Consider the following 57,671-nt stretch of genomic DNA (forward strand, 5'->3'; position numbering starts at 1 on the left):
GCATTTATAAATGATGATTTTCCTGCGTTAGGTCTTCCTACAACAGCAAACCTAGGTAGTTGATCTTCTTCCTTTTCATCTTCGTCATTTTCGGGCAACGCTTCTACCAGAGCATCAAGTAAGTCACCTGTTCCGCTACCATTTATACTTGCTATGGTATAATATTCACCTAATCCAAGCGCATAAAACTCGACGGCATCTTCCGAACGTTTGTTATTATCTACCTTATTGACAGCTAAAAAAACAGGTTTGTCAACTTTTCTGAGCAATCTCGCCACATCTTCATCCATTCCTGTCACTCCCGTTTCGACATCTACCATAAAAATTATAGCATCGGCTTCTTCAATTGCTAGCTCTACTTGCTTATCAATTTCAGCTTCGAAAACATCATCACTTCCCTTAACATAGCCTCCTGTATCAATTAAAGAAAACTCCTTTCCATTCCAATCACTTTTTCCGTAGTGACGATCTCTGGTTACACCACTAACGGCATCTACGATGGCTTCTCGTCGCTGTATCAAGCGATTAAAAAAAGTAGACTTCCCTACATTTGGTCTTCCTACAATAGCAACTATATTACTCATAACTTTTATATTTTATCTGCATTACATATCCTGTAAGCGGCTGCAAAGATACTAAATAACTACTGAGGTCGTACGAATTTTACGTTAAACCTTAATTATAAGGTCTGTTTGAATAAAAAATAGTAATTTGAAATACTATTTCAATGCAACATGTCTACTACTAACGAAATTGTATTACGACCGCGTTTTAAGTTCCCCCTTAAGGAGGATCATGAAATGCTCTTGAAACTCTTTGAAGATACTAAAACGTCTCAATCGGACTTTATCGTATCTCGAATAGATGACCATGTATTTATTAAAATCCCAAAAGTAAAACAACACTTTTGGTCGCCTCAGTTACATTTAGAAATTAACAAGAATGAAGCTGCTAGTGGCAGTATTATTTATGGTCTCTTTGGACCAAACCCTACTGTTTGGACTATGTTTATGTTCTTTCATTTTGTAGTAGCAGGGTTATTTATTGGATTTGGAATTTGGTCTTATGTAAACTGGTCTCTAGGTAACGACTACGCCATACAACTGTTTGTCACCTTACTTATGATTGTTATATGGTTTGTTTTATATTTTGGTGGCCGATTGGGTAAAAAAACAGGTATGAATCAAATGCACGAATTACATCATTTTATGCGCGATACCCTCAGAAATAAAAATATCCATGCCGAAGTTTAACTTATTTTTGATTGTAACCAAAACGTTTAAGTTGACGTTGATCACTTCTCCAATTTTTGTTCACTTTAACATATAATTCAAGATGAACCTGTTTGCCGAAAAATTGTTCTAAATCCTTTCTAGCTTCAATACCTACACGCTTAAGGGCACTTCCTTTATGACCAATAATTATCCCCTTTTGTGTGTTACGTTCTACCATAATTACAGATCGCATTCTAATGATTTTATCTTCCTCAAAAAACTCTTCTGTATCAATTTCAACAGCATAAGGAATCTCCTTTTTATAGTGCATCAAAATTTTCTCTCTAATGGTTTCATTAACAAAAAAGCGTTCTGGCTTATCTGTTAGCTGATCTTTTGGATAAAAGGCTGGTGAAGCAGGCAATAGCTCAATAATTCTATTAAAAACTTCAGTAACATTAAAACCTTCTAAGGCTGAAATTGGAAAAATTTCGGCATTGGGCACTTTTTCAGACCAGATTTGAACTTGTGCCTCTAACTGCTGTTGATCTGATTTATCTATCTTATTTAAAAGTAGTAATACTGGAATTTTAGAATTGGTAATCTTCTTAAAAAAGGCTTCATCCTTAAGCTCTTTTTCTCCTATTTCAACCATATAAATAAGCACATCTGCATCTTCAAAAGCCGATTTCACAAAATCCATCATTGACTCCTGCAACTCATAAGCTGGTTTTATAATTCCTGGAGTATCACTTAAAATGACTTGAAAATTATCGCCATTTACGATCCCTAAAATACGATGCCTTGTGGTTTGTGCCTTAGATGTAATAATGGATAATTTCTCACCGATAAAAGCATTCATTAAAGTGGACTTTCCAACATTTGGATTACCTATTATGTTTACAAAACCTGCTTTGTGACTCATTCTTTTTAATTTAAATAGGCTACAAAGTTACGACCTTTAATACTTTTTCTATTATATGAGCTTAATTAAGCCTTAAAAAGCAACAAATTAATGCAAGATTTGTCATACAGCCTCCTCCAACATTTCCTTACTTTTGATTTATGGATGCACGAATAGGCAAAGTATTAGACCATATAGAAAGTCATTTATCTTCAAAGCTAGCGCTAAATGACTTGGCGCAGATATCGTGCATGTCTCCTAGTTATTTTCATCGTGTTTTCAAAAAAGAAACAGGAAGAACACCCTTTGAATTTATAGAAGAGATTAAAATGCGTAAAGCCTATACCTTACTCCTTTCTGGTACTCATAAAGTTCATGAGTTAACCGAAATTTTTGGTTATAGTGACTATGAAACCTTTACAAGAGCCTTTAAAAAACATTATTTCATTGCTCCAGATGATTTGAAAGCTATTGCCCAAAAAATTAAAACATTACTAAATATTGGACCAGAGGGCTTTATCATTAAAACATTTGAGGTTGATACAATAGAGGACATTAAAGAACATATTGAGGACTTGGTACATAACCTTAAAGAAGATCTAAAACGTAAAGGCTACTCTGATGAAGACATTAAAAAAGCAAAGGTACTATCTATTATGCCTAAGATTAATAGTGTTCCGCAGGATGAGAACACCATAAAGAACAAATTTATAATTGCAGAAGATCAAAAAACCTGGAGAACACTTTTAAATTCTATGTAATATGTCAAGTCTATACTTATATACAATAGCTGCACTAATTGTTGGCATTATATTTCCTGCTTACGCTATTTGGAATGGAAAAAAAGCAAGACAATTACTTATAGAGCAACCCAGCTCAAAAATTCTAGTATTTAGACAAACCGGACTCATTTTAATCTGTCTAACGATTATCGTAATTATACCATTTATCTTAAACGGAAAACGTCTAGATCATATTTGGTTACACTTTTTAAATAAACCTTTATGGATTCTTGGACTCTTCGCCATTTCATTCTTAGCACTGTATATTTTTAAATCTTTACGTCTAACCGAAAAGGCAGCTAAAAAATTTCAAAAAGCCAATAAGGATGTCTCGTTCTTAATGCCTAGCACGAAACTTGAATTAAAAATTACGATTATCATATCGTTTATAGCTGGTATTTGCGAAGAAATTGTATATCGCGGATTTTTATTTTGGTACCTCACTCAATATGTTCCTATTTTGGTCGCAATGTTACTGGCTAATCTTCCTTTTGCACTTGGTCACCTCACAACTACAGGAAAGAAAAATACGTTTGGCGCTTTTATATTAGCTTTTATTTTTTCTGGAGCTTGGTTTTTAACGAAATCACTGTGGTTACCTATTTTGCTCCACATTATTGTAGATCTATATTCAATGATTCTTGCCTATAAATCCAATCAATTATTGAACAACAATTCACAACAGCCTAAATAATTATGAACGTGGTTTGCTAATACCTCTATCGTACATTACGATGCTTCCCGCAACAGAAACATTTAGACTCAATTGGGATTTAAACTTTACCAAAAAATGACTTTTTTCAATAGCTTTGTGAGATAATCCATGATCTTCGGCTCCCAATAGGTAAACACAACGTCGCGGATGATGAAATGTTTCTAAATCTTCTGCTTCTTCAGTTAGTTCAACACCCACAATACGCGCTCCTTTAGGAAGGTTTTTGTAAAACTCGTCAAAATTTTCATAATGAAAATACGGCATAGACTTCACGGCATTATGTGTATCGCTAGATTGCTTGGCATAACGATTTCCGATAGTAAAAATAAAGCTGGCTCCTAAATTTTGTGCAGAACGCCAAAGCACACCTAAGTTCTCAGGTGTTTTACCGTTTTGAATCCCTATTCCGAAGAACTCGTTTTCGAAGTTATCTATCATAACTTCAAAAATAAAAAAACCTTTTTTACTTCTTAAAAAAAGACAAGCAACTTTTTAGGAAAGTGATGTACTCATAACATTGGTTTTGTAGTTTCTTACTAAAAATTTCCGCGGTAATACTCTAAAACTATTGTACGCAATATATACTCATATTTCGTATTTGTAAGATTGAGTTTTGCGTTATCTAAATTATTTTTACTTGTCACATAGTTTAAGAAATTTGAAACTCCATTTCTAAATCTAATTTCATTAATTCTATACGATTCTTGGAAAGCCTCTACTTGTTTTTGTAAACTTTCATATCGCATATAGCTAGCATTCATATCGAAATGCACTTGTGCAATGGTACTTTTAATATCTAAGTACAACCGATCTAACTCTAAAAGAGATTCTTCTACTCTTATCTTTTCTAAGGCTACGTTATTTTTAGCTCTAAACCCATTAAACAGTGGTATGTTCACTGAAACTCCTATCACTGTACTTAAGTTATTATCATACTGATCTCTAAAGCCTATACGCTGTGCATCAAAGGATGTCTGTTCTGTAAGTACTGGTATGTTTTGATTATTTATTGTTACAAAGTCTCCGGTCTCGACTATCGATGTTCCAGCTTCAGTGAATGTTTGAGCAGCACTTGAATAATTAGTATTTAACCCTCCAAAAACTGATATTTCGGGAGTAAATTGAGATTTTGCAACACTTACACCCTTTCTTGAAGCGTCAATTCTGAGTTGCCTAGCTTTAAATGTCGCTAAATTTTCCAAAGCGTCTGCATATACGTCTTCTACCGACAACCCATAGGGATTAATATCCAAAACCAAATCTTTAGTTTCCACATTAAAAGTATCATTTACATTAAGTAATCTCAATAGGTTCAGCTTTGCATTATTTAAGGCACTTTCTGAAACGATAATACTAGTTTCATCTATCGTTTTTTGGGCTACAATATCTGTATAATCTGCAGGATTCCCAGATTCGTTTTCATAAAACTCTTGTTGAATTTTCAATTGTTTTTCGGTGGTTTCTAAACGTTGCTTAGCAAGTAAAAGATTATCTTGAGCGTTTAATACTTGAAGATATGCGAGGGTTACTCGTAAGATTATATCTTGTTGAGCTGCCTCATTTTCCATATCGGCAGCAAGTCTATTTAGCTTATTTTGTTTTGCAGTATTTAGCACACGAAAGCCATTAAAAATGGTCGCATTTAAATTTAATCCTGCATTAGAAAATGTAAATTCTTGATTTATAAAATCGTTAGTAAATGGATCTATACTCCTTCCATCATTAACACCTAAATTAAAATTTCCATTAACACTTGGTAACAGATTTGCTTTGGATTGCTGGTGATTAAGCTTTTCTGAATTTGCGCGTAAATGGGTTGCTTTCAAATCGAGATTATTATTTAAAGCCAATGCTATACATTCATCTAAAGAATAACTATTTAACGATAGATCTTGCGCATATAATCCCCAGCCCATCAAAAAAAATAGGGCACATATTAGTTGTTTTAGTATCATAATTATTTAGTTATTCTGTGACTATTTTTCCATCGAGAAGATTAACAATTCGAGAACCATAAGAGGCGTTATTTTCAGAATGTGTTGCCTGGATTATGGTTACTCCCTCCTTATTTAATTGAGAAAACAATTCCATGATTTCTTCACTTTGTTTAGAATTTAGATTTCCTGTTGGTTCATCTGCCAAGATCAATTTTGGTTTACTAATTAAGGCGCGTGCAATGCCAACTAATTGTTGTTGCCCACCACTTAATTGAATTGGAAACAAATCTTTTTTACCTACAATATTAAATCGGTCTAACATATCAGCTACTAGTGCTTTTCGTTCAGAAGATTTCACATTTTTATATAATAATGGCGTTTCAATATTTTCAAATACGGTTAATTCATCAATAAGATGGTACGCCTGAAATACAAATCCGATATATTCTTTATAAAGTTTGGATCTATTTTTCTCTTTCATACGGTGTACAGGTTCTCCCAAAAACGTATAACCACCTCCTGTGAAACTATCTAGCATTCCGATACAATTAAGCAAGGTAGATTTTCCTGAACCTGAAGGCCCCATAAGAGAGATAAACTCCCCTTCGGTAACCGTAAGATCTATATGCTCTAAAAGTTTAACGGCCTTACTTCCTGAATTAACCTCGCGAGTTGCCCTGCTTAACTTTAATAATGTATTTGTCATAATTGCTATATCTTATTAGTCTATTTGAGAAATTTCAAAATCTCCAAAACTTATTCCTTTACTTATTGATGCATCTCCTTTGTATTGCAGTTTTGCTTCACCATAAGCCGTAAATTTTATATGCCCAGAGGACTGAATCATAAATTCTGCTTCGCCAAAAGCTTTTAACTTAGAGGTCTTGTTTTCCACCTGAACTAAGTCTATTTCTCCTTCGCCATATACTGTTATTTTTTGTCTATCGATAACCCCTTTTTTTATAAACAATTTACTTTCACCATACATATCTACATCAAAGTCTGAAAGTTGAACATCATTAAAAACAACTTGCGATTCTCCATAAATATTAAGTTTAAACTTATTGGTATCAATCGTACTTTCGCAAAGTGTCATCTGTTCTCCACGCACTGACAATGATTTTAAACTTTTATAAGTTACTTTAATAGTTAACACTTTGCCTTTGTATATAGGCACTTTCATTTTAACACCGTTTCTTACTACTTTTTCATGCTTAGTCACTTCTTTGGCATCATCTAGATATACTCTTAGTGTCTCGCCTTTTACTTCAATAGTAATTTTATCTTCAGGTTCTGTACTATCTAAAATAGTAACCGATTCGTCATTTCCTTCAACCAAAATGCTTTCAATATGCGGACTAATAATTACTTTATTAAAAGCACTAACATTCTTTTTTGTTTGTCCAAACATAGTCTGACTCATACAGGCCATCATTAGGATTGCGACGTATTTTAAATTTTTCATAATCTTTTAAGTATTTTATTCTGTTTTTAAACTATCGGCTGGGTTAGCTATAGCCGCTTTAATGGCCTGAAAACTCACGGTTAACATTGCTATCAAAACAGCAATAATACCAGCAGCGGCAAAGACCTTCCAATTGATTTCTATACGATATGCATAATCCTGAAGCCAATCTCTCATAAAATACCATGCTATTGGTATTGCGATTACAATTGAAATTACCACAAGTTTCAGAAAGTCCTTTGATAATAATTTTACAATCCCAGACACACTAGCTCCTAATACTTTACGAACACCTATTTCCTTTCTGCGTTGCTCGGCCGTATAAGCCGCTAATCCGAAAAGTCCAAGGCAAGAAATTAGAATAGCCAATATTGCAAATATTTGAGATAACTCACCCACTAACTGTTCATTCTTAAACTTAGCGTCAAAGGACTCATCTACAAACGTATACTCAAAAGGATAAGCTGGATTATGCTTCTTTAATACTGTTTCAATAGTTGATAATGCTTCGGCAATAGGCACGCCATCTTTTGTTTTTATATACATGTAACGTGCATAGTTGTGGTAATTAAAAAATAAAACAGGATCACTAGAACCAAACATATCGCCATATAAATAATCTTTAACCACGCCTATCACTTCCAAAACATCGTCATCTCTGCTTATTGTTTTTCCAATAGCGCTTTCATTTTCGTTACTCATCATCTTCGCTAAAGATTCAGATACTAGAGTATATGTGCTGTCTGCATCTATATTTCTACTAAATCCGCGACCTTCAATAATTTCCATTCCAGTTGTATCAAAAAAGCCTTCAGAAATATTTCTAAACGAAATCAACACATCTTCGGTATCTGTTCCTCCTTTCCACTGAAAACCAGAACCATTGTTACCGCCAGAAAGTAATTGAGAATTACATAAGGCAATGTTATAAACAGAACCTGAACTAATTAAATCTTGCTGAATAACGTCAAATTTATCAATGATATCTCTATTCACTCGCATAGATAATAACTGGTCTTTATCATAACCTAATTCTCTGTTTTTCACATGCTGAATTTGCTGATACACTAGTATGGTTACAATAATAAATACGATTGAAATTGTGAACTGCCCAACAACCAATCCTTTTCGTATTAAAGTTGCAGAACCTTCGGTAACCTTTAACCCTTTTAAGACTTCTACTGGTTTAAAAGATGACAAGTAAAATGCTGGATACAAACCTGCCAGAAGACCACATGCCAGCGCAATACCAAAGAGTCCAAAAACATGCATTGGATTGGACAATCCGAGTTCTAAACTCTTATCGATAATAAGATTAAACTGAGGTAATAAAACAGCTAGTAAAATAACACTAAGAATTGTAGCGATAAATGATAGAATTAAAGCTTCAGAAATAAATTGTGTTATCAATCGGCCTCTACCCGAACCCATTGCCTTTCGTACACCTACTTCGTTAGCACGTTTTTCGCTACGAGCAGTGCTTAGATTCATAAAATTAATACAAGCAATAAGTAAAATTATAAAGGCAATGACTGTAAACAGCCTCACATAAGTAATGCGGCCTCCAACTTTTTTTCCATTTTCAAATTTTGATCTTAAATGCCAATCTTTTATTGTGTGTAAAAACGCATAATCATCGGTACGTTCTTCCTTCGTTTTAATGAGCCCTCTTAGTTGTTTATCGACAGTTTCAAAATCTGCTTCGGGCGTTAATTCTACGAATGTATCAGAAAAATTATTTCCATATTGCGTCATCCACTCTGCACCATCTCTATAGCGCTCAAAAGGAGCGACCCAATCAAAAGGAAATGACACATTTTTTGGTAAATTTTCTACGACGCCAGTTACAAGATAATTATCTCTATTACTAACCCTCACAACTTTACCCAATGCTTTTTCTCCAATACCAAATAGCTGTTCTGCCGTTTCTTGAGTAAGAACTATAGCTTCTGGATTAGTAAAAGTATTTTTTCTACGACCTTCAATAAACTTTAAGCTAAAAATATCTAGGAAATCAGCGTCGGCATAACGTCCTGTTCTATTAATCGAATTATCTCCTACTGCAAACAAGCGAGTTTCTTGGCTAGACCTTGTAGCCTTTAAAACCCCAGGAATATCATTCTTCATATCTTGGGCTAATGGTCCTGGAGAAGAATAAAACGTACGCCACTCTCCTTCATAATTCTGATTTGTAGGTACAATATAAATTTCATCTTGCCTTGCGAAGTCTTCATTAAAATTAAGTTCATCTTCGACCCATAAAAAAATTAAAGACGCACATGTTATTCCAATGGCTAATCCAAAGATATTTAAGAAGCTGTAGCCTTTATTTTTTAATAAAGTTCTAAATGCTATTTTTATATAATTTAAAATCATAATTATTCGTTTTGATACTGATTGATGATTGATTTATTCTGATCTTAGTGAGTTTACTGGATTTGTATTTGCCGCATGTAAGGTTTTTGCACTAATTACAATAAGTGCAAATAATATCATGGCACTTCCACTAATTAAAAACACCCAAAAACTTATGCCAGTTTTATAAGTAAAATCTTGAAGCCAGCTACTAATGCCATACCAAGCTATTGGAACAGCAACTACAAAAGCGATAGCAACTAAGATTAAAAATTCTTTACACAGTAGTGTGTTAATTTGTAAGAGTGAAGCACCTAAAACCTTTCTTACTCCAATTTCTTTTACACGTCTATTTGTAGTGTAAATTACGAGTCCGAGTAACCCTAGAGAACTAATCAAAATTGATAATCCTGTTGCCCAGTTTAGTAATTTAGACACTTTTTCTTCACGACTATAAAATTGCTGAATGGTTTCATCCATAAAGATTAATTGATAATCATCTACTTCAGTATATACAGTTTTGTAGGTATTTTCAATTTTATTTAATGTACGTTTCAATCCTTCTGAAGATTCATTTTTAAATGAAATATGAAGGGCTTGAAACTGACTAAACCTTGGGCGATACCAATCTCCTATTAAAGCCATTGGCTCTATTCCTGTTTTTAAAGAGCGTTGATGAAAATCGGACATAACTCCAACTACAGGTACATTTTCTCCACTTAAAACGACATTTTTACCAATAGCTTCTTCTGGGCTCTGAAAACCAAGTATTCTGCCAAATGTCTCGTTAATAACTAACTCTCTTACAGTATCATTTCTATGCACACGTCCTGCGAGTAAATTCAATTCAAAAACATCTAAATAATTAGTATCTCCATGTATAAATTGCAACTCAGATGTGACCTCTTTATCACCATCAACATATGACGCATTTGTTGTACTAGTTGAAAATGATGCTGGAGGATTACCGCCTATACTAATGCCCTTTATTTCTGGTATACCTCTTAACTTCTCGGCATAAATTTCTTTCTTAGAGACTTCTCGTTCTCCTCTAGGGCTATATACCGAAACAATGGCGTTGGTCTTGAAACCCATATCTTTGCTAAGTAGAAAATTAATTTGTTTACCTACCAATAATGTTGCGATTATAAACACTTGAGCAATGGTAAACTGAAACACAGTTAAGTACTTTCTTAGTTTCACTTTATTTTCTCCTACTGATAAACGGTTTTGTAAAACAGAGACAGCATTAAACTTCGATAAAACAAGTGCAGGATAAAATCCTGATAAAATTGTAACGATTAGGAGTAAAATAATAATCCCTAGAATAATTATTGGAGATTTAAAAAGTTCAAACTCTAGACCTTCTGGAATAAAATCTGAAAACACACTAATTAACCACTTTGATAGTAAAAGTGATAATATGGCCGATAGAAAAACCAACAAAAATGTTTCTCCCATAAATTGCCCTATAAGTTGTTTTCTAGAGCTTCCTAAAGTTTTTCTAATACCTATTTCTTTTGCGCGTTGGGATGCTTGCGCGGTGTTAAGGTTAATAAAATTTATACAACCCAACACCAATAAAAACAAAGCTACTAAGGCCAAATTAGTTAATAATGATTTACTAGCCTGCCCTTTACTCCAATCGTAGATTCCATAATTTTCATTAAAATGAATATCACTTAATGGCTGTAACTCAAAGGTTCTTGTGTTGTTATATTTTTTTGCATCTTCACTTCGATGCTCTAAAGTTAGCTCATCAAAACGCTTTTGAATGGTTTCGAAATTAGCAGATTCAGAAACCTTAACGAAAAGCTGAGAGGCCGAATTTGTATTGTTCCAATTTTTATTTAAAACATCTTGCCTTAATCTTGTTTGTAATAGCGTTGGTCGAGATATAAATTCTTCGAAAACGACATCTGTTCGTTGTTTAAAATTTTCAACAATTCCTGTAACTGTTATCTGTAATGAATCATTATAAACTAAAGTTTTTCCAATGACTTCTGCCGGTTTCAATTCGGGAAAATAATCCGCCGCTCGCTTCTCAGTTAAAATTACTGTGTTTGGCTTCGACAAGACCTCTACTTCATCTCCTGCCAAAAAATTGTAATCGAAAATTTCAAAATAATTTTTATCAGTATAAACAACGAAGTTAGGCCATTTGAACTCAGAATTATTGTCTTTGTTTTCAACTTTTGCTGGTCTTTCTATATAGAATCCGCTTATGATTTCAAAGTTTAGATCTTCTTTAATAGCATCTTCTAAAGCAAGTGTCACTCCAGAATTATAATCATCTCCATCTGGGCTACCAAAATTTGTTACTACTCTATAAATTCGATCTCCATCGTTATGAAAGTTATCAAAAGTGGTATCATAAAAAATCATCAAACCAATTACAAAAGACGCACTTAAGCCTATGGTAAGACCAATAACATTAATTAGAGAAAACACTTTCTGCTTCATGATGTTTCTCCATGCTATTTTGATATAATTTTTAATCATAACTGCTCTATTTTTTGATTGATGATTATTCTGTACGTAATGATTTCACTGGATTCGCTGTTGCCGCTTTTATAGCTTGAAAACTCACAGTAATTAATGTGATTACTAAGGCACCTATACAGGCGACAGCAAACACATCCCAACCTACAGATGTGCGATAACTAAACTTCTGCAACCATTGTCCCATCACATAATAAGCCAGAGGAGAAGCCACTAAAAGTGATATCACAACTAGTGTTATAAAATCTTTTGAAAGTAATAACCACAATTGACTAATTGATGCCCCTAATACTTTTCTAACTCCTATTTCTTTGGTGCGCTGTTCTGCAACAAAAGATGCTAATCCAAATAGTCCCAAGCAGCTTATAAAAATTGCCAATATGGTAAAGACTTTCGCTAAACTTGCAATGCGCTCTTCTGATCTGAATTTCTTACCATATTCTTGATCTACAAATTGATAGTCAAAAGGTGTATTTGGGAAATTCTTTTTAAAAACGCCTTTAATAATTTCTAAATTTTCACCTGTACTTTTCTCTGGATTTAGCCTAAGGTTGTAAAAGGCTATGTTACCGTATTTTTCAAAAGGATACATGGCTTGTTTTACTGGACTATATGGAGATTGTACTATCATATCTTCAACAACTCCGATAATCTTCAAAGGTGGTTCAGGGTTAGGATCACCAACATCAGAGTCTCTAATTAATGTTCCTATCGGATTAGTTAGGCCCATATAACTTGCAGCTGTTTTATTAATAATCACAGCATTTGAATCGGTTGCAAATTCTCGTGAAAACCCTCTGCCTTCTATAAGTTTTAATCCCAAAGTTTCCACAAAATCATAATTAACAGACGTATGGGCGAGATCTTCTTGAAAGCCTTCAGGTTTCCCTTCCCATGTATAACCACTTCGATTAGACCATACACTTGTTGTTGGACTGCTCAGGGTGGTCATACTAACAGCACCTCCAGAAGCAATAAACTGTGTTCGCATTGTTTCGTGCTTTCCAACAAATTCTGAACTCATTACAGGAATTTGAAGCAAACCCTCTTTATCATATCCTACAGGCCGATCTTTACTAAATTGAATTTGATTCATGACAACGAGCGTTCCAATAATCAATGCTATAGATACCGTAAATTGTGTAACAACAAGTACTTTTCTCGGTAAGGATGAATAGCGTCCAGCTTTAAAAGTTCCTTTTAAGACTGCCACTGGGTTAAAAGAAGATAAGTACAATGCAGGATAACTTCCCGATAAAAAGGCTGTAAGTATTATAAAACCTAAAGAGACCATCCAGAACATAGGGTTAGCCCAAGGAAAAACAATGGCTTTACTCGCTAAATTATTAAACCCATTTAAAAATAAGATAACGATGCCTACGGCAAATACAAATGATAACAATACAATTAGAAATGACTCTGTTAAAAATTGAAATATTAATTGCCCTCGCTGAGATCCTATCGATTTTCTAATACCAACTTCAGTAGCTCTTTTTTCTGAGCGCGCAGTGCTTAAATTGATAAAATTAATACATGCCAGAATTAGAATAAACAAACCTATGACACCAAATAACCACACATTTTCAATACGCCCTCCAGATTGCACCCCATTTTCAAAATCTGCTCTTAAATACCAATCTTTCATAGGAAACAGAAACATTTCCGGATTAAATTCTGCTTCACCAGGATCACCAATCTTTTTCACATCTCTGATCTTATCAGAAACTGCGTCCATCGCTGTATTATTATTAATCTGTACGAAACATTGAAACGAGCTATTTCCCCAAGAGTTTTTCGCTCGTTCTAACCAAGGCTGCGTAGTGATATAATGTTTCCATGGCATGATATACTCCATATCGCTAAACGAATTGTTTTTAGGAATATCTTTATAAACACTCGTAACAACTAAATCGTGTTCATTATTGACCTTCACAATTTTTCCAATGGCAACATCAGATCCAAACAGCGCTTTTGCTGTAGATTCCGAAATCATAAGAGCGTTTTTTTCTTTCAAGCCATCCCTAACACCTTCAATAATTTCCAGGTTTAGCATTTCTGGCGCAGCTTCTTGCATCGCATTTCCAGTGGTATAAATATTAACCTCACCATGCTTAAGATATCTTGATTGCTCCCAAGAGGACATAATGATGTGTTCAAAATTATCATTATGATTTTCACGCAAAGCAAACTCTAGAGGTCTCGGGATTGCTGGCGACGTATCGGTTTCATTATTGTTGGTTTCGTGTTGAAAAACTTGTGCTATAGTTGCCTTATCTTTAAAATAATCATCATAACTAAGCTCATCATAAACCCATAGCCCTATAAGCATTGTTGCCGCCATACCAATAGCTAATCCAGAAATATTAATAAATGAATACACCTTGTTTTTAAGAAGGTTTCTAAACGCTATTTTGAAATAATTTTTTAGCATGATTTCTAAAGATTACTGTTCGTTTTTTTATTTGATGAGCTTTAACACTTCAGTATAAATAGTTGATTGGTTAAGTCTATACTGAAGTGACAAAAGCCTAATGATTATTTGATTGATGATTGTTTTTAGTTCAAAATGTTCTCTGTTACTTTTTGTCCATCTAACATTCTAATAATCCTATGACTATACTTTGCGTCATGTTCACTATGTGTTACCATTATAATTGTTGTACCGGCTTCATTGAGATCAATTAATAAATCCATAACCTCATTACCATTTGTACTATCTAAATTTCCTGTAGGCTCATCGGCAAGAATTAATTTTGGTTTATTCACTACAGCCCTTGCCACTGCTACTCGTTGCTGTTGACCTCCAGATAATTGTTGAGGAAAGTGATTTCTACGATGCATGATTTGCATTTTTTCTAAAACAGCTTCAACTTGTTTTTTACGATCTGCAGGTTTTACTCCTGTATAAATTAAAGGCAGCTCAACGTTTTCAAAAACGGTAAGTTCATCGATTAGATTAAAACTCTGAAACACAAAACCAATATTATGTTTTCTCAATTCTGAACGCTTTCGTTCATTATAACCTGCCACCTCTTCGCCGTTAAACTTGAAACTTCCGCTATCAGGATCATCTAATAATCCTAAAATGTTTAACAGTGTCGATTTACCACAACCTGAAGGCCCCATTATAGCAACAAACTCACCTTGCTTTACGCCAAATGACAATTTGTTTAAGGCAATGGTTTGAACTTCTTCTGTTCTGTAAAATTTCTCTAAGTCCGTAATTTGTATCATTGTATTTATGTGTTTATTGACTGATTTTATTTTAATATAAGTTCTTCGGTATCACCAAATGAATCGTAGCTAGAGGTAACCACTTTATCTCCTGGGTTTAAACCTTCTACAACTTCATAGTATTCTGTATTTTGACTTCCTAATCGAATGTTTACTTTGTAAGCACTGTTTCCATCTTCGCTCACTTTAAAAATCCAGTTTCCCCCTGTTTTCTGAAAAAAACCACCCTTAGCAACTAACAAGGCTTCTTTCTCTGCACTTAACGCCACTCTAATCTGCAGGTTCTGACCGCGTCTAATGCCTTCAGGAACATCCTTTTCAAATTGCATATCCACTTGAAAACGACCATTAGTGACTTGTGTAAATACTTTTTTAATAATTAAAGTATAAGTCTTACCGTTAAGCACAGCTGTTCCCGTTTGCCCAGTATAAATTCTTGAAATATAATGTTCGTCTATATCTACTCTTACCTTATAACCGCTAAGTACGTCAACCTGTCCTAATCGTGTTCCTTTATTAATCGATTGTCCAATTTCCGCGTCTAATGAAGTTAACTGTCCATCAATTGGAGCTTTTACAACTAGATCCCCTACTTTTTTTCTCATCAGTTCTAGAGCACTTTGCGTTCTTGAATATGAGCTTCTTGCCTGGCTAACCTCTAATTTTGCAGATATAGAGTCTTCTGACAAAACTTGTTTTGCCAATTTCATACGTTCTTTTTGGTAGTCGAAATTATTCTTTGACGATTCATAATCCATGCGTCCAATGGCCCCTTTATCATATAGACGTTTGTTTAAATCATAAACACGCTTTGCTTCAATTAAATTATTTTCAACGTCAGTAAATTGATTTTGTCTATTAATTGTATTTTGACGCGCCGCATTTTGAGAAATCTGCATTTGTGTCAACAAATTATATACTGAAGTCTCTTGATTGATAAGGCTCAATTCTAAATCTGTATTAGATAATCTTAGAATAGGTTCTCCCTTCTTTAAAATAGCGCCATCTTCCACAAATTTTTCCTCTACTCTCCCGCCTTCCAAAGCATCCAAATATATTGTTGTGATGGGTAGAACAATTCCGTTAACTGGAATGTTTTCTTGAAACACATCGTTACTAACTGTATGAATTGAAATACGTTCTTTTTCGACATTCAACTTAGAACCTCCTGAAGTTTGCATAATGACATAAGCGATTAACACCAAAATGCCTATTACGCCTCCTATGAGTCCGAGTTTTTTTGTTGAGAATTTTTTCTTCTGAATTGGAACGTCCATGTTTTGTTTTTTTATACGATTAATATATAGTGAAGATAATGCCAAACATTTACATCTCTGATTATCAATGTTTTACTATTTTAAAGAATTATTAAAGTGTTCGGTTTTGATACACTTTATGTTCGGAAATGAACATATTTTTACTTCGGAATATTTTTGGTTTTTGAGCCTTTCGAAGCTGAATATAATATTGTAATATTGTATACATGGTATTAAAAGAAGCTACAATATTAGTTATTGATGACGATGCAGATGTCTTAACAGCATTGCGCCTTTTATTAAAACCGCTTGTAAAAAGTGTTGTCACCGAAAAAAACCCAAGCAATATTAATGCGCAAATAGAGCGTACAGGTTTTGATGTAATAATCTTAGACATGAACTTCAATGGCTTGGTAAACACAGGTAACGAGGGCATTTTTTGGTTGAATGAAATCCGAAATGAAAGACCAGAAACAGCTGTTATACTTATGACAGCCTACGCAGATATAGACTTAGCTATAAGAGGGCTTAAAGAAGGTGCTTCAGATTTTTTAATGAAGCCATGGAAGAATGAAAAAGTCATTGAAACCATAACAACCATTCTTGAAAAGAAAAAATCTAAAACTACACAAAAGAAACACCTTAACTCTAGCGTAGATATTATTGGAGAAAGTGATGTTATGGAGGATGTTTTTGTTAAGTTAAAAAAAGTAGCACCAACCGATGCGAATGTGTTAGTGTTAGGCGAAAACGGAACAGGTAAAGATTTGATTGCAAGGGCACTTCATGATAATTCTAAAAGGAAAAATAAACCCTTTGTAAAAGTAGATGTTGGAGCACTCACATCTACACTTTTTGAAAGCGAGTTGTTTGGCTATAAAAAAGGTGCTTTCACAGATGCCAGGGAAGATAGAAAAGGACGTTTTGAAGCTGCAAATGGTGGCACTTTATTCTTAGATGAAATTGGCAATATTAGCTTAGGGCAACAAGTTAGACTCTTAACTGTTCTACAAAACAGACAAGTTACACCATTAGGTTCTAATGAGTCGATTCCTGTTGATATTAGGTTAATTTGTGCTACAAACATAGATCCCTCAGTATTGGCAGATGAAAAAAAATTCAGGAAGGATTTAATCTATAGAATAAACACTGTTGATATTATTGTTCCTCCGCTGAGAGAACGTGGTAAAGACATTACCGAATTGTCACGTCATTTTGTTTCATTATATGCCGAAAAGTATAATAAAACACCTTTTACTTTTGATCCTGGTTTTATTTCAAAACTAAAAAAGCATGACTTCCCAGGTAATGTGAGAGAACTTCAATATGTGCTTGAACGCGCTGTTATTATGACAGATGGCAGCGTACTAAAACCAGAAGATTTGGTATTTTCATCTATTGAACGCTCTGCAACCAAAAGTACATCAGCAACTAGCTTAAACTTAGATGATATAGAAAAAAATGCCATTCTCACGGTGTTGGAGAAAAACAAAGGAAACGTTTCTAAATCTGCAAAAGAACTTGGTATTACAAGAGCCGCTTTATATAGACGACTAGACAAGTATGAACTTTAAAGGTTATATTCTCAGATTATTTTTTAGAATACTAATTCTTGTTAGTGGAATTCTTGCTTTGGGCTATGTTATCTATAAAGACAAAACAACCTATGCTGTAATTATAGGTATTGTACTGCTCTATTTTATCATTAACACTTATACATTCGTAAAACGGCGATTTGTAGTGATGGATGATTTTTTTGAAGCCGTTAAGTATCGCGATTTTTCGAGATGGTTTCCAGAAGATAGAGGACCAAAAGACATTCGGTTTTTATATACAGGGTTTAACGAAATTAATAGAACCATAAAAGAAATCAACTCTAAAAATCAAGCGCAATACGTTTATCTGCAAAAGATTTTAGAAATGGTAGACATAGGTATTATAGCCTATAATTTGGAGACGGGCGATGTACTTTGGAGTAATGAGTCATTTGGAGAAATTCTTGATGTTCCTTCTTTTAAAAACATTCGTTTCGTAGAAAACAGAAAACCCAAATTATACAATACCATTTTTGAAACCTATCATAAGGAATCGAGCTCTATTTCTATTGCATTACAAAACGAGCATATTAAAATTTTGATTTCAGATACTGTTTTTCAGGTAGATGATGATGCTTTTAAGTTAGTTGTTATTCAAAATATAGATCGTACTTTAAACAAGAATGAATCAGAATCTTGGAAAAAATTATTGAGTGTAATGACGCATGAAATCATGAATTCTATTGCACCTATTTCATCTCTTGCCGATACACTTCAAAGAAATTTACAACTGGCTATTGAGAATCCGCAAACATCTCATTTAGAATTAGAAGATCTTAATGCTGGTATAAAAACGATAAAAAACCGAAGTGAAGGCCTTTTGAAATTCGCTAAAACCTATAGAAGCTTAAGTAAAGTGACGAAGCTCAACTTACAAAAAGTTAAAATTAAAGAGTTATTTGACAATATTGAGTTACTAATGGCGCCTTCTATTCAAGCAAAGGATATTGACGTTGAATTTAAAATCTCAGGCCCAAAACTATCATTAGATATTGATACGCATCTCATCGAACAAGTATTAATTAATCTCATATTGAACGCTGTTGATGCATGTAAAAACAAGAAAGACGCTAAAATCAAAATCCTAGCCGAACAAAATCAAAACAGAGAGATTGTTATTAAAGTCTACGACAATGGTTCTGGAATACCATCGGATATTTTAGAAAATATATTTGTTCCCTTTTTTACTAGCAAAACTACAGGTAGTGGCATTGGACTAAGCCTTTGTAAGCAAATAATGCTACTACATAACGGAAGAGTTGTGGTAAAGAGCGTAGAAGGCGAAGGTTCTGTATTTAGCTTAGTGTTTTAGTTATATATTATAAAATAAGAACTCCCAGTAGTTAAAAAACCATATGTGACTTAACATCAATAGCATAAAAAAGACAGCATAAATGTTCTTTATGCTTATTTGTTTTTCATTTTTAATGAACTTAAAAACATAATATGGAAATATTAGTGCTAAAAGGGCGGAAACATGCGGCAATAGCAAGGCAAAATTCAAAGATAGAGGAACCTTATAGTGGGTTGTAACGTCAATAATATCTAGTAGAATGAATAGTAATAAGAAAAAGACAACAATAGTTGAAGCTAGATAGAATGCTATTTTTCTCAATTTCGTTTCTTCCTTAGAAGCCTTCTCTTTTTTCTTTAAGACATAATATATTATGGTCACTAATGACATCAAACTAATTAAACAAAACAGACCTAAATGCAAGTATTCATGGTCTAAAGCTTTCATTTTCAGAAAAGCTCTTTCACCTATTAACACATATTTTGGACTTTGTTTCTTATTGGTTTTGAAAGCAATGACATCACCAGATTCACTTCGAAATATCTCATCTTTATAATGGTAATAGGTAGCCCCATTTTCCAATACCAAAGCGTTCTTATTCGTTACTGAAATCCTAATGCCTTCTCCAGGAAAATTATCTATTTTTTCAATATTTTTAAAAGCACTGCGCGTGTTTAAATACCGACCAGCATACTTCGATAAATCAATATCTGGTTGTTTATCGTTTTGCCTAACAGGTAGCACATTTTCATATTCTAGATGTAATATGTTTTTATTGACTACATCAATAACAGACTGCGTTGGTCCGTATCCATAATTACCATTAAACGTAAATAAAAAACCAAGGTTTAATTCTGGGTACAGATAAAGAGCACTGTAAAATCCTTTGAAATGACCATTACTAAAAAGTACTTTGGGGTTAGTATCATATACCGAAAAGCCAAAACTTCTCCCCATCATAACTGGATGGTTTCTAACCTGTGTTGTTAGCATTTTTTGCAATAAGGATGGTGTTACAATAACATTTCCTTTATAGTTTCCGTGGTTCAACAGCATCAATAAAAAATGAGACATATCTTCGGCTGTAGACATCAGCATTGACGCCGGGCTCGTATTTAAGTATTCAAAAGGAACCTTATCATAACTTCGTTTATAGTATCCAAACGCCAAATTATCATCAAATTGAAATGGATCTTGAAATGAAGAATTATACATTTCCAAGGGTTCAAAAATATATGTTTTGATATAGGCTTCAAATGGCAAATCGCTTACCTTTTCAACAATAAAACCAGCCAAAGCACTGCCGTAGTTTGAATACGTAATCACTTCGCCAGGAGGATGAACAATCTTTGGAAGACGTTTCTTTAAGTGTTCTTTTAATGTGGGCAGTTCGTCGCTAGTTAATCTTCGTCTTAGGACATTTCTTTTATCAAATCCTGCTGTATGCGATATTAAATGCCTAAGCGTTACCTTTGTTTTGAAGGGATTGGACAGGTTAACGTCATCCAAATAGGCTTCTATATTTTCATCTAAATTCAACAAACCTTTATCAACCAATTGCAACACAGCTACTGTCGTAAAAACCTTTGAAATTGAGGCCATCCGAAACACGGTTTCATCTTTGCTCACCTCTTTTTTTAGTGCCATATCTCTATACCCAAATCCTTTGGTATACAATATCTCATTTCCGTAAATCACAGAAACAGCTCCACCAGGCACATAATAGTCTTGCATGGCAATAGGCACAATGCTATCAATAACATTAATAACTTGATTTGAACTAATTCTGGGAGAGTTCATCTCATCAATTATTGATTCTTTTGGCGCTTGCGAATACACAACAGACACATAAAAAATGCACAGTATCTTGATAGTTCTTATCATTCTAGTCTAAAATGTAATATGACAACCTGCCTTGATATTAGCCATAACTGCATCATGAAATCTGTTTCATTTCGGTATTATTTAATGATTTTAATCCCCTTTTTATTCTTAAAACGACCCGTAATTAGCCATCCTCCAAAATCTTCGGATACAGCCATTAAAAGTTCGTTTTCTCCTTTCTTAAGAGGCAAATAGATAGCATCAAACAAGCCAATAGTTCCTAAGTAGCGATAATCACGAGATCTATATTTATTTGTGCCCTTATAAATAGGGATTCCATTTAAAATAGCAACCACGCGATCACTATATCCGAACTCAAATAACTTTAATTGGTCGCTGTCGGAATGGATAATCACTCTTGCCAAGACTGTGTTCCCAGGTGTTCCATCATAAAGATGTACTTTTCTGGCAATATTCGCTGCAATACCTTCTTCAATTTGAATTGTTCCGATCCATGTTCTTGATGCCAGTGCCGATTTCAAAAGGGATAGATCATTAACACTTTTTTCTTCAAACATGTCTGATATTTCCCATTCTGGAATTAAATCCTCAACTGTTTTTTCTTTGATAGGCTTGAAATCTACAATTTCAATGGCATTCGGATCTATTTTAACATTAGCAATATGTTGAGCTCCTTCGCGTCCACCCGCTTGAATTCTAATTCCTCCGGTTTTAGGCTCATGATACAAGTACCATGAGTGATGCGGCGTTTCAGAATGATCTAGATACACTTGAGCTCTGTTATCATTTATTACCAATTTAACATGAGTCCAGTCATCAAATTTATAAGTATATGGAAACGAATACTTTGGTCCGAAATAAAGTTGAAAAGAGGTAATATTATTAGTTGTTGGAGCCGCTTGGTTAGCATCTTCCTTTCCTGATAAGTGTGGTCTTAATAAAAACTTCTCGGAGTCGCGTTCTTGTGTTCTAAAACTAATTCCGGGAAATGATTGAAAACGCTTAAGATGAACATCAAACTCTATCGTACCATTTAAAAATTCGATATCATTTAATGTCATACTACCTTGTAAATAAATGGCATCATCACCTAGATTTTTCTCAAAAAGATGCTTACCTCTTATGGTCCAAGTCGTTGTATCTAAGGGAATGTTATTCTGTGCTACACTAATGTTTACAGCAACAATTAGTATCATGCCTGTAATGATATGTTTGATTTTCATAGTTTAAAAATTTAAATTTCATTAAAGCTCTAACATTCTAAGTTTAAGCCTAAAACAAGTTGGTTCAAAACCGTTCAATGTTGTACAACTCGTAATTTTTTGTGACTTTTGTCTTATATCATGAGTACTTATAAAAACCACGCGCTTGTTAAAAAATGCCTACTTCGAATAGAAGAAAAACTAGGTTGGGGAGATGCTACCGAATGGCACAGTGATGTATTTATAGAACTAAGTGAAGTTATTCAGGAAAAAACAAACGTATTGTTGAGTCCTACAACCCTTAAACGTGTTTGGGGAAAAGTAAACTACACGAATGCTCCCAGCATTAGTACCCTTAATACCTTATCTCAATTTGCAGGATATTTAAATTGGAGAGACTTTAAAAATAAGGTTGAAGATCAACAAACTTCGAAGACGTACAAATTTGAAAAAGACCAAAAAAAGATTTTCGCTTATGCGGCTATTATTGCATTGGTATTTATTTCTCTCTTTTCGGTTATAAACGGTGTTAGTGATAAACTGGAGGGTTTTGATTTTTCTGCACTAGAATTTGAAAGCCGACCTATTGTTAAAGGTTTACCGAACTCGGTTGTTTTTGACTTCAATTTAAAAGGATTAGATTCTGATAGTATTTATATTCAGCAGTATTGGGATGTTACCAAAACCATAAAACTTGAGCCTAATCAGTCTCAGGCCACAGGACAATATTATTACCCTGGATATTTTAGGGCAAAGTTGTTGGTTGAAGGCGACATTAAAAAAGAGCATGACCTGTTTATAAAAAGTGAAGGTTGGTTAGGTACTATTGATTATGAACCGATTCCAAAATATTTTAAAACATCTGAAATTATTGGTACACATTTGAAACTTCCAGATTTTGCCTTGCTTGATATACAAAACATGGAAAACCCTGTCCAATCTTCTTTTCATCTCGTTGATGATTTCGGAGAAATTTCTGGTGACAATTTCCTATTAGAAACTGCATTTAGAAATAGCTACAAAGACAAATGGGCTGTTTGTCAAACCACTAAGATTGTCATTTTAGGAACCAAAGGCGCTATGATAATTCCATTTTCGATTCCCGGTTGCGTCTCAGATATAAACGTTCTTTTAAATGATGTTTATCTTAATGGCAAACAGCATGATCTCTCTGCTTTTGGTACAGATTTATCGGATTTTAAAGACATCCAAATACAAACAGAAAACAAAACAGTAAAAGTGATCATTGATGGCGAAACCCGATTTATGAAGCGCTATAACGTTTCCATTGGTCATCTTGTTGGTATACGCTTTAGGTTTTTAGGTGCAGGTGAAGTGGATTATTTAAAGCTCACAGACAGTTCAAATAAGATTTTAGTTGATACTGATTTTAAGTCTAAATAACATCCAAGTCAGTTTATATTCTAAATATTATACACCTTTTTGATATTTCAATTTTATAAAGTAAACTTTATAAAATCTCATTTACACAACAAGCCAAATACTTTCGTATTTGGCTTGTTGTGGCGGGAACTGGACTAACTCTCTTTGCTTCGTAATATGAGCTTTTCTTTTGTTCTCAACACTGAAGTAAACTTCAAAGGATTCCAAAAGAAAAGCTCCTTGATTTCTCAAGGAGCTTCTTTGTAGCGGGAACTGGACTCGAACCAGTGACCTTCGGGTTATGAGCCCGACGAGCTACCTACTGCTCTATCCCGCGATATTGGACTGCAAATATACAACCCTTTTTTATTCCTACAATAATAATCTTAAAAAAATAACTCCCAACATATAAATGTTGAGAGCTACTTACTAATTTAAAACTCTATGTTAATTAATTATCGTCTTCATCTTCATCTAAGGTTACAATAACACCATCTGATTTCATACTTACAAAATCAAATTGTTGAAGATTTGGTAGTTGCTTTTTCAATTGCACTAGCTCTCCTTTAAAATCATTATTTCCTATTAATAATACTTTTAAATTCGTTAAACTAGCCATGTCTGTTGGCAAGTTGCCGTAAAATGCATTGTCTGATAAAACTAACTCTTCTAAACTTGCTAGGCTGCAAATTGATTTAGGCAACATTCCGAAGAAATTATTATCAAATACACTTAATATTTTTAAATCTTTAGCGTTAGAAATGCTAGATGGTAATTTACCAGATAACTTATTACTACTTAGCATCATTTTCTTTAAGCTCACCAAACCACCAATTGTACTTGGTAATTCTCCACTCAATTGATTACTATACAACTCTAAGGTACTTAAGTTTGATAATTGTCCGATACTAGCAGGAATTTCCCCATCAATAGTATTCATAAACAATTTTAATTTTCTCAAAGATTCTAAATCACCAATTTCATTTGGTAATGGTGCATTAAGCATATTAAATGCAATATTTAAAGTCTCAAGAGATTTTAAGTTTTTAATAGATACTGGAATTGCTCCTGTAAGTTTATTTCTAAAAAAATTGATATGTTTTAGGTGAATTAGGTCACCAAGTGATTCTGGAAGCTTTCCTCTTAATCCATTAAATTCTAGATTTAGGGCGATCACTTTGTCGTCTTTAACAACAACACCATGCCAAGTTTTAACTGGGGTATCTAGGTTCCAAGTGGTTCTCCAAAGAGGTCCGTTTGTTGAGGCATATAAATCTTTTAAAGCCTCTTTTTCTTTTGTTGAAATGCTACCAAAGGACAATAAGGTAACAAGACACATTAACAATGTTATTCTAGCGGTTTTCATAATAGTAGATTTGTTTTGGGCAACAATTTCTACTACGAAAGTAACCGAATATCGGTTGAAATACAATTATTTTCGATGAAATGCACTTTTCTTTAACAATGAATTCGTTAAGTCTTTGTATATCAGTGATTTACAAAACAGTTATTGCTCTATGTTTTGTGCTTCAAAACCCGTTATTTCCTGATTTTCAGTAGTTATTTGTACTTGAATTGGATTACAACATACTTCACAATCTTCTATATATCGCTGTTGAGATTGCGACACATCAATAAGCATTGAGATGGATTCCCAACAATATGGACATTGAAAAAACTGCTCTACCATATTTAGAGTTTATGATAATTTTTCTAGATCATATTGGAGCGCTTCCCAATCGGTCATCAATTGCGCCAGCTTCTCCTTTTTAGCTTGGTAACGATCAAAAAAGGTGTCATCTGCAACCGTAGCATCATAATTAGTAGCCAATTCTACATCATCTTCTTTTATGTCTTTTTCTAACTGACTAATTTTTGATTCTATATTACTTAGCTTATTATTTAGAGATTTCAATTTTTTTTGCTCTTCGTAAGATTGCTTATTGGATGTTTTGGGTGCTTCCTTAATAACAGTTCTCTTTTCTACTTCACGAAGATTTTCAACATTTCGTTGCTCTAAATAATAGTCTATATCTCCCAAATACTCTTTTATTTTTTGGTCTTTAAATTCATAAACTATATTCGCTAAGCCTTGAAGGAAATCTCTATCATGCGATACCAAAATTAGTGTGCCTTCAAATTTTTTGAGCGCTTCTTTAAGCACATTTTTCGATTTAATATCCAAATGATTTGTTGGCTCATCCATTACTAAAACATTTAATGGTTGCAACATTAATTTTGCTAAGGCGAGCCTATTTCGTTCACCTCCAGATAATACTCTCACATATTTCTCTACTTCATCTCCTCTAAATAAGAACGACCCTAAAATATCACGAACTTTAGTTCTGTTGGTTTCATTTGCTGCATCAATCATCGTATCTAAAACCGTTTTACTTCCATCGAGATACTCTGCTTGGTTCTGGGCAAAATAACCTATCTGAACGTTATGCCCCAATTTGAGGTGTCCCTTATGTTTAATTTCTCCAACGATAATTTTAGCTAGGGTTGATTTCCCTTGGCCATTTTGCCCAACAAAAGCTGTTTTACTATCGCGTTCAACCATTAAATTGATATGAGATAGCACATGATTGTCATCATAACTTTTAGACACTTGCTCTGCTTCTATAACCACTTTTCCTGGTGTTACTGAAATAGGAAAATTCAAGGTCATTACACTATTATCATCTTCATCAACTTCAATGCGCTCCATTCGATCTAACTTCTTAATCAGCGATTGCGCCATTGTAGCCTTACTTGCTTTGGCTCTAAACTTCTCAATAAGTTTTTCTGTTTGTTCTATTTGCTTCTGCTGATTTTTTTGAGATGCCAATTGCTGCGCTTTAATCTCATTTCTTAAGATTAAAAATTTAGAATAGGGTTTAGGGTAGTCATATATTCTTCCTAAAGAAATCTCTATCGTTCGGTTAGTAACATTGTCTAGAAACATCTTATCATGGGATACAATTACTACAGCTCCCGAATAACTCTTTAAAAAACTTTCTAACCAAATAATCGATTCGATATCTAAATGATTGGTGGGCTCATCTAGTAATAAAATATCGTTATTTTGAAGTAATAACTTAGCCAACTCAATACGCATGCGCCAACCTCCAGAAAATGTATCGGTAAGTTTATTAAAGTCTTCACGTTTAAAACCAAGGCCTTGTAAAATCTTTTCTGTTTCGCCTTGATAGTTATAGCCACCTACTATTTCGTATTGATGCTGAATATCATTAAGATCTATCATTAATTGATTGTAGCCTTCACTTTCATAATCTGTACGTTCAGCAAGTTGCGCATTAACGTCTTCCATTTTGGCTTCTAATGCTTTTATCTCTTCAAATGCTTCATAGGACTCTTCTAAAACTGTCCTTCCAAATACGAAATCGATATCTTGTTTTAAGAAACCAAAGCTCAAATTTTTATCTGCTGCAATTTGCCCAGAGTCTGGTTCTAGTTCCTTCGATAAGATTTTTAACATTGTTGATTTCCCTGCACCATTTTTCCCAATAAGACCAATACGATCGCCTGGACTCAGTTTAAATGTAATGTCTTCAAACAAATATTCGCCTTGAAAAGAAATAGAAAGATTATGAATGTTAAGCATAGTTTTTTCAAATAATACAATTACAATAAACATTATAATTGTTGATCATTATACCAGCAAATAAACTAATTTTGTAGCCAGTAAAGACAACAAAAGTAAACAAATTTAAGTCATGTTAAAAGACACAAAAATATATAGCATTTTTACCGGAGCTTGCCCTAAATGTCATCAAGAATCTATGTATCAAAGAAAAAACCCTTATCTATTAAATGATGTCTTAAAAATTAATGATAATTGCTCACATTGTGGTTTTAAATACAGATTAGAGCCTTCATTTTTCTATGGTTCTATGTATGTGAGTTATGGTGTAGGTATTGCTTTTGCAGTAGCCGCTTTTTTGATTAGCTATCTCGTGTTAGAGACAAGTTTACTTACCGCTTTTCTAGCCATAGTAGGAACGCTTATAATATTGGGTCCCATTATTATGCGATTATCACGTAACATTTGGATTAACTTATTTGTTAGTTACGATAAAACGTTAACTAAAAAGTAATTATTTATCAAGTCGTTTGATATCAATTTCTTTATCTAAAGGTTCACCATTTTCAATATAATTATAGAGTTGATTCGCCACATAAGGTGACATCATAACACCACGTGACCCTAACCCGTTAAGTACAAACATGCGGTTATATTCCGAATGAGAGCCAACCAATGGTCTGCGATCTTTTGTTGTAGGTCTAATCCCGGCTACTTGATTTACAATGTCGAACTCGCAGTTAATAATTTGTTTTAGTTTATCAACGAGTGCGACTTTGGCTTCGTTTGTAGTATCATGTGTTTTATCTTCCCATTCATAAGTAGATCCTACCCAATATAAATCTTCACCAAGAGGAACGATAAACACCGACGATTTCAAAATAAAATCCATCTTCAATTTAGGTGCGCTTATGGTGAGCATTTCTCCTTTAGTTCCGTTTAAAGGTAGTGTGTTAAAGAACGGGTTTTTGGATATCCCAAAGCCTTCAGCAAACACAATATACTTAGCCCTTAAATCTTTGTATTGAACATAATCGCTTTGGATATCTAGTAAATCATACTGAAATGCATCTTGTTCAATTTGACCATTATTTAGGAGGTAACTGCTATAAGAGGAGATTAATTGTGATGTATTTATTCTTCCAGAATGCAAGACTTCACCAAAGCCATATTTTGCATTAATTGAGACATTAGAATTATGTATTAAATCGACTGATAAAAACTGATTTAAAACAGGCTTATCTGAAGCTACAAACCATTCGTTTTGTTCTTCAATTGAAGCAAATTTCCTATATATAGGTAGTTTATGATTTAGTTTAATCGCTAAGAGTTGCTCTAATGTTTTGTATTTTGGAAGCGCCAATTCTAATTGCTCTTTTGCCCGCCACACTTTCGTAAAGCGTTTTAAAATTACGGGATTATATAATCCTGCAGCTACTCGAGAAGACTGTTGCGATTTATTATCAAACACTACATAATCTTTTCCTGTCGCTCTCAACTGCTCACAAAACGCAATACCAGCCAAGCCACAACCCACAATGATATAATCTACAATTTTCATTAGTACAAAAGTAAGCCAAATAAAAAACGCTCACTAAAATTTAGTGAGCGTTTTCATATAATTTATTTTCTTACTTAGTAAGACCACATATCCTGTTCAAAGTTACGAATCTTGTCTTTTATACGATCGGATTCTAATAATTGCATCAAAGCATTATCTGCAATGTATTCTTTAACTTCTCTATCACCATATACATTTTCTTCTTTGTACATGTAACCATTAAAGCGTCTTGAATTCAGCAAATGATCAAAAGTGATTGGCATTGCGCTATTTTTGTTATTAAACGCTTTTCCTTCGTGTAATACTTCTCTAGCTTCTGGGAAGAACACCCAAAATAAGGCATTAGGTATCTTATTTGTTTCGTCTTCAGAATCGATAAAGTTAATATCTGGTGCAGCCGGAGCAATACCAAGAACTCTATACTTTAATTCTCCATGACGCTTATCAAAATACCAAAGTCCTTTAATTAAATAAGCACTAATATCGAATGCTTCAATATTTCTGGTTCTGATATATTCTGGATCTACGTAACCATCAGCATTTAATTGGTCATAACCAATATCTAAAGTATCAGTTTTAGTTGTGATGTCACCTAGTTCCTTCATTGATCTCTTTTCAGTAAAATAAGAATCATTATAAACATTCTTGATTTTTCCGTCTTTCACAGCAGCAATCAACGTATGATATAAAGACCTACGTTCTTTACCAATATTATTAGTATCTACTGGGAAATACAATGGAAAGTTCACACGTTCATCCAAAACAACTTTTTCCCAAGTCATTTTAGAAAACAGTATGTCTCTATCATCAACATAACCATATTCTAAAGGCTTGTCATTATCTAATGCCAACTGTGCTTCAGTCTTAACACCAATTTCTTGTGGTGTTTTAGCATTTAAAAGGTTTGCCTGAGCACACATACTTGATGTGAATCCTACTGCGGCAACAATTGATAATAAAAATTTATAATTCATCTTTTTAATTTTAATTTGGGTTAATCAATAAATAGGTTGATTAGTTTGATAATTCAATAACAGCTGGCGTTGCTGGTTTAATTACTGGTCCATTACTTCTTGATTTGATATCAAAAATCTGAACAGTAGCACCACGCTTCGCTTTACGTAAAGCTGATTTTGCAGCTCCATTAAGTCTATTACCAGAACATACAACAGATGGCTGTCCAGGTACTTTAAATTTAAAACTTGTTACTGTTAATGGTAAATCGAAATCAAAATCTTCCAACTCAGCAGACACCTTACCAATTTCAACATTGTTTCTTGGTAATTTACCTTGACTCGTTCCAACAATTTTACCTGTTGGTTTTGGAATATCTTTAATTCTGAATGTTTTTCTATCACTTACTTTAGATCCATCATCTAGAGTTGCTGTTACGTTAATTGTAACTTCTCTTCCTGATGAAGGCACCATGTTGTATTTACCTTGTCCAGAACCTCTTGTAAGTCCAGAACCAGTTGCAACAACTTTGTTATCTGGTACTCCAGCAAAAGAAATTGTCATTGGGTTTGTTACACCACGATATACAACATTCATTTTGTCTGCAGAAATTGTAGCAGAGTTTGGTCTTGGTACAACTACATAGTTCCCAGCAAACTCGATAGGCAATTCTTCACCTTTTTCCATAAAAGTAAATGTACCTTTAACTTCATTTTCACCAACACTTCCTGTTGTGAAATTTAATCGAGCATTACCAAGAGAATCAATTGCTCCTTCTTCTGTCAAAGTAACTTCGCTACCGTTAACATTAAGTTTAACAGGTGTAACACTTGCGTACTTACCTAGAACAACTTTACCTTGAAATTTCTCTCCAGCAAAAAATGCATTTTTATCTGGAATTACAATGGCTTGATAGTTTTTAAGTGTAACTGCTTGATCTAAAGAGTTTCCTAAAAATAGGTTATACAAGTTAGCTTCTGTAGTACGAACATCACTTTGAATCGCCGTTAATTTAGCAAAAGATGCAATTGCTGGAAATCCTTTAAAGTTATAATCTAAGTAGCTAAGTGGAGCTCCCTCTTGAGGTTTAATATCTCCTAAATCAAATCGTTTATCAAAATTAGTGATTGCTTCACCATAAGATACTTCTTCTCCAAGCACACCTTTAATATCAGATTTATATTTTTCAAAAGTAGCCATGATTTCTTGACCTGTTTTAGTTAACTTGTCTCCAGTAAACCATTTTTCGTCAAGGTAATCACCTTTGTCCATTTCTTCGAATGGCAAAGTACCATCTTCTTCTAGCTCATATCCTCCACCTTTTACGATATCATTTTTCAATGTTTCGATATAGGCAGCAAACTTATCAGAAATTGCTCTAATTTGTGTTGCTTTATTTGCAGCTACTCTAAATTCTTTAGGCTTTTCTTCAGCTTTTAAAGCTAAACCTTTAAGTAAGTTCTCGTTTGATGCATTGGTTAATGCATTTGTAGATTCGAACTTGGCATCCATAGAACCGAATGCAGACAATACCTCTTTTGTCATTGTCATTGCGATCATCGCAATAAACACGAGGTACATCAAGTTAATCATTTTCTGTCTTGCAGATAATTTTCCTCCTGCCATGTTAAATTAGTTTTTTAGTTGTTAATTAAATTAATTATAGTTCAAAAAACTAATTAGTTTTTGTTCATCGCAGATAACATTCCACCGTAAACACCATTTAATGATGATAAGTTAGATGCCAAAGATTGCATTTGCTCTTTTAATTTCTCAGCGTTAGCAACAGATTCTTCATTAATTTGTGCCTGACGATTAGCGCTTTCCATTTGTACTTTGTAAAGGCTATTTAATGATTCCATTTGAGCAGCAGCTAAAGACATTTCTTCGCTGTATTTCTTTTGAGCAGCCATAGCATCAACCGTAGGGCTAATTCCTTTTGCTGCACCTTCGAAGTTTTTAATACTAGACCCTAAGCTCGCCATTAACTCTCCGTCAATTTTAGCTTCTTTTAATAAGCTGTCTAATTTTTTAGATAATAATCCTTCAGCATCTTTAGGCTCTTCTTTCTTTGCTTTTTTAGCAGAAGAAGCTCCTCCAGCCAATTCTGGATATACTAAAGACCAGTCTAAATCTGACTGTTGTCTTTCAAAAGCTGAATATGTAAATACCAAGGCTTCTACAACCATACCAATCGTTAAGATTAGTGAACCATAAGGCCAGTGCTGAATTTTAAATAAAGCTCCAACAATTACGATTGCTGCTCCTAGTCCGTAGACCATGTTTGTGATTGTGATGTTTCCTTTCTGTGCCATAATTTTGTTTTTTTTTTAGTTTTAAGTCGATAGTTAACTTAAGTAGATTAATAAATATTTAGTTGAGTTAATTATTTTAAATTTAGTTAGTTGCGGCATTTTTAGTAACCTCTGTTCCCATATAGTCCTGAACAGTTCTGAAACCAATATAGCTTCTTGCAGAATCTGCATATTCATAATCTCTAGAGCTTACTTGTAGGAAGTAGGCAACATCTTTCCAAGATCCTCCACGAACAACTTTACGTTCGTTATCTGGGTCATTTACGGTTGGATTAAAAGATGCCATGTATTCGTACGAAGCTGCGTCATAAGATCCTTGTACCCATTCGGCAATATTTCCAGCCATGTTATATAAACCAAAATCATTTGGCTCGTAGGCATCTGCTTCTACAGTGTATAATGCTTGATCAGCTGCGTAATCACCTCTTAAAGGTTTGAAATTCGCCATAAAACAACCTCTGTCATTTTTAGCATAAGGTCCTCCCCAAGGATAAGTTGCTCCTTGTAAACCACCTCTTGCGGCATATTCCCATTCTGCTTCAGAAGGTAATCTATATTTATTTACGAAATGTCTTCCTTTAGATTTTCTATAACTATTGTGATATAACGTTCTCCACTGACAAAAAGCATTTGCTTGTTTCCACGACACACCAACTACAGGATAATCTCCATATGCATCATGCCAGAAATAGTCATTGTGCATTGGCTCATTATATGAGTAAGAAAAATCTCTAATCCATGCAGTTGTATCTGGATACACTTCTACCTCATCAGTAACGATAACATCCTTACGTCTTAAATTTCTGTCTTTAGCCGCTTTTTCGATATCCATGTACTTGTATTGAAATTTGAATTTCTTCACATCCCAAGTGCGTTGACCATTGTATGATTCTTCAATTGGTAAATACATTGTATCCATTACCTCAGCATAGTATTCATCTGGATAATCGGCTGTATCAAATATTAAATCAACGTCGCTATTTAATTTTCTACCTTCGTAACCAGTTGGCCCTAAACCACTGTAATTGTTATACATATACTTTTCATAAACTGACATGTTATCTGGATCTGCATCTTTAAATGCAAACTCACCAATACCTCCATTTCCAGGAGTTTCGCCAATCTCATCGGCTAGAATTGCCAATTTTGTTCTAAGAGTTGAATCTCTTACCCATTCTACAAACTGACGATACTCACTATTAGTGATTTCTGTTTCGTCCATGTAAAAGGCTCTCACTGTGACTGTTCTTGTAGGAGCGTCCTCCACTCCAGCTAAATCGTCATCTGACTTACCCATTATAAATGCTCCTCCTGGAACAAGTACCATACCATAAGGTTTTTCTGGGTGCCATTTCTTTCCTTTAACGCCTACAAGTTGTCCTCTGTCACCAGAGTTACAACTACTAACCATTAGGGCTAAAACGGCAGTTAATAAAGCAAACTTCTTAATATTCATAGAAACTCGAGGTTAAATTATTTAGTTGTAATTATGTGTTAAATAGTGTCCTTAATTATTTTAAGGCAGTAAACATATTTATATATTTTGTAAAAACCAATTTTTTTTCAATATTTTTTGCACTTAATCCCGAAAAGTTAACATTTCGTCGATTAAAAAAATGTTAATTAACAAATGATAAATATACTAAAAACTGTTCTTTTTATACGCTTTATACCATCTTTCTGGTATTTTACCGTGACTTGCCTCCAAATAATCCTCATGTGTGCAAGGTAATAACGTATGCTTTTTTAATTTATTATTAACATTTGGTAAAAAAGGTATTTCTATCCACCAACGTCCAGTTTTAATACTTTTATAAAATATTAATTCTTCGTCTTCAATCAATACATTGTATTTCTGATAGTTATCTTCGTTACCAAAATCATCATCATTTATTCTGCAATTTATACCTTCGACGAAATACCAAATCATTTGAGCAATTAACATAGGTGTCGCATCGAGTTCATTCGTCGATTTAAATTCATAAATACCAAATGATGACACCTTATTACTTATACCTGCATATCTCGCAATTGCGCATATTTCTTTTCCATTAAATCCATTTGGAGAGTATTTTTGCTTTGCACCTACTTCAGCAGCTCTAACAGATTTCAAGTCCATTGTTACAATATGAGCGTCACGCATCACAGGTTCTACCATATTTATATTATGGGTAATATCGCCTAATCGATACGCTTCAAAATAAAGCTTTTCCATGAGGTCAATTTCCTCCTGAGAATTAAAATAAGTTTGATAACCTACCACAGAGTAATTGAACAAATTATATGGTTGTTCTAAAATAACTTTACCAAGAAAGCTATTATTCTTCATTTCAACAGATGCATCACCTAAGTCAAAGTTGCTGTCAACATTTACAATATTCACCATTGGTGACATGGTATCGTAAGCACGATAGTTTGCATAAGTAAGATCTTGACTACCACCTATAATAATAGGTATTACTTTTTTCTCAATTAAAACCGATATTATTGTACGTACGGCGTAATACGTGTCTTCTATAGTATCACCTGCAGGAATATCTCCTAAATCGGCTATAGTTGTATGCCAATTACCCGGAAACAGTGAATATAACGATGTTCTTATGGTATCAAAATTCAATGTTTCACCCATGAAATTGACATCATTACGATTTTCTTTTACGCCTATAATAGCCAAACGAACTCCTGTTAAATCAGGAATGCCCAGCTGCGTAGAATGCACCTTAATTTTTCTGCCAAGCGCTTGTTCAGATAATAACTCATTATGAGCTAATACTGTATCTGAAACAGGTGACAAAAAATTAAAATTCATTGGTGCTATTTTTTAGAGGTCGTTTTTTTCTTTGTGGTTTTCTTTTTAGCAGCCTTTTTCTTAGGTGCCTTTTTTTCAATATGCGCCTGCGCTTCTTCTAAAGTCATTTCAGAAACATCAACTGTCTTAGGTAATTCAACTTTTATTTTACCTTTAATAACATTATGTCTTCCCCATCTGGCTTTCTCTACTCGAATACCTTCATCTTCCCAATGGTGGATTAGCTTATCTTTCTCTTTCTGTATTTTATCTTCAATCAATTCTACAATATCACTGTCGGATAAATTGTCCCAGTCATATTTTTTATTGACATTAATAAACATATTGTTCCATTTAATAAATGGTCCAAAACGCCCTTTACCTTTTTGCACTGGTAAATCTTGATACGTATATATAGGTGCGTCTGCCTTTTGTTTTTCTTTTATAAGTTCGATGGCCTCGTCCATTTCAACATCTAAAGGATTTATACCTTTTGGAAGGGATACAAACTTTTTACCAAACTTCACATAAGGTCCAAAACGTCCATTATTAACTTCAATATTTTCACCTTCATAAGTTCCTAATTGTTTAGGCAACTTAAAAAGTTCCATAGCTTCCTCGTAAGTGATTGTAGTTAATTGCTGGTCTGGAGATAAACTTGCAAACTGTGGTTTCTCTTCGTCATCTACTGTTCCAATTTGCACCATTGGTCCAAATTTACCTAAGCGAACACTAACTTGTTTTCCAGATTTTGGATCTGTTCCTAAAATGCGTTCTCCAGATTCGCGATCGGCATTTGCTGCAACATCTTCAACTTTAGGATGGAAGCTCTTATAAAAATCTTTCATCATTTTAGTCCAATCTTCCTTACCCTCTGCAATCTCATCAAAATCGGCTTCCACTTTCGCAGTAAAATTATAATCTAAAATACTTCCAAAGTGATTTACTAAAAAGTCGGTAACAATCATACCTATATCGGTTGGCACTAATTTACCCTTATCGCTATTAACTTTTTCTGTTAAGCTTTTATCTTTAATAGATCCTTGTTGCAGTAATAGTTGAGAGTATTGACGTGAAACCCCTTCATTTGATCCTTTCTCTACATAGTTTCTATTTTGAATTGTAGAAATAGTAGGCGCATAAGTAGATGGTCTACCAATACCGAGTTCTTCCAACTGTTTTACTAAAGATGCTTCTGTATATCGATATGGCGCTCTCGAAAAACGCTCTGTTGCTGTAATAAAACTATTTAGCAAGGTATCGTTTACCCTCATTGCAGGTAACATTCCTTCCTGTTCTATATCTTCATCATCAGTACCTTCAAGATACACTTTAAGAAAACCTTCAAATGTAATAACCTCTCCGTTAGCTGAAAATAAATCGCTATGTGTAGAGGCTTCAATTTTCACGTTGGTACGTTCTAATTGTGCATCACTCATTTGGGATGCAATGGCACGTTTCCAAATTAAGTCATAAAGCCTTGCTTGATCTCTTTCAACATCTGCCGAATGTCTCTTAAAATCTGTTGGCCTAATCGCTTCGTGAGCTTCTTGAGCACCTTTAGATTTCCCTTTATAATTTCTTGGTTTACTAAATTGAGAGCCATAAGCATCTTCAATTTCTGCTTGCGCTCCTTTTCTGGCCTCATCAGAAAGATTAACACTATCGGTTCTCATATAAGTAATCAAACCTGCCTCATATAGGCGTTGCGCGTTGCTCATTGTCCTGCTTACAGAAAACCCTAGTTTTCTAGACGCTTCCTGTTGTAAAGTTGATGTTGTAAATGGCGCAGCAGGTGATTTTTTTGCTGGTTTCTTTTCTAAATTAGAAACCTTAAAATTGGCATTAGCATTAGATTCTAAAAATGCATAAGCATCTTCCTTTGAAGAAAAATTCTTAGGAAGTTTTGCTTTAAAAGTTTGCCCATCTTCATTTGAAAATTCGGCATCAATTCTATATGATGCTTCTGGCGTAAAATTGGTTATTTCGCGTTCTCTTTCAACAATTAATCTCACAGATACAGATTGTACTCTACCTGCAGATAAACCACCTTTTACTTTCCTCCATAACACTGGAGACAATTCATAACCAACAATTCTATCTAATACTCGACGTGCTTGTTGAGCATCTACCAAATCGTAATCAATACCTCTTGGATTCTCTATTGCTTTCTTAATTGCCGATTTTGTAATTTCATGAAAAACGATACGTTTCGTTTTCGCTTTGTCTAAACCTAACGTTTCTGCTAAATGCCATGCAATAGCTTCTCCTTCACGATCCTCATCACTCGCTAGCCATACCATATCGGCTTTTTTAGCTAGATCCTTAAGTTTTTTGACAACGTCTTTTTTATCTTTTGAAACTTGATATTTTGGTTTAAAATCCCCATCAACATCGACTCCTAATTCTTTTGAAGGTAAGTCTGCTATATGACCAAAACTAGATTCTACCTTGAAATCTTTTCCAAGAAATTTCTCTATGGTTTTGGCCTTTGCAGGTGACTCTACAATAACTAAATTCTTCGGCATATATGATTTTTTGAGGCTACAAATGTATATGAAAAATAAGTTATCTTCCTAATTTTCCTGAATTTCGATTGCATTTTATCCAAAAAAAGTGATTTTCATCTATTGAATTTCTACAAAAAAAGCCCGATAATTTCGGGCTTGTTTATGTTTATTCTATCTTTTTTTAATTCAAAATGAATGTACTAATTAGCTCAATAGAATCTTCAGAACTATACTCATATTGATATAGTGCATTTTCAGAAATCATAAGTAATCTGTCCTCCAATGGAATCACATCTGTAGCTTGCACGTTATTAAATAAATTAACCATTTGTAAATTTAAAGGATCTATTTTATCGAATACCTTTAAACCAGATGTCCCATCACACACAAATAAGTTAGTGTCTTTAAATCCTAAACCATAAGGGTTGTCCAAAAGATATTGACCAACAAGGGTTGGATTATATTTATCACTCACATCAATAACCTCTAATACACTCTCTTCCTGACCACAATCATTACCTCCTCTTAAAGTTAAGTAGGCATAATCACCATCAACAACAACAGGATCACACCCTATCCAATGTGTAAATTCAGAAATATATTCGGGTAGCGCTGGATTTTCAATACTATGGATAAACATACCATTTGTTCCTCCTAAATATAAATAGCCATCAGCATGAAACATTGTTTCTATATTCCAACCAGCGTAATAAGAATGCACCAAATTAGGCTGAGTAAGACTAGTAATATTAAACACATTCATTGTGAAACGCTCTACAGTATAAAGGTAATCATTAACAATTTGAAATCGTGCCAATGAACCACCAGTGCCTACATCGCTAAATGTTTCTGCACCATCAAACGTAATAATAGCTTCATCATTTACGCGCTCTCTTCGTTCTTGAATTAAATCCCAGCCAACGATGATTTCAGTTTCCGAATTAAAGTTACTATAATCGGCATATTCAACATCGTTCGGGATTTGATAATCGTAAGCATTAAAAACATCTTCCAAGCGTTCAATTTCAACAATTGAGTTTAAATTGGAAATATTAAAGACAACTAAATCTACAGCACTATCGGCATATAGATGGTCATTCTTAATTGAAATATCTTCATTTCCAGGAATATTAATAAAGGCCAACATCTGAGGAGATAGCGGATTGCTATTATCAATAACATGAACGCCTTTAAACTTTTCATTTATAAAAATATAATCTTGATAAGCATAAATTTTTCCAACGTCTAAAATGGGTTTTGGTGCTTCAACAACCACCGAAGATCTTAATTCCATTTTGCTTATCGTCTGCGGAATCGCAATCGTTATAACATCATATTGTGTGTCGTCGTCATGACATGACCAGCACAAAATAACGGCTAGTATAAGAGCTATCTTTTTCATCTGATAATTATTTTGTTAGTTATTAATACTGGTAGGTTATTGGCTCTGGAAAATCTTCAATATTTAAAATCACTTCATTACTTCCTTCAACTTGTAATGGTCTAAGGTCAAAAGAACGTTCTTGACTAAAAACAGCTAAACAAGTTTCAGTATTAGAGAATATAAATTTTAATGAGCGCTGTTCTGGTAACGATTCTGAAACCTCTCCAGAATCAACTAAAACCATGCTCCAAGAATTACCATCACACCCACTTGCCGATAAAGAAATTAATAAACAATCTCCGTTTAAATCAACACCATTTAATGTATATAAATTTGATTCTGCCGTTTGAAAAAAACCGTTGTCAATTACCGCAACTTGATCACAAGGTTCAGGGATAAAATCGTCTTCATCACACGTGGTATTCATTAAAAGTAACGTAACGCAAATGCACAGCATTAGGAATTTTGGTAGTCTCATAAAAAGATGTTTCTTTTTAGATGCAAATACTTTAAAAAGGTTGCGTCAAAACTCTATATTTTCACCAATTCTTTTTAAACTACCTTCATCGTCTGCATCAAAACCGACAACTTTTTTATATATAAAGTACAACGGAATTGCAGCAAATGACGCCGTGAAAAACACACCTATCATACACATCATCATTCCAACTATTTGCGCTAAGAAACCTGCCACAAAGGTCAATCCAAATGCAATTAACCACTTTCTATTTCCTAAATCAAAACTCAACCTGATAAGATCTGAGTTTGACAAATCTGGATTAAACGCATAGATAACAATCAATAAATTTAAAGGTACCATGACATATATGATTGGAAAAAAACATAAAAGTGTAGCAAGTAAGCTAATACCGAAATAAGCCAAAGAGAGATTTATAGTTTTCCCGAGATATGGTCTTCTTAAAAAATAAAAATAATCATCATTCCCAATGATATCCTGATCTTTTTGACGCATAATCCTATAGAGACCTGCTTTAAGTCCGAAAGAAATAATAATCATTATAAACGTAAAAAGTAAATAAGCTACAAACACGAACAACATAGCAATTGGCGCCAACCCATCATAAGCTCCTGGGCTTGTTGCATCTGCAATTCCAAATACAAACAGAGGTATATAGACAATAAACATAAACGGAATCATTATTCCTATCATAATGAGCAGCATAAGAAAGCCTTGAAGCCACACTTTTTTAAATAGTTCGATACTCTCATTAAGAATTTGCCCAAAATCAAGCGTTTGTGCTCGTTGTATTTTTTGTTGGATTTCTGCTAAACGCATATGTAGTTGATTAAAATTAAATTTCAAATTACGTGAAATAAAACACATCTACAAATCAAATTGAACTATGACACTTTGTCATATTACTTAAAATTATACTATCTTTGCATGCTTATTGACTGTACAATACTTTCAAAGATTTATGGAGAAAACAATAGACGAAAGCAAACAAGGCGAACATCTAATTTTAGAACAAAAAGATGGCAATACACGCAAACTTTTTATTGAAAGTTATGGTTGTGCTATGAACTTTAGCGATAGTGAAATCGTTGCATCTATCCTTTCTGAACAAGGGTTTAATACCACTCAAAGTTTAGAGGATGCCGACCTTGTTTTAGTAAACACTTGCTCTATTAGAGACAAGGCAGAGCAAACCGTTAGAAAACGTCTTGAAAAATACAACGCTGTAAAGCGTATTAATCCCAAAATGAAAGTTGGTGTTCTAGGTTGTATGGCAGAACGCCTCAAAACAAAGTTCTTAGAAGAAGAAAAAATTGTCGATCTCGTTGTAGGTCCAGATGCATATAAAGATTTGCCAAACCTCTTAGCCGAAGTTGATGAAGGTAGAGATGCAATTAATGTGATTCTTTCCAAAGAAGAAACCTATGGAGACATTGCTCCTGTAAGACTCAATACCAATGGTGTAACAGCATTTGTATCTATTACAAGAGGTTGCGATAATATGTGCACCTTTTGTGTAGTTCCTTTTACACGTGGTCGTGAGCGTAGTCGCGACCCTCAAAGTATCATTGAAGAGGTGAATGATTTATGGAGCAAAGGCTACAAAGAAATGACACTTCTTGGACAAAATGTAGATAGTTATTTATGGTATGGTGGCGGACTTAAAAAAGACTTTGTAAAGGCCAGCGATATGCAAAAGGCTACTGCCGTAAATTTTGCTCAACTCTTAGAATTATGTGCTAAAGCGCAACCTAAAATGCGTATTCGTTTCTCTACCTCTAATCCCCAAGATTTAACACTAGATGTTATTGAAACCATGGCAAAGTTCGATAATATCTGTAAGCATATCCATTTACCTGTTCAAAGTGGAAGTAATCGTATTCTTAAAGAAATGAATCGTTTACATACGCGTGAAGAATATTTCGAACTCATCGATAATATTAGACGCATCCTTCCTAATTGTGCTATAAGTCAAGATTTAATTGCTGGTTTTCCTACGGAAACAGAACAAGACCATCAAGATACGTTAAGCCTAATGGACTACGTAAAGTATAATTTTGGTTATATGTTCACCTATTCTGAACGACCAGGAACCATGGCCGAACGTAAAATGGAAGATGATATTCCAGAGGAAACAAAAAAGCGTCGATTAGCAGAAATTGTGCAACGCCAAAGAGAGCATAGTGAAATTAGAACTAAAGAATATTTAAATACGGTTGTTGAAGTATTAGTAGAACGGGAATCAAAAAAATCAAATCAACAATGGTCTGGAAGAACCTCTCAGAACATTGTTGCGGTGTTTCCAAAAGAGCACTATAATGTAGGTGATTTAGTAAAAGTGCAGGTAACAGATTGTACCAGTGCGACACTTATTGGTGAAGCCATTGGCTTCTCTAATTAAAAAATATTTTATCATGAAAAACACTATCTTATTTTTATTTTGCCTTTTAACTGTGTTATCCTGTGGCAACTCAGATGATGCTCAACCACAAAATGATTCTGTACAGTTGATTTTAAGTGAACTGGAAACTACAGAGCTCAATCAGCAACAAAGACAGTACAATAATTTTTTTGACACAACCGGAAGGCCAACATCAACAGATGTAACAGTTGTTTTACTAAACGACACACAGACAGATCTTGAATTAATGACTTATAATACCAATGGAGCAATAGATCAGTATCTCAAAAACCATGTGTTTGAACCTCAAGAATACAATTTCAATTATGTAAATAACAGTCTCGAATCTATAATTGAGATTGCCTCTGGACCTGGCGCTTTGTCTTTCGAATTTAGCTATATCGACAATAGTATTGAAGTGCATATTACTGACATAGGACCTATAACAAGTGTAAAACTAACATATAATTTCTCTAACAATAATTACGAGCAACTAATGAGCTATGAGCGTACACATCCATATGTTGACGAAAATTCAAATCCTGAATACCGTTTTGAATATAGCTATGATCAAAACGAAAATGTTTCTGAAATTACTAAATATCTATACGATGATGACACAAATCAATTGGAAATTGACTATGTCGAAACTATAAACTATGATAACAAGATAAACCCGTTTAGATTACTATTTGATATCAATCCATTAGTTGTGATGAATCCAGAAGTTTTACAGCCATTATCATATTCAGTATATAGAAACGCAAATAATTATGCTACTCATAACATAACGAATAGAACACGTACTTATGAAAATGTAGCTGAACAAAGAATAACAAATTACACCTATATGTATGACGAATTTGACCATCCTATAAGTTCAAGTGTGACAACAACAATTATAGATACCGATACCAATGAACAAAATGATGGTTTAATGAAATCTGTTACCTACACCTATTACGAACAATAAAACAAATTAATGGAATCCATTCAAGCTATAAAACAACGTTTCGGTATAATAGGAAACGACCCAAAACTCAACCGAGCTATCGAAAAAGCGATACAGGTTGCACCAACAGATATTTCAGTATTGGTTACTGGAGAAAGTGGTGTTGGTAAAGAAAGTATTCCTAAAATCATACATCAATTATCGCATCGAAAGCATGGTAAATATATTGCCGTAAACTGTGGTGCGATTCCTGAAGGCACGATTGACAGTGAACTGTTTGGTCATGAAAAAGGAGCTTTTACAGGAGCCACCTCAACACGTTCTGGTTATTTTGAAGTTGCCGATGGTGGTACTATTTTTTTAGATGAAGTTGGAGAATTACCATTGACTACGCAGGTACGTTTATTGCGTGTTTTGGAAAATGGTGAATTTATTAAAGTGGGATCGAGTAAGGTTCAAAAAACAAATGTTAGAATTGTTGCCGCCACAAACGTGAATATGTTTGAAGCCATAAAAAAAGAGAAGTTTCGTGAAGATCTATATTACAGATTAAGCACTGTAGATATTAATATTCCGCCACTTCGAGAACGCAAAGAAGACATTCATTTATTGTTTAGAAAATTTGCGAGTGATTTTGCTCTAAAATATAAAATGCCTACGATCAAATTAACTGATGATGCCGTTATTGCCCTTCAAAAGCATAGATGGAACGGAAATATTCGTCAGTTACGAAATGTAGCCGAACAAATTTCAGTATTAGAACAAAATCGAACCATTAGCTTTGCCACGCTGCAAGGGTATTTACCTAGTGGAAGCAATAATCTTCCAGCTGTTATTAACACCTCTAAATCCGAAAGTGATTTTAGCAATGAACGTGAAATTCTTTATAAAGTGCTTTTCGATATGAAAAGTGATTTAAATGATTTGAAGAAGCTCACTATGGAGCTCATGAAAAATGGCAATGCTTCTGAGGTTCAAAAAGACAATGAAGGTTTAATTCAAAAAATATATGGTGAGCCTCAAAAAGAAACGCATACTGAAGACCTGGAGATTCTAGCTATTCCTGAGCAAACCGATGATCATTATGATCCTGATGATAAAAATCAGGACAAGTACCATTTTGCTGAAGAAATTGAAGAAGAAGAAACGCTATCTTTACAAGACAAAGAGTTGGAACTTATTAAAAAATCACTCGAACGTCATCAAGGCAAGCGTAAGTTAGCCGCTGCGGAATTGGGCATTAGTGAGCGTACCCTCTACAGGAAAATTAAACAGTATGATCTTTAGGATAAATTTATGACATCATATACACTAAAGTTGTAGCATAGATGTTCTTTTTAAATTAGAGATGATTACATTTGATATTAAATAAATAGACATACTTCAATGAAAGCCATAGAAATATTTATGATTCGAAAATCGTTTGCTAGAAATAGCTCTGAAGCGATTAGAAAAGAAGCCGAAGATCTTGTTAACGAAAAGCACTATCAAGGCTACAGACTCATTAATGTTGATTTTGATGTTGCCGATAATGCTGGTTACATCTATGCATTTATTACAATGAAACGTCCTAACACGTATTAGTAGATGAAAACGGTAAAGTATTTCACCATCTTTTGTTTTACATTTGTTGTTCTTAGCTGCGGGAAATACTCATTTACTAATATTGATATTGGAGATGCCAAAACCGTTCAAATTAATTTTTTTGATAATTATGCCAAGTTAATTGAGCCTGGTATCGATAATGATTTTACGAACGCTTTACAAGAGCTAATTACCAACCAAACACAATTAAATTTAGTAAGTAAAAAAGGAGATTTGACTTATGAAGGTGAAATTACTGAATATCGAATTTTTCCAACATCAGCTAATGCAAAGAGCAGAGCTTCTCAAAACAGATTAAAAATGACAGTCAATGTTCGTTTTTTTAATAACTTAGATGAAAGCAAAAATTTTGAAAAATCCTTTTCGTTTTTTTTCGATTATGATGGATCGATTCAATTAATTGGCTCACAAAAAGAAGCGGCTTTAGAGACAATTTTTGACCGAATAACTCAAGATATTTTTAATGAATCATTAGCAAGTAACTTTTAAATGAAAACATATAAATACATAATAACATTAATATCTGTATTACTTTTTAGTTGCGGCCCTTACTCATTTACAGGAGTACAAAAGCTAAATGCCGAAACGTTTCAGGTTAATTACTTTGTAAATAATGCTAGCCAAATTGAACCAGGTTTTGACCGAGACTTTACTTTGGCATTGCAAGATTTAATCGCCAATCAAACCAATTTAAATCTCACCACTACAAATGGTGATTTGGTTTATGAGGGGGAAATTGTAGAATACCGTATTTCTCCAACAACTGCTCAAGCCAACAGTACTGCCGCTCAAAACAGATTAACTGTAGCCGTGCAAGTACGATTTTATGATAAAGATGAGCCCGACGAAGAGTTTGAACAACGTTTTTCCTTTTTTTATGACTATGATGGAAGCTCTTTGCTACAAGGCGCTTTAAGAGAAACGGCTCACGAAGAAATATTTGAACGCTTAACCCAAGACATTTTTAATGCAACCTTAGCCAAATGGTAAATGAATACTAAAGATTTTACATACATACTTCAAAATCCGCAGCACATTACTAATGAGCAAACCGATGCATTATTAACACTTAGCAATGCACACCCTTATTTTCAAGCCGCACGAGCATTATATCTTAAAGGTTTAAAAAACAAAGAGAGTTATAAGTACAATCAAGAATTAAAAACTACAGCTGCATATACAACAGACCGAAGTATTTTATTTGATTATATCACCTCTCAGGCATTTAATCAAAATGAAATATCTCAAATTATCAAGCAAAATTCTGAGCATCTTAAAGGAATTACGGTTAATGAAATTGATGATATTTCAGTAGATAAAAGTGTTACTATTGACGACGCCTTAAAAGAGCATATCAAAAACACTGAAGGTGTGCTAGACCCTAACCTGTTCGAACAAAAAGTAAAACCAGAAGAGGTTGCTCATTTCTTATCACTTCAAGATAATACTCCAGAACGTGTCATTCTAGATATAGATGCCAAACACATTGAAGAAACGCCTGAAGAAAAATTGCAAATTGGTAAGCCTTTAGATTTTGATAAAACCGAAACACATTCATTTGCAGAATGGCTAAAAATTACAAGTTTCAAACCTATTGAACGCAATGAAACTGATGCCGTTCCAGAAGATAAAGAATCAGAGGTTGAAGCAACTAAAGACACTTCAATAAGCAAAAAATTTGAACTCATCGATAAATTTTTAGAAAGTAAGCCTAAAATCATCCCTTCTAAAGAGGCTCCAAAAGTGAATATAGACACCAGCGACAAAGTGACTCACGATGGTCTAATGACAGAGACTTTAGCCAGAATATACCTCGAACAACACAATTATGAAAAGGCGATTCAATCTTATAAAATTTTAAGTTTGAAATATCCAGAAAAAAGTGGTTTCTTTGCAGACCAAATTAAAGCAGTAAAAGAATTACAAGAAAATAATACATAGAACTAATGAATACGTTTACTATATTTTTAATCCTAATCGTTATCGTGTCATTTTTACTCGTAGTAGTAGTAATGGTACAAAACCCTAAAGGAGGAGGATTATCATCATCTTTTGGTGGAGGTGGTACTCAACAATTAGGCGGTGTTAAAAAAACAACCGACTTTTTAGACAAGAGTACTTGGGCTTTAGCCACTTTATTATTAGCGCTTATTTTAACCTCTAATTTTGCCATTCCTGGTGCAGGAGGTCCTCAAGACTCTAAAGTAAATACCGATGGAACGCAAACAACAACGCCAGCAACTACTCCAGACACGTCTGCTGATGATATCGCAAATCCTTTAGATTCTATTGGAGGCTAATCATTAGACAAACCATATATCAATGCCAACTTCTCAGTTGGCATTTTTTATTTCTGCAACTTTGTCAGGAAACTTGCATTGGCACATTTTTAGCATAACGCTTTAGCGTTAATCATAAATTAATAATTAAAAAACTTACATAACAATGAGCTTAAACATTAAACCATTGGCAGATAGAGTTCTTATAGAACCTATGCAAGCTGAAACTAAAACAGCTTCAGGAATTATCATTCCAGATAATGCAAAAGAAAAACCACAAAAAGGAAAAGTTGTGGCTGTTGGTAAAGGCACAAAAGATGAGCCTATGACTGTAGCTTCTGGCGATACTGTTCTCTACGGAAAATATGCTGGAACAGAATTAAAGTTAGAAGGTAAAGATTATATCATCATGCGCGAAAGTGACATACTAGCAATTGTTTAATTAAGACTTAAAAACACAAAAATAAAATGGCAAAAGACATAAAATTTGATATTGAAGCACGTGACGGATTAAAACGTGGCGTAGACGCATTAGCTAATGCAGTAAAAGTAACCTTAGGCCCTAAAGGTCGTAATGTTATTATTAGTAGATCTTTTGGAGCACCTCAAGTAACCAAGGATGGTGTTTCTGTTGCTAAAGAAATTGAACTAGAAAACGAGCTTGAAAATATGGGAGCTCAAATGGTAAAAGAAGTAGCATCTAAAACCAACGATTTGGCAGGTGATGGAACAACAACAGCTACTGTTTTGGCTCAAGCTATTGTAAAAGAAGGTTTAAAAAACGTTGCTGCAGGTGCAAATCCAATGGATTTAAAACGCGGTATAGACAAAGCTGTTGAAGCTATAGTAAAAGATCTTGATAAGCAATCTAAGAAAGTTGGGAATTCTTCAGAAATGATAAAGCAAGTAGCTTCTATCTCTGCAAATAACGATAGCACTATTGGTGATTTAATTGCTAAAGCATTTGACAAAGTAGGTAAAGAAGGTGTTATCACTGTTGAAGAAGCAAAAGGAACAGATACTTATGTAGATGTTGTTGAAGGAATGCAATTTGATAGAGGTTACCTCTCTCCTTACTTCGTGACAGATTCTGATAAAATGATTGCCGATTTAGAAAATCCATACATTTTATTATTCGATAAGAAAATTTCAAACCTACAGGAGATTCTTCCTATATTAGAGCCTGTAGCGCAATCTGGTAGACCATTATTAATTATTGCAGAAGATGTAGAAGGTCAAGCCTTAGCTACATTAGTAGTGAATAAATTACGTGGCGGATTAAAAATTGCTGCGGTTAAAGCGCCTGGTTTTGGTGATCGTCGTAAAGCAATGCTCGAAGATATTGCCATCTTAACTGGTGGAACCGTGATTTCTGAAGAACGTGGATTTTCTTTAGAAAACGCCGATTTAAGTATGCTAGGTACTGCTGAATCTGTAATGATTGACAAAGACAATACTACCATTGTAAATGGATCAGGGAAATCTGGAGATATCAAAGCAAGAGTAAACCAAATTAAAGCTCAAATAGAAACAACGACTAGCGATTACGATAAAGAAAAACTACAAGAACGTTTGGCTAAGTTAGCTGGAGGTGTTGCTGTACTCTATGTTGGAGCTGCGTCTGAAGTAGAGATGAAAGAGAAAAAAGATAGAGTTGATGATGCATTACACGCGACTAGAGCTGCTGTTGAAGAAGGTATCGTTGCTGGTGGAGGTGTTGCATTGGTAAGAGCTATCAAAGTCTTAGAGAAAATCACTACTGAAAATCTAGATGAAACAACAGGTATTCAAATTGTTGCTAGAGCCATAGAATCACCATTAAGAACTATCGTTTCTAATGCTGGTGGAGAAGGTTCTGTAGTTATCAATAAAGTACTGGAAGGCAAGAAAGATTTTGGTTTTGATGCTAAAACTGAAACTTACGTTGACATGCTTAAAGCTGGGATTATAGATCCTAAAAAAGTAACTCGTATCGCCTTAGAAAATGCGGCATCTGTTTCTGGAATGATTTTAACTACCGAATGTGCTTTGGTAGATATTAAAGAAGATGCTCCTGCTGGTGGCGGAATGCCTCCAATGGGCGGCGGAATGCCAGGAATGATGTAATAATGAGCCGTTACAGGTGAGTTATTCACTCAAACACACCATATATTGATTTGAAAAGCCTTTGATAATTATCAAAGGCTTTTCTATTTCTATTAGTGCTTTAAAAGTTTCTTTACAACCGATTTGCTTCCCATATCAATTTTTATAAAATAAATACCTGTTGTTAAATCAAGAACTGAAAAGACATCTGTATTTTTATAATGTTTGATATTTCTTCCGTTTATATCAGTTACCGTTATGGTTTTAACTGGCACATTAGATCTTATGCTAACGATATCTACCGCTGGGTTTGGAAACATATCTACGTCCTGTATTTCAATGTCATCAACAGAAAGCGCATCAACGACTTCAGTTGACACGGTATTCGTCACTATTGCTGGGTTAAAATCAAAAAATATAGAGGCGTCATTGTAAAAAATATCACCTAAGCTGGCATCTTGCTTTGGTTTAATTTTATAGGCAATATAGCCGTTGGATTCGGCTTCATTCTGACTTGAACTAGGCAATAATATATTGTCAAAAGTAAAAACAGCTTGGATACCATCTTCTACTATCAAATGACCATTATGACTCATACTTTCAATCTGAAGCGTAAACCACTCTAACTTTGGATCAATAATATTCGTAATTCTCACGTTAATTGCTTCTGCGGTTCCCGTATTTTGGAATCGTATAACATAATGCAGATAATCATCCGTTTGTTCTAATAAAATTTGCTCACCCTCAAGTACTGTTATGTCATTTGGATCATAAGACCCAACAACTGTTTGAGACAAATTGTATGTGTTATCATTTTCAGTATTATCACCAGCAATAGGATTCACACTTACAACTGTATTTATAACATCATTAATATTAGTTGTTGGTGGCGTAAAAACATTGAACTCGACAATTATAGATCGATTTTCGAAAGGAGCGATATTAGAAAAGTCAAAACTAAGCAGATCACCAGATTGGGAACTGGGAGCCTGAGAAGCCGTTAAATATTGCATCTTAGTCACATCAAAAACCATTTCTACTGTCCCGCTTAACACAGTCGTTCCTATATTAGTATATACTATTTCATATGAAGTATCAAATCCAGGACGTGGTTCACTTATAGGATAAATGCTAATCGTTAAATCATTAGCAGTCCCAGTAGATGTTACACAGAAATTGGCCGCGTTATCTATTTCATTATCTCCTTCAAAATTGGTAGTGTGAATAGGTGGAGACACTGTGAAATAACTTGGTAAACTAGGAGTCAATAATGTTGTGAAATCACCTTGACCCACATCTATGGCAAAAGTACCGTCGTCATTTGTAAATGTTGAAAATGCAGCAAAACTACTACCAGAACCTATCCAAACATTTGATATTCCTGCATCACTCCCATCACAACCGTCGCCATCACTATCGTAGGTTACTGTTCCGCTAATGAGGTTACTCAAAACACCTAAATTTTTGAACCAAGACACTTTACCTGCATCAGAGTTACTGAGTGATTCTGCAGTTATGTATAAAACATCATTATTATTATCACCATTTAAGTCTGCAATATGAAAATCTGACAGCCCTTGGTTCGTATCTCCTAAAGTTATAGGGTTATTACCAAAAACACCATTGTAATTTTTAAAATATATAATTCTATCACTGTTTACTCCGGTAAATAAGCTCATAACAACATCAGGATCTCCGTCATTGTCGATATCGGTAAACTCTAAGAAATCATTAGGAAAGACATTGTCGCCACCATAAACCACCTGAAACGCGCCAAACGTTCCTTGTCCATCCTCGTTCTCATACCAACCAATAGGATCACTCGTAAAAATATCTAAATCGCCATCGCCATCAATATCAGATAGTTTTATAGCGTCTTCATTAGATGATGGGATAACCTGAGGTGCACTAAAATTTCCACTACCATCGTTGGCTAACCAAGAAAAAGGCTGATTAATAACTAAATCAAAATCGCCATCAGCATCAATATCTCCATAATCAAATGGTTTTATGTTATCTATGGTATCAATAATAACTTGTTCTGAGCCAAAATTTCCTAGCCCATCTGTATTCTCATACCAAACCACGCGATCTCCTAGATTATCCAAACAAACAACATCGTTGTCATCATCTCCATCAACATCGAAAACACTTACAAATTGGGGGTTTACAGTAATATCAGATATGACACTTCCAACAGAAAATTGTCCTGAACCGTCATTTTCATACCATAGTAATTTATCTCCATCTTGGGTAGCAACCACTAAATCTATATCGTCATCATCATCGAGGTCTTTGGCAACTACTGAATTAAATCTGAAAGCACTTGATGAAATCAACTGTTGAGGGCCAAAATTCCCCAATGCATCCAAGTTTTCATACCAACTGAGTTTACTGTCTGAAGACCCATAAATAATATCTTGGTCACCATCATTATCAAGATCTGCTGAAATCACATCTCTCAATTCTCTTAGGTCAATAATTATTTCCTGAGAATCTTCAAAAAAAGCAGATCCAGATTGATTTTTATTCCAACTCAGTTCATAGCCATCAACGTTATTCACCACTAAATCAATCAAATCATCACCATCCATATCGGCTACAGCTAATCTTGAACTAAACGTTCTAAAATTTATATTTCTAATAAATTGCTCGTCACTATAGGTACCTTGACCATCGGTATTTTCAAACCAAACCATACCTGCTTCATTTGTACTGATGTCAAAATCGTCGTTTCTACCAAAACCAAACATATCTAAATCGCCATCACCATCAACATCAAACCATTGCGCAAACCCAATAAAAAGATCATAACTTGAAGAAAAGGAATTCATAAATGAAAAATTCCCTGAGCCATCATTAGCGAAAGAAATTAAGCCATCAAAAACATTTTGTCCATAAGCATCAAGATCGCCATCATTATCTAAATCACCCAAACTTACAGTATACATGCCTCCAAATACATCAAAAGCCTGTTGAGGACTCCCAAAATTACCTTGACCATCTGTATTCTCAACCCAATATACAATTTGGTCTGGACTCCCCTTTGATGCAAACATGATATCATTATCATCGTCGTCGTCGAGATCTCCCGCTACAATTTCAATATATTGAGTCGTACTCGAAAAAGATGCGGTTGTAATTATCTGTTGCGGCCCAAAAGCAGCTTGTCCATCAGTGTTTTCATACCAAGCAATAATTCCGTCACCTCTTGATGAGGATAAAATATCTAAATCTGTATCACCATCAATATCAGAAATATAAATCATCGCTGGATTATCAACTTGAGTTGTGATAACCTGTTTTGCACTAAATGTTCCAGCACCATCGGTATTTTCATACCACGCAATGATATGCATAGGTGAAGCATTTTCTGCAATGATAATATCAATATCTCCATCAGAGTCAATATCGGCGGTTTTAATAGCATTAACTCCATTGACATTATCATCTACAATGTGCTGTATAGATAATGTACCTTGTCCATTGGTGTTTTCAATCCACATTAATGGGTTCGATTTAGGAATCAAGTCGGCATCACCATCACCATCCATATCTGCCAATTGTACGGCATCGCGCGAATAAGTTCCTGTAGGAGAACTAACACCTAATTGAAATGTATTTGTAGTATCTATAACCGTTTCTTGAAAAACAATCTGCCCAAAAACTATTGAAGATGTAAATAAAAGTGAAAGCGAAAGTAATTTTTTTATCATGGTCTGAAAGGTTTGTTTAAATGTAAGAATTTTATAGCATATATCCTGTCACAAAAAGCGTTCCAATATTATGTTACTATTTGAAGTGATTTGTTAGTCTCTTTTTTTGATTAATTTTCTTAGTTTTAAGAAAATCAATCTGTTATGAAAAAACAACTCACATATGCCTTTGGCGAAATACTTATTGTTATTATAGGCATTTCTCTGGCTTTTGCCATGAACAAATGGGGAGAGACCAGTGCCAATAATGCTCAAAAAGAGCAATACATAAACAATCTTAAAAAAGACATAGAAACCGACAAATTACAATTAGAAGCGAATCTTACTGAGATTGATGAAAAAATAAAAATTTCCAGCGGACTTATTTCCGTTCTTGGAACAAACCAAGCTCAAAAAAGGGAGGTATTGCAAGGCGTTTATAAAGTTGCTAACCTCAGCAATTTTTCTCCAAAAGATTATACGCATCAAACATTGATTAACTCTGGTGATTTAAAATTAATGAACGACTTCAAATTAAAATCTGATATTTTAAAACATTATGCCATATATAAAGATATTCTAAAGGCTTATCAACGACAAGAAGCTATCAATAAAGATTATTTGGGACGCTATTTCATATACAATACAGATTACGATTTGGTACGCGAAGGTAAATCACCATTTACTGATGAAAAACTTCTTAAAAACATCATGCAAAGTATTCGTGGTTCTTTTATGATAAAGAAAGCAGCGACACAACGTGGTATTTCAAGCTGTGATAGTATCTTGAAAATTTTAAACTAAAAAACAAAGCCCGAATCTTCATTCGGGCTTTTTTTTTTAATTATCGTGATCATCAACGATTTCTTTATCTCTATATTTACAACAAGGATGAACTGAAGCGTAAGCCTCATCTGTTGCTTTCAAATCTTTAGTATCATGTCCAACAGCAGCAATTTTTTTGCTTATTGTTTCTAAGTTGGTTTTTCGTTCATCAAAAATCAACTTAAGCTCATGAGTTTTTACATTCCAAATGGCAGATTTAACGCCCTTTGTTCTAATAGCTGCCTTTTCAATACGATCTTTACACATCATACATACACCATCTACTTCAAGAGAAGCCTTTGCGTTTTTATTTTGTGCAAATGTTACTGTTGTTACAAGCACAGCACATATCATTAATATTTTTTTCATTTTAATTGTTATTTAATTTTAAATCGTAATCCTGCGTAATACATACTTCCAAAAATTGGACCATATACAAAAGTAGTATCAAAATTTGGTCCAAAAGGGTCGTCGGCACCTAAAATAGGATTACTCTGTCTTACATTCGTGATATTTTCACCCCCTAAATATACTTCAAATTTTGGAGAAAACACTTTGGTTACTTGTGCATTTAGCGTTCCTATTGTAGGTGATTCTTCTGGCAGTCTATATGCTTCGGGGTTTGATGCTGTAGACGCAAAGCGCTGTTCACTTAGCCAATTATAAGTTACATCAAATTTCCAACGTGCCGATTCACCTTCCTCTAGAGGTGTTTCGTAAGATGCATTTGCAAAAAAGCGATGCTTAGGAATTAACGGTTTTGATAATTTCCCTGATAAATAATCTGTTTTAACATCATAGTACTTATAAGCAGTTCTTAAATCGACATGCTCAAATATATTATAGTTCAATTCAATCTGAAGGCTATTGGCATAACTATCACCTTCAAGGTTATAGAAATTTACTTGTTGCGGATTTTCCCAATCAATTACTACTTGATTTTTAAAATCAGTTCTGTAGAAATCTAAGGTCACATCGGCTTTTCTTCCAAAGAGATTAAAGCCTTGTAGGTATGAAATTCCATAATTCCAAGCTATTTCAGGGTCTAACCCATAAATGCTTCCTCCAGTATCCAAAATACCAATGGTTCGAGACGTTGCAAAGATGTTTTGATTTTCAGCAAAGATATTAGCGCTACGTTTTCCTCTTCCAATTGATGCTCTTAAAGCCGATTTTTCCCAAGGTGTGTAACGTGCATGTAAACGCGGTGTGATAAATTCACCCAATAAATTATGCGTATCGAAACGTAATCCTACTGTTAAAGTTAGCTTATCTAGGTCATCATAAGCATATTCAAAAAAAGCACCTGCCGAACGCTCACTACGTTCAAAATTAGTATTTAAAGCAAACTCATCATAATGGTCATAAGTAAATCCAAGTCCGGTTTTTATTTTATGGCGTGAATCACTAATAATAGAGTTATAGATGACATTAGAATAGATGCTATTATGATTAATGTCATATCTATTCAATCCGAAATACGAGCCTTGATTATGCGAACTAAATGCAAACTGGACACCTAAACTTTGCCAAGGAACTTCTGGATTAACATATCCTAACTTAGCAGACATTTCAATACGTTCAGTATCAATCTCACTTCCCCAAGCATTCGTGGTTAATTTATCAGTATCTGGATTGAAGTCTAGCTGACCGGCTTGATTATTATCATTTAAGTAACGTAAGTTAATAAAACTTACTAATCCTTTTTCAGGGTTAGTATATTGCCAACGGTTCATGACATTGATTTGTTTTTTTAACGGAACATCCAAAAAACCGTCGTTATTTTTATCAAATCTTTTGTCTCTTAAATTGCCATGTACATATAAGCCTGTACTCCACTTATCATCTACTTTTGTATTAATATGGGTATTTAACTCTAATCTACCGTTTACAGAACCATAAAGATTAACAAAAAGTTTATCATCTGTAGATGGCTTTTGAAGCTCGGCATTAATTTGACCAGCAATACTCTCAAAACCATTAACAACACTTCCCGCTCCTTTGGTAATTTGAATACTTTCAACCCATGTACCTGGGATAAAACTTAATCCAAAGGCTTGCGAAGCTCCACGAATAGACGGAATATTCTCAGTAGTAATTAAAATGTATTTACTTGTTAATCCTAACATTTTAATTTGTCTTGTTCCTGTTACGGCATCAGAGAAGTTCACATCAATAGATGGGTTGGTTTCGAAACTTTCAGATAGATTACAACAGGCCGCTTTAAGCAGTTCATCACTACTCACTGTTGTTATATTTTGTGCACTCAAATACGATTTTGTGGTCGACTGTTTTCGTGCTATCAAGGTAATTTCATCCAAATCACTCGTAGCTTCTAGTAAATGCTCAATATACCTAGGCTTAGTAATGGTTAACGTATCTGTCTTAAAACCAACATAACTAATTACAAGTTTTTTATAATTTGGTTGATACGGGATACTAAATTTTCCTTCAATATCGGTTACTGCGCCAACAGATGTATCGAGCCAAAACACATTTGCTCCAGCTAAAGGAAACGTTTCATTTCCCGATGATGCTTCAGTTATAATACCTTCTATTTTTTCCTGAGAAAAGGAAACCAATGGAAGTATTAATAGTATAATTATTAATTTCTTTTTCATTTTAATTATAGATTTTTAAAAGCATAATGATTGCCATAACAATCATAATACTATTTTCAATAAATGTTGCTTTTGTCATAGGGAGTTTTAAAGCTGTTCCAAGACAAGCGCATTGAATTGATTTCTTATCTAATAGGGTTTTAGTAACGCCAATGGTTGTTATTCCTAAAACAACTAAAGTAAGCACTAGTGCCGCAGTAGTTTGAAATCGCATTAAAAGAATTAATCCCAAAGCCGTTTCAATAAATGGATAGATCCAGGCATAGACTGGAACAGCCTTTGCTAACGGGTCGTACATTCTAAAGCTATCAGGAAAACCTTTTAAATCCAGTAGTTTAAAAAAACTGAAAACGATATAGAATAACCCCATAAAATCAAACATAAATCCTTCCAAATCCCATGGTTTATTATTTAGAAGAAATGAGGCTACCATGATGTAACCAAAAATTAAAAATAATGGAAGTAACTGTCTTAACTCGCTCTTCTCTCCAATACTCTCTTGGGAAACTGAATGAAAAGCGTTTTTGATTTCTTTTTCTGAAATCGAATATTTTTTTGGTAAAGTTCGGCTTAAAGTATCTAAAGCAATGTGCTTTGACATTACAATGTTAACTTCAGACGTTTCTAAATCCACAGAAACATCAGTGACGCTTTCTATGCCTCTTAAAGTCTTTTCAACCGAAGTTTTACATCCGTTACAGGTCATACCTGTAACTATATATGTATGTGTCATCGTATTTTGTATTTGATATAATGAATAATCGACTAAACGAAAATTTTAGTCATTAAGAAGTTTAAAACTATGTGATTATATCAAATTAAGAATACCTGATCGAGAATCTGTACATCTACAATCAAGTTAGGAGGTCGATAATGATTATGAGGTATAATCTGTTTTGGCAATACTTCAAACAGACTATTAAAACTATAAGTATAAGCTGTTAAGAACTGTTGTTGGTTAACATCTAAATCATCAAATGTTTTAACGGTTAATTCGTCTTGACCTTCAACAATTTCAAGCGTGTCTTTGCAACAAGATTTCTTAACAACATTAGTTTGCTGCGAATCGTCAAGTTCTAAACCACATTTATGAACATCACTAAAAACAGCAACATCTATTAAAACATCTCCACAAAAATGCTTTTCCACCGTAAAAGATACTGTAGAAAACAATAACAGCATTGCCATTATTACTGAGCTTATTCTATGCAAAACTTGCTTTAACATATCGCAAAGTTATAAAAAAAGAACTAAGACCTAAACAGATTAAGTATTGATTAACAAATTATTGTTTGAGTTTATAGTAATAAAATGCAGGTACTAACAGCAATAAGAGTATAGGTTGAATTAAGAACCGTCTAAAATTAAAGAACAAGTAATAATCTTCTTGTCTAGGGTTAATTACAAAATAAAGAAAGAAAATCATTAAAATGAGATACGCCACTCCATAGACTAGAACCGAAAACTTTACAATAGATTTATCTCTAAAAAATAAAAATATAATTCCTAATGAAATCACCGTATTTAAAACAAACCTTAAGGTGGTAAAGAGTGATAATTTTAAAACTTCTCGTCGAGGATAGTCCATATGTAAATAATCACTTTTAAAAAACAACAAATAAGGATCATAAAACAGCTCATTTTCAAATAGACGGATAAGAACCAACAACCCAAAAAGTACTATGAGTGCTATGTACGTTAGAGGTTTACGCATTTAATTCCTTTTTTTTAATTTTTGAAAAACGCTTGACCCAAAACATCCAAAGCAAAAAGACCATACCATAAATAATCAACGGAAAAATTACATGATGCAAAAAATCTTCCCGCCAAGGATAATTATACAACCCAATAGAGAGGATGGCTATTCGAAATAAATTCACAGAATAGATTAATGCGCTTCCCGCCAGAATATAAATGAATGTTGACTTAAACGTTCCTGCAAACGCAAT

The 57,671-nt window shown here is 34.0% G+C and carries 51 protein-coding genes and 1 tRNA gene (2 of these 52 running past the window's edge); 18 read left to right on the forward strand and 34 right to left on the reverse strand.

The features are described 5' to 3' along the window. Positions 1-584: the beginning of a ribosome biogenesis GTPase Der gene (gene der, locus Q0893_RS11180; RefSeq protein ID WP_298902483.1), read on the reverse strand. Its footprint begins 727 nt before the window's first position; the window shows 584 of its 1,311 coding nt (coding positions 1-584); it begins with the start codon at positions 582-584; its stop codon lies off the left edge, out of view. Positions 585-734: 150 nt separating this feature from the next. On the opposite strand from der, the gene Q0893_RS11185 reads away from it, so the two are divergent. Then, entirely contained in the window at positions 735-1,253 is a 519-nt protein-coding gene (locus tag Q0893_RS11185) for a GTP-binding protein (protein ID WP_298902482.1), read from the forward strand. A gap of 1 nt (position 1,254) precedes the next feature. Here the strand turns inward: Q0893_RS11185 and era are convergent, their stop codons facing one another. Further along, positions 1,255-2,139, reverse strand: coding sequence for a GTPase Era (gene era, locus Q0893_RS11190; RefSeq protein WP_298902481.1), 885 nt, complete (start codon positions 2,137-2,139; stop codon positions 1,255-1,257). A 140-nt stretch (positions 2,140-2,279) separates the two neighbouring features. Between era and Q0893_RS11195 the strand changes: the two genes are divergently transcribed. Together Q0893_RS11195 and Q0893_RS11200 are read left to right on the forward strand one after the other, a co-directional pair. Then, positions 2,280-2,879 carry a helix-turn-helix transcriptional regulator gene (locus Q0893_RS11195; protein WP_299275569.1) on the forward strand — a complete coding sequence of 200 codons (600 nt, stop codon included), beginning with the start codon at positions 2,280-2,282 and terminating at the stop codon, positions 2,877-2,879. 1 nt (position 2,880) lies between these two features. Continuing rightward, a complete protein-coding gene (locus tag Q0893_RS11200) occupies positions 2,881-3,594 on the forward strand; it encodes a type II CAAX endopeptidase family protein (protein ID WP_299275572.1) in 714 nt (237 codons plus the stop codon). Here Q0893_RS11200 and Q0893_RS11205 read toward each other — a convergent pair whose 3' ends face one another. From Q0893_RS11205 to Q0893_RS11245, 9 genes are all read right to left on the reverse strand, one after another. Then, positions 3,595-4,053, reverse strand: coding sequence for an RNA methyltransferase (locus Q0893_RS11205; protein ID WP_298902477.1), 459 nt, complete (start codon positions 4,051-4,053; stop codon positions 3,595-3,597). It abuts the gene before it with no gap. 98 nt (positions 4,054-4,151) lie between these two features. Then, entirely contained in the window at positions 4,152-5,570 is a 1,419-nt protein-coding gene (locus Q0893_RS11210) for a TolC family protein (protein WP_299275576.1), read from the reverse strand. Between the two features lie 10 nt (positions 5,571-5,580). Then, positions 5,581-6,258, reverse strand: a complete 678-nt coding sequence (locus Q0893_RS11215; protein WP_298902475.1) for an ABC transporter ATP-binding protein — start codon at positions 6,256-6,258, stop codon at positions 5,581-5,583. A gap of 15 nt (positions 6,259-6,273) precedes the next feature. Continuing rightward, positions 6,274-7,017: a DUF2807 domain-containing protein gene (locus Q0893_RS11220; protein ID WP_299275580.1), complete on the reverse strand. Its 744-nt coding sequence runs from the start codon at positions 7,015-7,017 to the stop codon at positions 6,274-6,276. Positions 7,018-7,032: 15 nt separating this feature from the next. Beyond that, positions 7,033-9,393 (reverse strand): ABC transporter permease, encoded by a 2,361-nt coding sequence (locus Q0893_RS11225; protein WP_299275583.1) that lies wholly within the window; start codon positions 9,391-9,393, stop codon positions 7,033-7,035. Positions 9,394-9,426: 33 nt separating this feature from the next. Beyond that, positions 9,427-11,874, reverse strand: a complete 2,448-nt coding sequence (locus Q0893_RS11230; RefSeq protein ID WP_299275586.1) for an ABC transporter permease — start codon at positions 11,872-11,874, stop codon at positions 9,427-9,429. A gap of 25 nt (positions 11,875-11,899) precedes the next feature. After that, positions 11,900-14,305 (reverse strand): ABC transporter permease, encoded by a 2,406-nt coding sequence (locus tag Q0893_RS11235; RefSeq protein ID WP_298902470.1) that lies wholly within the window; start codon positions 14,303-14,305, stop codon positions 11,900-11,902. A 125-nt stretch (positions 14,306-14,430) separates the two neighbouring features. Continuing rightward, on the reverse strand, positions 14,431-15,108 hold the full coding sequence (locus Q0893_RS11240; protein ID WP_298902468.1) for an ABC transporter ATP-binding protein: 678 nt from the start codon (positions 15,106-15,108) through the stop codon (positions 14,431-14,433). 26 nt (positions 15,109-15,134) lie between these two features. Beyond that, complete coding sequence (locus tag Q0893_RS11245; protein ID WP_299275591.1) at positions 15,135-16,385, reverse strand: efflux RND transporter periplasmic adaptor subunit; 1,251 nt, start codon at positions 16,383-16,385, stop codon at positions 15,135-15,137. Between the two features lie 206 nt (positions 16,386-16,591). Here Q0893_RS11245 and Q0893_RS11250 point away from each other — a divergent pair, with 206 nt between their 5' ends. Together Q0893_RS11250 and Q0893_RS11255 are read left to right on the forward strand one after the other, a co-directional pair. Next, positions 16,592-17,938: a sigma-54 dependent transcriptional regulator gene (locus Q0893_RS11250; RefSeq protein ID WP_299275594.1), complete on the forward strand. Its 1,347-nt coding sequence runs from the start codon at positions 16,592-16,594 to the stop codon at positions 17,936-17,938. Continuing rightward, entirely contained in the window at positions 17,928-19,271 is a 1,344-nt protein-coding gene (locus tag Q0893_RS11255) for a HAMP domain-containing sensor histidine kinase (RefSeq protein WP_299275597.1), read from the forward strand. The genes Q0893_RS11250 and Q0893_RS11255 overlap by 11 nt, the downstream gene beginning before the upstream one ends. Here Q0893_RS11255 and Q0893_RS11260 read toward each other — a convergent pair whose 3' ends face one another. Together Q0893_RS11260 and Q0893_RS11265 are read right to left on the reverse strand one after the other, a co-directional pair. Further along, entirely contained in the window at positions 19,272-21,137 is a 1,866-nt protein-coding gene (locus tag Q0893_RS11260; protein ID WP_299275600.1) for a serine hydrolase, read from the reverse strand. A 77-nt stretch (positions 21,138-21,214) separates the two neighbouring features. Beyond that, positions 21,215-22,321 (reverse strand): hypothetical protein, encoded by a 1,107-nt coding sequence (locus tag Q0893_RS11265; RefSeq protein WP_299275603.1) that lies wholly within the window; start codon positions 22,319-22,321, stop codon positions 21,215-21,217. Between the two features lie 120 nt (positions 22,322-22,441). Here Q0893_RS11265 and Q0893_RS11270 point away from each other — a divergent pair, with 120 nt between their 5' ends. Beyond that, complete coding sequence (locus tag Q0893_RS11270) at positions 22,442-23,704, forward strand: hypothetical protein (protein ID WP_299275606.1); 1,263 nt, start codon at positions 22,442-22,444, stop codon at positions 23,702-23,704. A 243-nt stretch (positions 23,705-23,947) separates the two neighbouring features. On the opposite strand, the gene Q0893_RS11275 is transcribed toward Q0893_RS11270, so the two are convergent. From Q0893_RS11275 to Q0893_RS11290, 4 genes are all read right to left on the reverse strand, one after another. Further along, positions 23,948-24,020: transfer RNA gene (locus Q0893_RS11275), tRNA-Met, on the reverse strand. Between the two features lie 114 nt (positions 24,021-24,134). Next, the gene (locus tag Q0893_RS11280; RefSeq protein ID WP_299275609.1) at positions 24,135-25,049 is read right to left on the reverse strand and encodes a Two component regulator three Y domain protein; all 915 of its coding nucleotides are present in this window, start codon (positions 25,047-25,049) and stop codon (positions 24,135-24,137) included. A 141-nt stretch (positions 25,050-25,190) separates the two neighbouring features. Beyond that, on the reverse strand, positions 25,191-25,373 hold the full coding sequence (locus Q0893_RS11285; RefSeq protein ID WP_298902445.1) for a CPXCG motif-containing cysteine-rich protein: 183 nt from the start codon (positions 25,371-25,373) through the stop codon (positions 25,191-25,193). Positions 25,374-25,382: 9 nt separating this feature from the next. After that, on the reverse strand, positions 25,383-27,290 hold the full coding sequence (locus tag Q0893_RS11290) for an ABC-F family ATP-binding cassette domain-containing protein (protein WP_298902444.1): 1,908 nt from the start codon (positions 27,288-27,290) through the stop codon (positions 25,383-25,385). Between the two features lie 112 nt (positions 27,291-27,402). Between Q0893_RS11290 and Q0893_RS11295 the strand changes: the two genes are divergently transcribed. Beyond that, complete coding sequence (locus tag Q0893_RS11295) at positions 27,403-27,783, forward strand: DUF983 domain-containing protein (RefSeq protein ID WP_298902443.1); 381 nt, start codon at positions 27,403-27,405, stop codon at positions 27,781-27,783. Here Q0893_RS11295 and Q0893_RS11300 read toward each other — a convergent pair whose 3' ends face one another. The 10 genes from Q0893_RS11300 to Q0893_RS11345 form a co-directional block, all read right to left on the reverse strand. Further along, positions 27,784-28,830, reverse strand: a complete 1,047-nt coding sequence (locus Q0893_RS11300; RefSeq protein ID WP_299275614.1) for an FAD-binding oxidoreductase — start codon at positions 28,828-28,830, stop codon at positions 27,784-27,786. Between the two features lie 74 nt (positions 28,831-28,904). Next, positions 28,905-29,804: a gliding motility protein GldN gene (gene gldN, locus Q0893_RS11305; protein WP_298902441.1), complete on the reverse strand. Its 900-nt coding sequence runs from the start codon at positions 29,802-29,804 to the stop codon at positions 28,905-28,907. A 40-nt stretch (positions 29,805-29,844) separates the two neighbouring features. Then, on the reverse strand, positions 29,845-31,410 hold the full coding sequence (gene gldM / locus Q0893_RS11310) for a gliding motility protein GldM (protein WP_298902439.1): 1,566 nt from the start codon (positions 31,408-31,410) through the stop codon (positions 29,845-29,847). 53 nt (positions 31,411-31,463) lie between these two features. Further along, positions 31,464-32,099, reverse strand: coding sequence for a gliding motility protein GldL (gene gldL, locus Q0893_RS11315; protein ID WP_298902437.1), 636 nt, complete (start codon positions 32,097-32,099; stop codon positions 31,464-31,466). Positions 32,100-32,181: 82 nt separating this feature from the next. After that, positions 32,182-33,555, reverse strand: coding sequence for a gliding motility lipoprotein GldK (gene gldK / locus Q0893_RS11320; RefSeq protein WP_298902436.1), 1,374 nt, complete (start codon positions 33,553-33,555; stop codon positions 32,182-32,184). A gap of 186 nt (positions 33,556-33,741) precedes the next feature. Continuing rightward, the gene (locus tag Q0893_RS11325; protein ID WP_298902434.1) at positions 33,742-34,908 is read right to left on the reverse strand and encodes a formimidoylglutamase; all 1,167 of its coding nucleotides are present in this window, start codon (positions 34,906-34,908) and stop codon (positions 33,742-33,744) included. A gap of 5 nt (positions 34,909-34,913) precedes the next feature. Next, entirely contained in the window at positions 34,914-37,415 is a 2,502-nt protein-coding gene (topA, locus tag Q0893_RS11330; protein WP_299275621.1) for a type I DNA topoisomerase, read from the reverse strand. 163 nt (positions 37,416-37,578) lie between these two features. Next, positions 37,579-38,799 carry a hypothetical protein gene (locus Q0893_RS11335; RefSeq protein ID WP_298902431.1) on the reverse strand — a complete coding sequence of 407 codons (1,221 nt, stop codon included), beginning with the start codon at positions 38,797-38,799 and terminating at the stop codon, positions 37,579-37,581. Positions 38,800-38,821: 22 nt separating this feature from the next. Continuing rightward, complete coding sequence (locus Q0893_RS11340; protein ID WP_298902429.1) at positions 38,822-39,208, reverse strand: hypothetical protein; 387 nt, start codon at positions 39,206-39,208, stop codon at positions 38,822-38,824. 96 nt (positions 39,209-39,304) lie between these two features. Further along, the gene (locus Q0893_RS11345; protein ID WP_299275626.1) at positions 39,305-40,078 is read right to left on the reverse strand and encodes a hypothetical protein; all 774 of its coding nucleotides are present in this window, start codon (positions 40,076-40,078) and stop codon (positions 39,305-39,307) included. Between the two features lie 142 nt (positions 40,079-40,220). Between Q0893_RS11345 and miaB the strand changes: the two genes are divergently transcribed. The 10 genes from miaB to groL all read left to right on the forward strand — a co-directional run bounded on the left by miaB (position 40,221) and on the right by groL (position 48,602). After that, the gene (gene miaB / locus Q0893_RS11350; RefSeq protein ID WP_299275629.1) at positions 40,221-41,660 is read left to right on the forward strand and encodes a tRNA (N6-isopentenyl adenosine(37)-C2)-methylthiotransferase MiaB; all 1,440 of its coding nucleotides are present in this window, start codon (positions 40,221-40,223) and stop codon (positions 41,658-41,660) included. Positions 41,661-41,673: 13 nt separating this feature from the next. After that, complete coding sequence (locus Q0893_RS11355) at positions 41,674-42,633, forward strand: hypothetical protein (protein WP_299275632.1); 960 nt, start codon at positions 41,674-41,676, stop codon at positions 42,631-42,633. 9 nt (positions 42,634-42,642) lie between these two features. Beyond that, positions 42,643-43,899, forward strand: a complete 1,257-nt coding sequence (locus Q0893_RS11360; RefSeq protein WP_298902424.1) for a sigma-54-dependent Fis family transcriptional regulator — start codon at positions 42,643-42,645, stop codon at positions 43,897-43,899. Positions 43,900-43,998: 99 nt separating this feature from the next. Continuing rightward, complete coding sequence (locus tag Q0893_RS11365; protein ID WP_298902422.1) at positions 43,999-44,196, forward strand: hypothetical protein; 198 nt, start codon at positions 43,999-44,001, stop codon at positions 44,194-44,196. Between the two features lie 3 nt (positions 44,197-44,199). Next, positions 44,200-44,706, forward strand: coding sequence for an LptE family protein (locus Q0893_RS11370; RefSeq protein ID WP_299275637.1), 507 nt, complete (start codon positions 44,200-44,202; stop codon positions 44,704-44,706). Then, the gene (locus Q0893_RS11375; RefSeq protein WP_299275640.1) at positions 44,707-45,207 is read left to right on the forward strand and encodes an LptE family protein; all 501 of its coding nucleotides are present in this window, start codon (positions 44,707-44,709) and stop codon (positions 45,205-45,207) included. After that, positions 45,208-46,158 (forward strand): hypothetical protein, encoded by a 951-nt coding sequence (locus Q0893_RS11380; protein WP_299275643.1) that lies wholly within the window; start codon positions 45,208-45,210, stop codon positions 46,156-46,158. 5 nt (positions 46,159-46,163) lie between these two features. Continuing rightward, positions 46,164-46,517 (forward strand): preprotein translocase subunit SecG, encoded by a 354-nt coding sequence (gene secG, locus Q0893_RS11385; protein WP_299275647.1) that lies wholly within the window; start codon positions 46,164-46,166, stop codon positions 46,515-46,517. Between the two features lie 145 nt (positions 46,518-46,662). After that, on the forward strand, positions 46,663-46,938 hold the full coding sequence (gene groES, locus Q0893_RS11390) for a co-chaperone GroES (protein WP_298902416.1): 276 nt from the start codon (positions 46,663-46,665) through the stop codon (positions 46,936-46,938). Positions 46,939-46,964: 26 nt separating this feature from the next. Beyond that, a complete protein-coding gene (groL, locus tag Q0893_RS11395; RefSeq protein ID WP_299275651.1) occupies positions 46,965-48,602 on the forward strand; it encodes a chaperonin GroEL in 1,638 nt (545 codons plus the stop codon). A 92-nt stretch (positions 48,603-48,694) separates the two neighbouring features. Here the strand turns inward: groL and Q0893_RS11400 are convergent, their stop codons facing one another. Further along, positions 48,695-52,297 (reverse strand): T9SS type A sorting domain-containing protein, encoded by a 3,603-nt coding sequence (locus tag Q0893_RS11400; protein WP_299275654.1) that lies wholly within the window; start codon positions 52,295-52,297, stop codon positions 48,695-48,697. 144 nt (positions 52,298-52,441) lie between these two features. Here Q0893_RS11400 and Q0893_RS11405 point away from each other — a divergent pair, with 144 nt between their 5' ends. After that, positions 52,442-53,080: a DUF6090 family protein gene (locus tag Q0893_RS11405; protein WP_298902413.1), complete on the forward strand. Its 639-nt coding sequence runs from the start codon at positions 52,442-52,444 to the stop codon at positions 53,078-53,080. Between the two features lie 36 nt (positions 53,081-53,116). Here the strand turns inward: Q0893_RS11405 and Q0893_RS11410 are convergent, their stop codons facing one another. The 6 genes from Q0893_RS11410 to xrtF all read right to left on the reverse strand — a co-directional run. Beyond that, entirely contained in the window at positions 53,117-53,470 is a 354-nt protein-coding gene (locus tag Q0893_RS11410; RefSeq protein ID WP_298902412.1) for a heavy-metal-associated domain-containing protein, read from the reverse strand. An 8-nt stretch (positions 53,471-53,478) separates the two neighbouring features. Further along, positions 53,479-55,722, reverse strand: a complete 2,244-nt coding sequence (locus tag Q0893_RS11415) for a TonB-dependent receptor (RefSeq protein ID WP_299275660.1) — start codon at positions 55,720-55,722, stop codon at positions 53,479-53,481. A gap of 1 nt (position 55,723) precedes the next feature. After that, on the reverse strand, positions 55,724-56,455 hold the full coding sequence (locus tag Q0893_RS11420; RefSeq protein ID WP_299275663.1) for a MauE/DoxX family redox-associated membrane protein: 732 nt from the start codon (positions 56,453-56,455) through the stop codon (positions 55,724-55,726). Between the two features lie 80 nt (positions 56,456-56,535). After that, positions 56,536-56,949, reverse strand: coding sequence for a hypothetical protein (locus tag Q0893_RS11425; RefSeq protein WP_298902409.1), 414 nt, complete (start codon positions 56,947-56,949; stop codon positions 56,536-56,538). Positions 56,950-57,007: 58 nt separating this feature from the next. Next, positions 57,008-57,436: an exosortase F system-associated protein gene (locus tag Q0893_RS11430; RefSeq protein ID WP_298902407.1), complete on the reverse strand. Its 429-nt coding sequence runs from the start codon at positions 57,434-57,436 to the stop codon at positions 57,008-57,010. Then, positions 57,429-57,671 carry the 3' portion of an exosortase family protein XrtF gene (gene xrtF, locus Q0893_RS11435; protein ID WP_298902406.1) on the reverse strand. The gene runs 315 nt beyond the window's last position, so the window shows 243 of its 558 coding nt (coding positions 316-558); its start codon lies off the right edge, out of view; the stop codon is at positions 57,429-57,431. The genes Q0893_RS11430 and xrtF overlap by 8 nt, the downstream gene beginning before the upstream one ends.

The sequence above is a fragment of the uncultured Psychroserpens sp. genome (assembly GCF_947494225.1).
Lineage (GTDB): Bacteria > Bacteroidota > Bacteroidia > Flavobacteriales > Flavobacteriaceae > Psychroserpens.

Coding starts and splice junctions, on each gene's coding strand:
- Q0893_RS11185 (WP_298902482.1), top strand. CDS start 735: ATGTCTACTACTAACGAAATTGTATTACGACCGCGTTTTAAGTTCCCC.
- era (WP_298902481.1), bottom strand. CDS start 2,139: ATGAGTCACAAAGCAGGTTTTGTAAACATAATAGGTAATCCAAATGTT.
- Q0893_RS11195 (WP_299275569.1), top strand. CDS start 2,280: ATGGATGCACGAATAGGCAAAGTATTAGACCATATAGAAAGTCATTTA.
- Q0893_RS11200 (WP_299275572.1), top strand. CDS start 2,881: ATGTCAAGTCTATACTTATATACAATAGCTGCACTAATTGTTGGCATT.
- Q0893_RS11205 (WP_298902477.1), bottom strand. CDS start 4,053: ATGATAGATAACTTCGAAAACGAGTTCTTCGGAATAGGGATTCAAAAC.
- Q0893_RS11210 (WP_299275576.1), bottom strand. CDS start 5,570: ATGATACTAAAACAACTAATATGTGCCCTATTTTTTTTGATGGGCTGG.
- Q0893_RS11215 (WP_298902475.1), bottom strand. CDS start 6,258: ATGACAAATACATTATTAAAGTTAAGCAGGGCAACTCGCGAGGTTAAT.
- Q0893_RS11220 (WP_299275580.1), bottom strand. CDS start 7,017: ATGAAAAATTTAAAATACGTCGCAATCCTAATGATGGCCTGTATGAGT.
- Q0893_RS11225 (WP_299275583.1), bottom strand. CDS start 9,393: ATGATTTTAAATTATATAAAAATAGCATTTAGAACTTTATTAAAAAAT.
- Q0893_RS11230 (WP_299275586.1), bottom strand. CDS start 11,874: ATGATTAAAAATTATATCAAAATAGCATGGAGAAACATCATGAAGCAG.
- Q0893_RS11235 (WP_298902470.1), bottom strand. CDS start 14,305: ATGCTAAAAAATTATTTCAAAATAGCGTTTAGAAACCTTCTTAAAAAC.
- Q0893_RS11240 (WP_298902468.1), bottom strand. CDS start 15,108: ATGATACAAATTACGGACTTAGAGAAATTTTACAGAACAGAAGAAGTT.
- Q0893_RS11245 (WP_299275591.1), bottom strand. CDS start 16,385: ATGGACGTTCCAATTCAGAAGAAAAAATTCTCAACAAAAAAACTCGGA.
- Q0893_RS11250 (WP_299275594.1), top strand. CDS start 16,592: ATGGTATTAAAAGAAGCTACAATATTAGTTATTGATGACGATGCAGAT.
- Q0893_RS11255 (WP_299275597.1), top strand. CDS start 17,928: ATGAACTTTAAAGGTTATATTCTCAGATTATTTTTTAGAATACTAATT.
- Q0893_RS11260 (WP_299275600.1), bottom strand. CDS start 21,137: ATGATAAGAACTATCAAGATACTGTGCATTTTTTATGTGTCTGTTGTG.
- Q0893_RS11265 (WP_299275603.1), bottom strand. CDS start 22,321: ATGAAAATCAAACATATCATTACAGGCATGATACTAATTGTTGCTGTA.
- Q0893_RS11270 (WP_299275606.1), top strand. CDS start 22,442: ATGAGTACTTATAAAAACCACGCGCTTGTTAAAAAATGCCTACTTCGA.
- Q0893_RS11280 (WP_299275609.1), bottom strand. CDS start 25,049: ATGAAAACCGCTAGAATAACATTGTTAATGTGTCTTGTTACCTTATTG.
- Q0893_RS11285 (WP_298902445.1), bottom strand. CDS start 25,373: ATGGTAGAGCAGTTTTTTCAATGTCCATATTGTTGGGAATCCATCTCA.
- Q0893_RS11290 (WP_298902444.1), bottom strand. CDS start 27,290: ATGCTTAACATTCATAATCTTTCTATTTCTTTTCAAGGCGAATATTTG.
- Q0893_RS11295 (WP_298902443.1), top strand. CDS start 27,403: ATGTTAAAAGACACAAAAATATATAGCATTTTTACCGGAGCTTGCCCT.
- Q0893_RS11300 (WP_299275614.1), bottom strand. CDS start 28,830: ATGAAAATTGTAGATTATATCATTGTGGGTTGTGGCTTGGCTGGTATT.
- gldN (WP_298902441.1), bottom strand. CDS start 29,804: ATGAATTATAAATTTTTATTATCAATTGTTGCCGCAGTAGGATTCACA.
- gldM (WP_298902439.1), bottom strand. CDS start 31,410: ATGGCAGGAGGAAAATTATCTGCAAGACAGAAAATGATTAACTTGATG.
- gldL (WP_298902437.1), bottom strand. CDS start 32,099: ATGGCACAGAAAGGAAACATCACAATCACAAACATGGTCTACGGACTA.
- gldK (WP_298902436.1), bottom strand. CDS start 33,555: ATGAATATTAAGAAGTTTGCTTTATTAACTGCCGTTTTAGCCCTAATG.
- Q0893_RS11325 (WP_298902434.1), bottom strand. CDS start 34,908: ATGAATTTTAATTTTTTGTCACCTGTTTCAGATACAGTATTAGCTCAT.
- topA (WP_299275621.1), bottom strand. CDS start 37,415: ATGCCGAAGAATTTAGTTATTGTAGAGTCACCTGCAAAGGCCAAAACC.
- Q0893_RS11335 (WP_298902431.1), bottom strand. CDS start 38,799: ATGAAAAAGATAGCTCTTATACTAGCCGTTATTTTGTGCTGGTCATGT.
- Q0893_RS11340 (WP_298902429.1), bottom strand. CDS start 39,208: ATGAATACCACGTGTGATGAAGACGATTTTATCCCTGAACCTTGTGAT.
- Q0893_RS11345 (WP_299275626.1), bottom strand. CDS start 40,078: ATGCGTTTAGCAGAAATCCAACAAAAAATACAACGAGCACAAACGCTT.
- miaB (WP_299275629.1), top strand. CDS start 40,221: ATGGAGAAAACAATAGACGAAAGCAAACAAGGCGAACATCTAATTTTA.
- Q0893_RS11355 (WP_299275632.1), top strand. CDS start 41,674: ATGAAAAACACTATCTTATTTTTATTTTGCCTTTTAACTGTGTTATCC.
- Q0893_RS11360 (WP_298902424.1), top strand. CDS start 42,643: ATGGAATCCATTCAAGCTATAAAACAACGTTTCGGTATAATAGGAAAC.
- Q0893_RS11365 (WP_298902422.1), top strand. CDS start 43,999: ATGAAAGCCATAGAAATATTTATGATTCGAAAATCGTTTGCTAGAAAT.
- Q0893_RS11370 (WP_299275637.1), top strand. CDS start 44,200: ATGAAAACGGTAAAGTATTTCACCATCTTTTGTTTTACATTTGTTGTT.
- Q0893_RS11375 (WP_299275640.1), top strand. CDS start 44,707: ATGAAAACATATAAATACATAATAACATTAATATCTGTATTACTTTTT.
- Q0893_RS11380 (WP_299275643.1), top strand. CDS start 45,208: ATGAATACTAAAGATTTTACATACATACTTCAAAATCCGCAGCACATT.
- secG (WP_299275647.1), top strand. CDS start 46,164: ATGAATACGTTTACTATATTTTTAATCCTAATCGTTATCGTGTCATTT.
- groES (WP_298902416.1), top strand. CDS start 46,663: ATGAGCTTAAACATTAAACCATTGGCAGATAGAGTTCTTATAGAACCT.
- groL (WP_299275651.1), top strand. CDS start 46,965: ATGGCAAAAGACATAAAATTTGATATTGAAGCACGTGACGGATTAAAA.
- Q0893_RS11400 (WP_299275654.1), bottom strand. CDS start 52,297: ATGATAAAAAAATTACTTTCGCTTTCACTTTTATTTACATCTTCAATA.
- Q0893_RS11405 (WP_298902413.1), top strand. CDS start 52,442: ATGAAAAAACAACTCACATATGCCTTTGGCGAAATACTTATTGTTATT.
- Q0893_RS11410 (WP_298902412.1), bottom strand. CDS start 53,470: ATGAAAAAAATATTAATGATATGTGCTGTGCTTGTAACAACAGTAACA.
- Q0893_RS11415 (WP_299275660.1), bottom strand. CDS start 55,722: ATGAAAAAGAAATTAATAATTATACTATTAATACTTCCATTGGTTTCC.
- Q0893_RS11420 (WP_299275663.1), bottom strand. CDS start 56,455: ATGACACATACATATATAGTTACAGGTATGACCTGTAACGGATGTAAA.
- Q0893_RS11425 (WP_298902409.1), bottom strand. CDS start 56,949: ATGTTAAAGCAAGTTTTGCATAGAATAAGCTCAGTAATAATGGCAATG.
- Q0893_RS11430 (WP_298902407.1), bottom strand. CDS start 57,436: ATGCGTAAACCTCTAACGTACATAGCACTCATAGTACTTTTTGGGTTG.